This is a genomic window from Spirillospora sp. NPDC029432 (genome assembly GCF_040703975.1).
Taxonomy (GTDB): Bacteria; Actinomycetota; Actinomycetes; order Streptosporangiales; family Streptosporangiaceae; genus Spirillospora.
In genome coordinates this window covers 1-57,671 of sequence record NZ_JBEZWH010000046.1, presented here as the reverse complement: position 1 = coordinate 57,671, position 57,671 = coordinate 1, and the positions used below count along the sequence as shown (strand labels likewise).

46 protein-coding genes, 1 other RNA gene and 1 pseudogene are annotated in these 57,671 nt (G+C 72.7%); 13 read left to right on the top strand and 35 right to left on the bottom strand.

The features are described 5' to 3' along the window. Nucleotides 1–462 precede the first annotated feature (462 nt). The 13 genes and pseudogenes from AB0881_RS29060 to AB0881_RS29000 form a co-directional block, all read right to left on the bottom strand. Nucleotides 463–2,583, bottom strand: a pseudogene (locus tag AB0881_RS29060) (alpha-(1->3)-arabinofuranosyltransferase family protein); the annotation flags it as partial. Between the two features lie 41 nt (nt 2,584–2,624). After that, nucleotides 2,625–3,911: a glycosyltransferase family 4 protein gene (locus tag AB0881_RS29055; protein WP_366621888.1), complete on the bottom strand. Its 1,287-nt coding sequence runs from the start codon at nt 3,909–3,911 to the stop codon at nt 2,625–2,627. Between the two features lie 26 nt (nt 3,912–3,937). Then, on the bottom strand, nt 3,938–4,783 hold the full coding sequence (locus AB0881_RS29050; RefSeq protein ID WP_366621886.1) for a glycosyltransferase: 846 nt from the start codon (nt 4,781–4,783) through the stop codon (nt 3,938–3,940). 21 nt (nt 4,784–4,804) lie between these two features. Next, on the bottom strand, nt 4,805–4,936 hold the full coding sequence (locus tag AB0881_RS29045; RefSeq protein WP_366621884.1) for a hypothetical protein: 132 nt from the start codon (nt 4,934–4,936) through the stop codon (nt 4,805–4,807). Then, nucleotides 4,936–6,654, bottom strand: coding sequence for a hypothetical protein (locus AB0881_RS29040; RefSeq protein ID WP_366621882.1), 1,719 nt, complete (start codon nt 6,652–6,654; stop codon nt 4,936–4,938). Before AB0881_RS29040 ends, AB0881_RS29045 begins: the two co-directional genes overlap by 1 nt. 40 nt (nt 6,655–6,694) lie before the next feature. After that, entirely contained in the window at nt 6,695–8,746 is a 2,052-nt protein-coding gene (locus AB0881_RS29035; protein WP_366621880.1) for an acyl-CoA dehydrogenase, read from the bottom strand. A gap of 28 nt (nt 8,747–8,774) precedes the next feature. After that, nucleotides 8,775–8,969 carry a hypothetical protein gene (locus AB0881_RS29030; protein WP_366621878.1) on the bottom strand — a complete coding sequence of 65 codons (195 nt, stop codon included), beginning with the start codon at nt 8,967–8,969 and terminating at the stop codon, nt 8,775–8,777. Between the two features lie 33 nt (nt 8,970–9,002). Beyond that, nucleotides 9,003–10,109: a hypothetical protein gene (locus tag AB0881_RS29025; RefSeq protein ID WP_366621876.1), complete on the bottom strand. Its 1,107-nt coding sequence runs from the start codon at nt 10,107–10,109 to the stop codon at nt 9,003–9,005. A gap of 75 nt (nt 10,110–10,184) precedes the next feature. Continuing rightward, nucleotides 10,185–10,979, bottom strand: coding sequence for an EI24 domain-containing protein (locus tag AB0881_RS29020; RefSeq protein ID WP_366621874.1), 795 nt, complete (start codon nt 10,977–10,979; stop codon nt 10,185–10,187). 87 nt (nt 10,980–11,066) lie between these two features. Continuing rightward, nucleotides 11,067–12,332, bottom strand: a complete 1,266-nt coding sequence (locus AB0881_RS29015; protein WP_366621872.1) for an amidohydrolase family protein — start codon at nt 12,330–12,332, stop codon at nt 11,067–11,069. After that, entirely contained in the window at nt 12,332–13,147 is an 816-nt protein-coding gene (locus AB0881_RS29010; protein WP_366621870.1) for a class II aldolase/adducin family protein, read from the bottom strand. The genes AB0881_RS29015 and AB0881_RS29010 overlap by 1 nt, the downstream gene beginning before the upstream one ends. 115 nt (nt 13,148–13,262) lie before the next feature. Beyond that, nucleotides 13,263–13,997: a helix-turn-helix domain-containing protein gene (locus AB0881_RS29005; RefSeq protein WP_366621868.1), complete on the bottom strand. Its 735-nt coding sequence runs from the start codon at nt 13,995–13,997 to the stop codon at nt 13,263–13,265. Between the two features lie 71 nt (nt 13,998–14,068). Further along, complete coding sequence (locus AB0881_RS29000) at nt 14,069–15,433, bottom strand: MFS transporter (protein ID WP_366621866.1); 1,365 nt, start codon at nt 15,431–15,433, stop codon at nt 14,069–14,071. Nucleotides 15,434–15,581: 148 nt separating this feature from the next. Here AB0881_RS29000 and AB0881_RS28995 point away from each other — a divergent pair, with 148 nt between their 5' ends. Both AB0881_RS28995 and AB0881_RS28990 read left to right on the top strand, forming a co-directional pair. After that, nucleotides 15,582–16,160, top strand: coding sequence for an HD domain-containing protein (locus tag AB0881_RS28995; protein ID WP_366621865.1), 579 nt, complete (start codon nt 15,582–15,584; stop codon nt 16,158–16,160). Beyond that, nucleotides 16,157–17,773 (top strand): class I adenylate-forming enzyme family protein, encoded by a 1,617-nt coding sequence (locus tag AB0881_RS28990; RefSeq protein ID WP_366621863.1) that lies wholly within the window; start codon nt 16,157–16,159, stop codon nt 17,771–17,773. Before AB0881_RS28995 ends, AB0881_RS28990 begins: the two co-directional genes overlap by 4 nt. A 76-nt stretch (nt 17,774–17,849) precedes the next feature. Here the strand turns inward: AB0881_RS28990 and ssrA are convergent. From ssrA to ftsE, 5 genes are all read right to left on the bottom strand, one after another. Beyond that, nucleotides 17,850–18,222: a transfer-messenger RNA gene (gene ssrA / locus AB0881_RS28985) on the bottom strand. Between the two features lie 615 nt (nt 18,223–18,837). Continuing rightward, a complete protein-coding gene (locus AB0881_RS28980; RefSeq protein ID WP_366621861.1) occupies nt 18,838–20,742 on the bottom strand; it encodes a penicillin-binding transpeptidase domain-containing protein in 1,905 nt (634 codons plus the stop codon). A gap of 30 nt (nt 20,743–20,772) precedes the next feature. Then, nucleotides 20,773–21,246 carry an SsrA-binding protein SmpB gene (gene smpB, locus AB0881_RS28975; RefSeq protein ID WP_366621859.1) on the bottom strand — a complete coding sequence of 158 codons (474 nt, stop codon included), beginning with the start codon at nt 21,244–21,246 and terminating at the stop codon, nt 20,773–20,775. 116 nt (nt 21,247–21,362) lie between these two features. Beyond that, complete coding sequence (gene ftsX, locus AB0881_RS28970) at nt 21,363–22,268, bottom strand: permease-like cell division protein FtsX (RefSeq protein WP_366621857.1); 906 nt, start codon at nt 22,266–22,268, stop codon at nt 21,363–21,365. Nucleotides 22,269–22,399: 131 nt separating this feature from the next. Further along, nucleotides 22,400–23,089, bottom strand: coding sequence for a cell division ATP-binding protein FtsE (ftsE, locus tag AB0881_RS28965; RefSeq protein WP_366621855.1), 690 nt, complete (start codon nt 23,087–23,089; stop codon nt 22,400–22,402). Between the two features lie 511 nt (nt 23,090–23,600). Between ftsE and AB0881_RS28960 the strand changes: the two genes are divergently transcribed. Beyond that, nucleotides 23,601–23,783 (top strand): hypothetical protein, encoded by a 183-nt coding sequence (locus AB0881_RS28960; RefSeq protein WP_366621853.1) that lies wholly within the window; start codon nt 23,601–23,603, stop codon nt 23,781–23,783. Between the two features lie 25 nt (nt 23,784–23,808). Here the strand turns inward: AB0881_RS28960 and AB0881_RS28955 are convergent, their stop codons facing one another. After that, a complete protein-coding gene (locus AB0881_RS28955; RefSeq protein ID WP_366621851.1) occupies nt 23,809–24,900 on the bottom strand; it encodes a hypothetical protein in 1,092 nt (363 codons plus the stop codon). A gap of 147 nt (nt 24,901–25,047) precedes the next feature. Between AB0881_RS28955 and prfB the strand changes: the two genes are divergently transcribed. Continuing rightward, nucleotides 25,048–26,154 carry a peptide chain release factor 2 gene (gene prfB / locus AB0881_RS28950; RefSeq protein ID WP_366621849.1) on the top strand — a complete coding sequence of 369 codons (1,107 nt, stop codon included), beginning with the start codon at nt 25,048–25,050 and terminating at the stop codon, nt 26,152–26,154. A 626-nt stretch (nt 26,155–26,780) separates the two neighbouring features. Here the strand turns inward: prfB and AB0881_RS28945 are convergent. After that, on the bottom strand, nt 26,781–31,661 hold the full coding sequence (locus tag AB0881_RS28945; protein WP_366621847.1) for an NAD-glutamate dehydrogenase: 4,881 nt from the start codon (nt 31,659–31,661) through the stop codon (nt 26,781–26,783). Nucleotides 31,662–31,854: 193 nt separating this feature from the next. Then, nucleotides 31,855–33,528, bottom strand: coding sequence for a serine/threonine-protein kinase (locus AB0881_RS28940; RefSeq protein ID WP_366621845.1), 1,674 nt, complete (start codon nt 33,526–33,528; stop codon nt 31,855–31,857). A gap of 292 nt (nt 33,529–33,820) precedes the next feature. Here AB0881_RS28940 and AB0881_RS28935 point away from each other — a divergent pair, with 292 nt between their 5' ends. Then, entirely contained in the window at nt 33,821–34,435 is a 615-nt protein-coding gene (locus tag AB0881_RS28935) for a hypothetical protein (protein ID WP_366621843.1), read from the top strand. A 20-nt stretch (nt 34,436–34,455) separates the two neighbouring features. On the opposite strand, the gene AB0881_RS28930 is transcribed toward AB0881_RS28935, so the two are convergent. From AB0881_RS28930 to AB0881_RS28910, 5 genes are all read right to left on the bottom strand, one after another. Beyond that, nucleotides 34,456–36,423 carry an acetoacetate--CoA ligase gene (locus AB0881_RS28930; protein ID WP_366621841.1) on the bottom strand — a complete coding sequence of 656 codons (1,968 nt, stop codon included), beginning with the start codon at nt 36,421–36,423 and terminating at the stop codon, nt 34,456–34,458. Between the two features lie 63 nt (nt 36,424–36,486). Next, entirely contained in the window at nt 36,487–37,200 is a 714-nt protein-coding gene (locus tag AB0881_RS28925; RefSeq protein ID WP_366621840.1) for a haloacid dehalogenase-like hydrolase, read from the bottom strand. 126 nt (nt 37,201–37,326) lie between these two features. After that, nucleotides 37,327–38,958, bottom strand: coding sequence for an L-glutamate gamma-semialdehyde dehydrogenase (pruA, locus tag AB0881_RS28920; protein WP_366621838.1), 1,632 nt, complete (start codon nt 38,956–38,958; stop codon nt 37,327–37,329). A 90-nt stretch (nt 38,959–39,048) separates the two neighbouring features. Continuing rightward, nucleotides 39,049–39,558, bottom strand: a complete 510-nt coding sequence (locus AB0881_RS28915; RefSeq protein ID WP_366621837.1) for a hypothetical protein — start codon at nt 39,556–39,558, stop codon at nt 39,049–39,051. A gap of 102 nt (nt 39,559–39,660) precedes the next feature. After that, on the bottom strand, nt 39,661–40,329 hold the full coding sequence (locus AB0881_RS28910) for an HAD family phosphatase (protein ID WP_366621835.1): 669 nt from the start codon (nt 40,327–40,329) through the stop codon (nt 39,661–39,663). Between the two features lie 60 nt (nt 40,330–40,389). On the opposite strand from AB0881_RS28910, the gene AB0881_RS28905 reads away from it, so the two are divergent. After that, entirely contained in the window at nt 40,390–41,586 is a 1,197-nt protein-coding gene (locus AB0881_RS28905) for an acyl-CoA dehydrogenase family protein (RefSeq protein WP_366621833.1), read from the top strand. Between the two features lie 9 nt (nt 41,587–41,595). Here the strand turns inward: AB0881_RS28905 and AB0881_RS28900 are convergent, their stop codons facing one another. Both AB0881_RS28900 and AB0881_RS28895 read right to left on the bottom strand, forming a co-directional pair. Further along, nucleotides 41,596–42,492, bottom strand: a complete 897-nt coding sequence (locus AB0881_RS28900) for an N-acetylmuramic acid 6-phosphate etherase (protein ID WP_366621831.1) — start codon at nt 42,490–42,492, stop codon at nt 41,596–41,598. After that, nucleotides 42,489–43,385 carry a MurR/RpiR family transcriptional regulator gene (locus tag AB0881_RS28895; protein ID WP_366621903.1) on the bottom strand — a complete coding sequence of 299 codons (897 nt, stop codon included), beginning with the start codon at nt 43,383–43,385 and terminating at the stop codon, nt 42,489–42,491. Before AB0881_RS28895 ends, AB0881_RS28900 begins: the two co-directional genes overlap by 4 nt. Before the next feature lie 139 nt (nt 43,386–43,524). Here AB0881_RS28895 and AB0881_RS28890 point away from each other — a divergent pair, with 139 nt between their 5' ends. The 3 genes from AB0881_RS28890 (at nt 43,525) to AB0881_RS28880 (ending at nt 47,175) form a co-directional block, all read left to right on the top strand. Continuing rightward, entirely contained in the window at nt 43,525–44,787 is a 1,263-nt protein-coding gene (locus tag AB0881_RS28890; protein WP_366621829.1) for a BadF/BadG/BcrA/BcrD ATPase family protein, read from the top strand. Nucleotides 44,788–44,950: 163 nt separating this feature from the next. Beyond that, on the top strand, nt 44,951–46,600 hold the full coding sequence (locus AB0881_RS28885) for a glycoside hydrolase family 3 N-terminal domain-containing protein (RefSeq protein ID WP_366621827.1): 1,650 nt from the start codon (nt 44,951–44,953) through the stop codon (nt 46,598–46,600). A gap of 71 nt (nt 46,601–46,671) precedes the next feature. Further along, the gene (locus AB0881_RS28880) at nt 46,672–47,175 is read left to right on the top strand and encodes a hypothetical protein (RefSeq protein WP_366621825.1); all 504 of its coding nucleotides are present in this window, start codon (nt 46,672–46,674) and stop codon (nt 47,173–47,175) included. A 49-nt stretch (nt 47,176–47,224) separates the two neighbouring features. Here AB0881_RS28880 and ptsP read toward each other — a convergent pair whose 3' ends face one another. The 7 genes from ptsP to nagA form a co-directional block, all read right to left on the bottom strand. After that, nucleotides 47,225–48,919 carry a phosphoenolpyruvate--protein phosphotransferase gene (gene ptsP / locus AB0881_RS28875; protein WP_366621823.1) on the bottom strand — a complete coding sequence of 565 codons (1,695 nt, stop codon included), beginning with the start codon at nt 48,917–48,919 and terminating at the stop codon, nt 47,225–47,227. Continuing rightward, the gene (locus tag AB0881_RS28870; RefSeq protein WP_366621822.1) at nt 48,912–49,184 is read right to left on the bottom strand and encodes an HPr family phosphocarrier protein; all 273 of its coding nucleotides are present in this window, start codon (nt 49,182–49,184) and stop codon (nt 48,912–48,914) included. Before AB0881_RS28870 ends, ptsP begins: the two co-directional genes overlap by 8 nt. 72 nt (nt 49,185–49,256) lie before the next feature. Further along, nucleotides 49,257–49,913: an HAD family phosphatase gene (locus AB0881_RS28865; RefSeq protein ID WP_366621901.1), complete on the bottom strand. Its 657-nt coding sequence runs from the start codon at nt 49,911–49,913 to the stop codon at nt 49,257–49,259. Beyond that, nucleotides 49,910–50,359, bottom strand: a complete 450-nt coding sequence (locus tag AB0881_RS28860) for a PTS glucose transporter subunit IIA (protein WP_366621820.1) — start codon at nt 50,357–50,359, stop codon at nt 49,910–49,912. The genes AB0881_RS28865 and AB0881_RS28860 overlap by 4 nt, the downstream gene beginning before the upstream one ends. A gap of 21 nt (nt 50,360–50,380) precedes the next feature. Then, entirely contained in the window at nt 50,381–50,614 is a 234-nt protein-coding gene (locus AB0881_RS28855; RefSeq protein ID WP_366621818.1) for a glucose PTS transporter subunit EIIB, read from the bottom strand. Nucleotides 50,615–50,647: 33 nt separating this feature from the next. Beyond that, complete coding sequence (locus AB0881_RS28850; RefSeq protein WP_366621899.1) at nt 50,648–51,676, bottom strand: SIS domain-containing protein; 1,029 nt, start codon at nt 51,674–51,676, stop codon at nt 50,648–50,650. A gap of 22 nt (nt 51,677–51,698) precedes the next feature. After that, on the bottom strand, nt 51,699–52,862 hold the full coding sequence (gene nagA / locus AB0881_RS28845; protein ID WP_366621816.1) for an N-acetylglucosamine-6-phosphate deacetylase: 1,164 nt from the start codon (nt 52,860–52,862) through the stop codon (nt 51,699–51,701). A 137-nt stretch (nt 52,863–52,999) separates the two neighbouring features. Here nagA and AB0881_RS28840 point away from each other — a divergent pair, with 137 nt between their 5' ends. From AB0881_RS28840 to AB0881_RS28825, 4 genes are all read left to right on the top strand, one after another. Then, on the top strand, nt 53,000–54,313 hold the full coding sequence (locus tag AB0881_RS28840; protein WP_366621814.1) for a PTS transporter subunit EIIC: 1,314 nt from the start codon (nt 53,000–53,002) through the stop codon (nt 54,311–54,313). Nucleotides 54,314–54,706: 393 nt separating this feature from the next. Beyond that, nucleotides 54,707–55,447, top strand: a complete 741-nt coding sequence (locus AB0881_RS28835; protein ID WP_366621812.1) for a GntR family transcriptional regulator — start codon at nt 54,707–54,709, stop codon at nt 55,445–55,447. 30 nt (nt 55,448–55,477) lie between these two features. After that, nucleotides 55,478–56,863, top strand: a complete 1,386-nt coding sequence (locus tag AB0881_RS28830; protein WP_366621811.1) for a PTS transporter subunit EIIC — start codon at nt 55,478–55,480, stop codon at nt 56,861–56,863. Nucleotides 56,864–57,110: 247 nt separating this feature from the next. Further along, nucleotides 57,111–57,575, top strand: a complete 465-nt coding sequence (locus tag AB0881_RS28825; RefSeq protein WP_366621809.1) for an Rv3235 family protein — start codon at nt 57,111–57,113, stop codon at nt 57,573–57,575. Nucleotides 57,576–57,671: the final 96 nt, after the last annotated feature.

Below are 57,671 nucleotides of genomic sequence, written 5' to 3'. Positions count from 1 at the left end.
GGCGAACGTGGCGTCCCCGGAGTCGCGGGCGACCTCGGTGATGCGCACCCGCAGCCAGGACGTCGCGCCCGGCGGGACCCGCAGCGGCTGGTCGCCGGGGACCGCGGAGACCTGCTGTTCGAGGACGCCCCCGGCGGACTCCACGGCGACCTTGGTGACCGGCGGCCCCTTCCTGCGGTCCTGGACGAACGCGGCCGTCAGCTGCGGGATCTCGCGGGGCGCGTCGAAGTCGACGCGGAGCCACTGGCCGACCGGGCCGTGCCAGCCGCCGGTCTCCCACGCGCTGGCCGGATCGCCGTCGACGGCCGCGTACGGGACCGAGGCGGGCTCCCTGGCCTGCGGCACGACGTCGTCTCCCCCGGCCGACGAGGACGCGGTGACGTTCCGGAAGCCGCTGTAGTCGACCGTGGTCGCGTACTCGCGCCAGCCGTCGTCCAGGACGTCGGCGGCCTTCCCGCGTTCGGCGGCGGTCAGGGTCGGGGACGTCTGGTGCAGCTCGCCGAACGCGCGGCGCAGCAGCCGCGGCGAGTCGGTCACCACGGGGGCGCCGCCGAGATCGCGGGCGTCGTCGTTCAGCAGGACGGGCCGCCGCGCCAGCGCGCCGGTGTCGGCCATCGTCAGCAGCGACTCGGGGCCGCCGTAGACGCGCACGGGATCGTCGGCGGGGGCGAGTTCGGCGACCGCGGCGGCGCCCTCGACCTCGTACACCTCGAGCGGCTGGTACTTCTGGTTCACCGCCGACATCGCGTCGTCGACGAAGTCGCCGCCGGTGGGGGCGCCGAACGCCGCCACCCTGCGCAGTCCTGGAGAGGCGTCGAGCGACTGGTGCAGGCGGGCGGGCCAGCCGCCCCGGAGCGTCTCCCTGCGCAGGTCGTTCCGTACGAGGATGTAGCGCATCCCCATGCGGCCCAGGAACTCGGCGAGGCCGGGCGAGCTCCTCCCCGAGCGGACCTGCTGGTCGATCGCGTCCAGCGCGCGCGTGTAGCCGGGCGAGCCCGCCGGCACGAGCTGCCGCACCCCCCAGCGGGCGGTGAGGAGGGGCTGGACGATGTCGTCCATCGGCCGTCCCCAGAGGTACTCGCCGAACGCCGATCCGGGCACCGCGAGGACGCCCTGCTGCCCCGCGCGCGCGTTCAGCCACGAGGCCGCCTGCTTCCAGTACGGGGGGACCTCCTTGAACTCGCCCGGCCCGGAGAGGCCGTGCGAGACCGCCGTGACCCCGATGCCGCCGAGCGCGATCACGGCCGCGGCGGGGGCGCTCAGGACGGCGCGGAATCCGTTGCTCCATGGCGAGCGGCCCTCGACCCTCTTGAGGGCCGTCACGGTCAGGAGATGCGCCAGCCCCAAGGCGAGCGGCAGCCGCAGGACCGCGTCGAACTTGTACAGGTTGCGCAGCGGCGCGAGCGGCCCGTTCAGCAGCTCGCGGATCTGCGGCGCGAACGGCCCCGGCAGGTCGCTGATGTGCCCCGCCGTGATGACCGCCAGCCCGGCCAGCAGGCAGAGCAGCAGGAACGTGCGCTCGGGCAGCAGCGTGGACAGCAGCCCCGCCAGGCACAGCGCCGCGACGACGCCCGTGCAGATCACCGGCAGCGGGCTCAGCGACAGCCCGTGCCCGACCGGCCACCACACCTGCCCGTCCACGATCAGGTAGTTCACCCAGCGCTCGGCGCCGCGCAGCACGTTGATCAGGCCGGTCGGTCCGGTCGTGGTCTCGGCCTTCTCGGTGTAGGTCAGCCAGGAGAAGCCGTACGTGCCGGTGAGCAGCAGCGGGACCAGCCACCAGCCGGTCGCCGCCGCGACCGCCGCCGACCACCAGGCGAACAGCCGCAGCCGCGGCAGCCGCGTCCTCTTTCCCGGTTTCCCTGGTTTCCCGGTCTGCTCGGGCGGCCGCGGCCGGGTGATCATGTAGAGGACCGGGACGACTAGCACCGCCACCGTCACGGTCGCGTTGATGCCGCCGCAGAAGGCGACCGCGAGGCCCGACCTGGCCGCGGCCCGGATCCGTCCGCCGCCCTCGGCCGCGGTGACGAGCGGGAGAACGATCCACGGCAGCATCGCGGCCGCGAGGTACTCCGAGGACAGCTGGCCCATCGTGGCCAGCGCGTTCGGGGACAGGGCGTACGCCATCGCGCCCGCGAGCCGCGCCGCCGGGCCGCCGATGCCGAGCCGCTCGGCCAGCCTGCGCACGCCGAGGAACGCCGCGCACATCAGCAGCGCCAGCCAGAGCCGCTGGGTGATCCACGCGGGCAGGCCGATCAGATCCCCGGCCGCGTAGAACGGCCCCATCGGGAACAGGTAGCCGACCGCCTGGTTCTGCAGCTGCCCGAACTGCTCGGGGTCCCACAGGTGAAGCGCGCGGCCCAGGAACGCCAGCGGGTTCACCGCCATGTCGATCTTGGTGTCGGCGAGGATCGCGCCGGGCCGGGTCGAGAACGCCAGCGCGGCCAGCGCCAGGCAGCAGACCGCCGCGCGCAGCCGGTCGCGCAGCCGCGGATCGACGTCGCCGGCGGCCGCGGGCGCGCCCGGTCCGGGCACGGGCGCCGCGCTCCCGGCGCGAGGCCGTTCCGTCTCTCCCACGGCCATGCTCCGCAGGGCTCCTTCCGATCGTGTCGCCGCGGCGCGGGTCAGCGCTCGCCGGTCCCGGCGGTCCGTGCGGCCTCGCCGAGGAGCCGCTCGATCCCGGTCGCCTCCCGGACGGGCCGGCCGCCCTCGGCGAGCAGCAGATCGCGGACGGGCCCCTCCGCGACGCGCGGCTGCCCGTCACCGTACCGCCGCTCGACGATATGGGCCTGTTCGTCCGTGGTCGCGGCGGTTCCGGCCCGTACCGCGGCCCCGATCAGCTCCGCCCAGCGGCCCGCGGTGCGGTCCCAGTCGAAGGCGGCGGCCCACTCGCGGCAGGCGGCGGCGACCTCGTTCCGGCGGCCGGGATCCGCCAGCTCCTTCAGGGCGCGCTCGGCGACGGCGGCGAGGTCCTCGCCCGGGTCGGCGAGCCAGCCGGTCCGCCCGTCGCGTACGGCGTCGCGCAGGCCGTCCACGTCGTACGCGGCGGTCGGCACCCCCAGCGCCGCCGCCTCGATCACGCTCAGCCCCCAGCCCTCCCCCTGCGACGTGCTCAGATGCAGCGCGGCGCGCGCCACCAGGGCCGCCTTCGCCGCCTCCGGCAGGTAGCCGTGCGCGACGACGGCGCCGGCCAGGCCGCGCCGCTCGATCTCGGCGGCCAGCCGCGGCGCCTCGGGCCCGTCCCCGATCACGTGCAGGCGCAGGCCGGGATGGCGGCCGCGCAGCTCCTCCGCGATGTCCAGCAGGCGCCCGACGCGCTTGTGCGGAACGAGCCGGGTGACGCACACCAGGTCAGGGTCTCCGGCGGGGGCGTCGGCGTCCGCCCGTTCCTGCACGACAGTCGTCCCGTTAGGGATGACGTAGGCCGAGCCTGTCCAGCCGAGGCGTTCTCGTACGGCGCTCAGCGTCGAGGGCGAGACGCACACGTACGCGTGCCGCCGGTAGGACCAGCGGGCGACGGGCCCCTCCAGCATGCGGCCGAACCAGGCCATCCAGCGCGGGAAGTACAGCCCGAACTGCGCGTCGTGCACATGGTGGATGACGCAGAAGACGGGGACCCTCCTCGGCAGGACCCAAGGAGTGAAGAACGGGATGCCGTTCTGGCAGTCGACCACGGCGTCGAAGGACCGCCGCTTCAGCAGCATCCAGAGCAGCACCAGCGGATAGACGGTGAAGCGCCCGCCGAGCCGGACGAACTCCACGCCGTCCACGCGCTCCCGGCGGCGCTGCCCGCTCGCGCGCGCCGTGACGTACCGGACGCGCGCTCCCCCGGCCGCCAGGCGCCGCGCGACCTCCCACGCGTAGCGCTCCGCACCGCCGGCGGCCGGATGCCAGGGGTCCCTCCAGTTCACGACCGCGAGTCGCGCATCCCCGCTGCTCATCCCGTCTTGGCCTCGTGCCCCTTCGGCAGCGCGAGCGGCGGCTGGACGGTCAGGATCTGGGCGGCCCCTGAGCCGGCCCCCGAACCGGCCCCGGAGCGGGGCGCGGGCGCCGGACGGCCGGCCGCCGCCGCGCGGGCGCGGATGCGGGCCAGGTCGAGCAGGCACTGCGAAGTGTGCCGCCGTACCGAGAACGTCGTTCCCGGGCGGTCGGACCACACCACCGGGATGCCGGTGATCGGCGCGCCGCGGCGGACGCAGTGCATCAGCAGCTCGACGTCGAACGCGAACCCGGCGGTCCGCAGGTCGGCCGCCGCCGCGCGGGCCAGCGGGCCGAAGAAGAACTTGAAGCCGCACTGGGTGTCGGCGATGTCGCCGGCCAGGTCGCGCACCAGCCGGTTGAACGTGATCGCGCCCAGCCGCCGCATGAGCTGCCCGTACCCCTCGACCAGCGAGTCGGGGTGGCGGCGCGACCCGACCACCACGGGATGGCCCGTGCGCAGCAGTTCCAGCGCGTCGTCGAGCGCGGCCAGGTCGGTCGCCATGTCGGCGTCGCAGAACCCCGCGTACGGGGCGCGGGTGGCCAGCAGTCCCACCCGTACCGCGGCCCCCTTGCCGCGCTGCGCGCAGTGCAGCCCGCGCACCGGCACCGGCCCGCGCCATCCGGCGATGACCTCGGCGGTGCCGTCGGTGCTGGCGTTGTCGACGACGATGATCTCCGACCTGACGCCGATCCCGGCCAGCTTCTCCCCCAGCAGGGCGAGCCCGGCCGGGAGGCGCTCGGCCTCGTTGTAGGCCGGGACCACGATCTCCAGTTGGACGGGGCCGCCGCCCGGGGCGCTCACGGGGACCTCAGGGGCCCGGGGTCAGCGGGAGCCGTAGTTGTAGAGCGGCTTGATGACCGGGTCCTGCTGGGAGGCGCTGGACAGCTGCACCACGGTGAACGAGGCGCCGGTGGCCAGCAGCACACCGACGATAGCGGCAACGGCAATGCGCATCAGGGGGCCCTTCGACGGGGAATACTGCCGAGTAACGGGACGCCCAGGGTAGTGGCTGGGGTCACAAGATAGCTAGAAAGAGACCAGAAAATCGCCACACTTGCGACAATCCAGGCAAGCACTACGGGCGCCACCGGCGGCTTCTCCTCCGGCGGAGTGACCGTTACCGGTATTCGGTAGAGCACCAAATCCGGTTCCTGCACCACGCGCTCGGCCCCCGGAAGCCGCTCCGGACCCGCCGCCGGATCCGCGGCGTCCACCGCCACGTACCGGATCCCGTGCCTCCCCAGCACCTCCGTCAGCGGCCCGCCCGACCGGATCGCCCCGTCCAGCCGCACCGCCCGCGGATCCTCCGGCGCCACCGTCTCCCCGCCCACCATCACGGCGTCGTTCACGACCACCCGCCGGTCGTGCAGGTAGCGCGGCAGCGGATCGAGCACCCGCCGCCCGTGGTTCCAGGCGTAGCTCCGGTACGCCGCCCACGGGAGCACCAGCACGTCCCCCGGCGCCCGGTCGGCCGCGATCACGTCCCGGGCGCGCGCCCAGCCGTCCGGGTACTCCACGGACCGCAGCTGGCCGGCCGCGCCCCACGCCAGCGAGGGCAGCAGCACCACCGGCGCGAGCAGCGCCCCGTACGCGACCGCCGCGTACCGCGCCCGCAGGGCCCGCTCCGCCGCGATCCCGAGGCCGGCCGCGACGACCACGGCGAGCGGCGCCGCGAACTGCTGCCCGTCCCGGAACACGGCGAACCCCGGCCAGACCGAGATCGCCCCTTCGAGCAGGCCCGGCAGGAACGCCCCCACCGCCGCCACCGCGAACCCGATCCCGGCCGCCACCGCGACCCGCCGCCCCCAGCCGCCTTCGCCGTCGTCCCGCTCCCCGTCACCGCCGAGGGCCCGCCAGTACCGGGCGTACATGGCGAGGGCCGCGACCACGACCAACGCCCAGAGGGTGGCCGGTACCGGGGCGCCGTACCCGAGGGGGACGGTCTCCCCGTTCCAGACGCCGCCCAGCAGGAGGAGGCTGCCGAGCGTCCCGAACGGGGTGTCGGCGCGGGCGGCGAAGGTCTCCACCCCCAGGCCGTCCCCCGGAACGCCGTCCGGGCGCAGCAGGCTGGGCACGAGCCAGGGCAGGCTCAGCACGGCGAGGACGGCGAGCACCTTCGCCCGGCGGCGGGCCACGACGAGCGCCGCGATCCCCGACACGGCCAGGGCCGCGAACCCGCCGATCGCCGCCGGGATCAGCGCGCACAGCAGCCGCCGCCCGCCGCCCCGCCGGTCCGCCGCGAGCGCGGCGGCCAGCACCCAGGGCAGCGCGGCGTAGCCGAGCAGCAGGGCCCACTGGCCGAGGAGGAGCCGCTCGGCGACGAACGGGTTCCACGCGTACGCGACGCCCGCGACCAGCCCTGGCAGGAGCCGCCGGGACGGGACGAGCGAGGCCGCCGACGCGCACGCCATCACGAAGATCGACAGCAGCACGAGGCGCTGGACGAGCCACGCCGGCACCACCACGGCCAGCGCGGTGACGAACGCGTCGCTCGGCACGTGCCGCGGGACCGTCCCGGTCAGGCCGAACGTCATCGGGGTGAACGCGGGGTCCGGGACGAACACCATGTCGTACGACAGCACGAACCCGGGCGCGAGCCCCGGCCCGAGCACCACCAGGCCGAGCCCGAGCCCGGTGAGAGCGGCCGTCAGATGCCGCGTTCGCCCCCTCATCAGGCGAATGAGGCTATCCCAGCGATCAGGAGCCGCGCGATCAGGCGTCGCGCGGCAGGCCCAGGATGCGCTCGGCGATCACGTTCAGGTTGACCTCCGTGGTGCCGCCGCCGATCGTCATCGCCCGCGACGCCAGCAGGTGCCGCGTCCACCTGCGGCGCAGGTCGCCCTTCCAGCCGCCGGTCAGCGCGCCCTCCGGCCCCAGCAGCGAGAATCCGTACTCGGTGACCTTCTGGCCGTGCTCCATCGCGACCAGCTTGCGGACGTTCGCGGTGGCGCCCGGGTCCGTCCCGGACAGCTGCTTGAGCGTGGCGCGCAGGCCGAGCAGCGCGAACGCGTGCTCGTCGCACACCAGCCGGCCCAGCTCGTCCCGGACGAGGGGGTCCCCCGCCAGGCCCAGCCCGTCCGCCAGGCGCAGCAGCTTCGGCACGTCGCCGCCGAGCTGGAACGTGCTGGTCAGGCCGACGCGCTCGTTGGCGAGGGTGTTGCGGGCGACCCGCCAGCCCTCGTTGACCGGGCCCACGACCATGTCGTCCGGGACGAACACGCCGTCCAGGAAGACCTCGTTGAAGACGGCGTCGCCGGTGCACTCGCGCAGCGGCCGGACGTCGATCCCGGCCGAGGCCATGTCGATCAGGAAGTACGTGATGCCGTCGTGCTTGGGGCGGTCCGTATCGGTACGGGCGATGCACACGCCCCACTGCGCGTCCCGGGCGAGCGAGGTCCAGATCTTCTGGCCGGTGATCGTCCAGCCGCCCTCGGCCCGCTCGGCGCGGGTGGTCAGCCCGGCCAGGTCGGAGCCGGCGCCCGGCTCGCTGAACAGCTGGCACCAGATGATCTCGCCGCGCAGCGTCGGCGGCAGGAACCGCTCCTGCTGCTCGGGCGTGCCGTACTGGACCAGCGACGGGACGACCCACGCCGCGATCATCAGCGGGACGGGCTTCACGTTCGCGGCCCGCAGCTCCTGCTGGATGACGATCTGCTCGACCGGACCGGCGGCGCGACCCCACGGCTTCGGCAGGTGCGGGGTGACCCAGCCGCCCTCGGCCATCGCGGCGCGCTGCTCGAACACGTCCATGGCGGCCATCTCGGCCACCCGCTCCCGGATGGCGCCGCGCAGGCCGTCGGCGCCTTCGGGCAGCTCGACCTCCATCGGGCGGCGGACGCCGTCCAGCGCCAGCCCTGCCAGCTCCGCGCGGTACGCGGCGGGCCGTCCCAGCGCCGCCCGCAGCGTCAGCGCGCGCCGGTAGATCCGGTGGGCGTCGTGCTCGTAGGTGTAGCCGATGCCTCCGTGGACCTGGATGTTGCCCTCGGCGCACTCCACGGCGGCGTCGGCGGCAAGTACGGCCGCGACGTTCACCGCGTAGGCGCGCTGCTTCTCGTCGTCCTCGTCCAGTGCACGGATCGCGTCCCACACGGCGGCGCGGGCGCGTTCGGTGGCGATGAGCATGCGGGAGCACTTGTGCTTGACGCCCTGGAACTGCCCGATGGGGCGGCCGAACTGCTCCCGCAGCTTGGCGTAGGCGACCGCGTCGTCCAGCGCGCGCCCCGCGACACCGCACGCCTCCGCTCCCAGGAGGACGACCGCGAGGGCGTCCACGTCCCGCAGCACGCGCTCGTCCGGTACGGAGACCCCGTCCAGCTCGACCTGTCCGACCGCGCGGGTGAGGTCCAGGGACTCCCCCTCCTCGACCTCCTTGACGGTGAGCCCGTCGAGCACGGCCCAGCGGCCGCCGACGTTCGCGACCACCAGGTCGATTCCGGGGCCGCCCAGCACGAGCCCGTCCCCGAAGGCGAAACCGGCGCTGAGCTCGCCGTTCACCAGCCGGGGCAGGAACTCCTCGCGCGCCTCCCGCGTCCCGCCGGACGCGATGGCCGCCGCGGCCAGCGCGGTCGGCGCGTACGTGCCGGGCACCAGCGCCCGGCCCAGCTCCTCCAGGACGACGGCCTGCTCCAGGAGGCCGAAGCCCTGGCCGCCGTACTCCTCGGGCACGTGCAGCCCCAGCTGCTCCGGTGCCGCGCCGTCCCGCTCGATGGTCCCGCGTACCGAGGCGGCCAGCGCCTCGTGTTCCTCGGTCAGCCCGATCGCCATGGCGACAGCGTACTAGAACCGCATTCGGTCAGGGCCAGACCGTGGCCACGCAGGCGCCCAGCGCCAGGACGAGGATCGCCCCGACCACCGCCGCGGCGATCAGGTCCTGCCGCCGCACGGACTCGGCGGAGATCAGGTCGGGCCGTTCGGGCAGCGGGTCGGGAACGCTCGGCAGGGGTCCGGTCGGGGCGTCGTCGTCGGCGGGATCCTCGCTCTGCACCACACGGGGCAGAGTAGGTGAAATTTCACGAAATGGTCAGGCGGCGACCTTGAGCTGCGTCATGAACCGGTTGATGTCCGGCCACAGCGTCTTGTGCGTGTTGGGCACCGCCGCGAACGCCACCGCCGGCGCCGGCCGGCCGTTGTCGATCACCGCGGTGGCGACGACCTCACCGGTCGCCTTCACGCCCGCCCGCTTGTAGGTGACGTACGAGGCGACGAGCCAGCCCTTGCGGCCGTCCACGTTCAGCGCCTGCGAGGCCAGCGGCGTCGACTTGTGGGGGAACGCGTAGTACTGCGCCTCGATCCCCTTGGCCGCCTGCACCGCGACCGCGGGCACGCTCTCCGGGCCCTTGTACTCGCTCTGCAGGCTCGGGTTGAGCACGCCGGTCATCAGCTGGCCGTACCACGTCTGCCCGCCGGTGCGCTCGGTGACGAGCACCTGCTGCCCGGACCAGCCGGGCGTGCCCAGCTTGTTCTTCTTCGTCGGCACCTGCCAGGGGCGCGCCAGCCGCGGGTAGACGAGCCCGGCCTGCGGGTCCTTCACCGCGCCCAGGACCCGGCTCGGCCGCCCGGCGAACTGCCGCAGCGGCTTCTCCGCCGGCATCTTCACCTCGGGCGCGGCCTCCTGGTCGGTCGAGGACTTCTTCGTCTCCGCCTCGGCCTCGCCGCCGCGCTGCTTGAACAGGTAGACGCCGCCCGCCGCGAGCAGCGCCACCACCAGCAGCCCGACGCCGCCGTACAGCGCCAGCTTCGACCGGCCGCCCTCGTCGAGGTCGCCCTGGCGGCCCAGCTTGGAGTCGGCCGCGTCCTCGTCGGCCATCCAGTCGGGCATCTGCCAGTTGCCGCTGCTCGGCTTGCCGGGACGTACCGGACCCGACGGCGCCATCGGGGCCACCCCCGCGTACTGCGGGTCGCCCTCCCCGGCGAACAGCTCGTCGTCGTCCTGCGCGGCAGGCCCCTCGGCCACCGGCGCGACCTTCACATCCTCGGCCTCGCGGGCCTGCTCCATCGGCGACGGCGCGCGCCCATCCGGCTCGGAACCATCGACATCGGGAACGGTCACCCGGGCGCTCTCCTCGCGGTCGGCGGAGTCATCACTCATGTCGGCCCAGCGCCCCCCGCGCTCCCCCTCATCGGACATGCGGAACACCGTACGGCAAGATCGGTGCCCCCGATGTGCCGGGCCATCACACTCAGGACACATCTTCCCAACGGCTCAATACCCCTGCGGCGGGTCCTGCCGCGCGCTCATGACCTGCGGATCGGCCGCCAGGCGCTCGCGCGCCAGCAGCGTACCGCCGGCCACCGCGCCGGGCATCGCCAGCACCGCGCCGAGCGGGATGAGGAACATCACGACGGTCGCGACACCGAACCCGAGCACCAGCGGCCGCCGCCGCCTCATGAGCGCGAACCGCTCCTTGCGCAGCACCCCGCGCCGGTCCATCGCCACCGACGTGAGCTCGCCCGTCAGGAAGTACCCCGACACGAACGCCGCGACGACCGGCACCACCGTCTGCCCGACCACGGGCAGGAAACCGCACGCGAAGAAGACGACCGCGAACCCCAGCGCGACCAGCCCCAGCAGCACCGCGTCCTTGATCGCCCGCCCGATCTGGGTCATCAGCGGCACGTCCGGCTCCGGCGGCGCACCGCCCTGCGACTCCTCGACCTTCTCCGAGATGTTCTCGTAGAACGGGTCGCCCACCAGCAGCGTCAGCGTCGTGAACGTCAGGATCGCCAGGAACAGCGACGCCCCGAACACCGCGATCCCCGCCACGACGCGGGTCGCCTTCCGCAGCCACTCCGACCAGCCGTCGGCGAACGGCGTCAGCCATCCGGCCACGTCGTCCAGGTTCCACGCCAGGGTCCCGAGCGCCGCCGCGTACGCGACGAGCACGATCACCGCGGGGATCAGCCCGAACAGCCACTGCAGCGGATGCCGCGCGACCCACCCCAGCCCCCGGAACAGATATCCGACACCATCGAAGAAATCGCTGAACGCCTGCTTCACACCCCCAAAGCTATCGACCGTTCCGCCCCTCGGCCGCCATCCGGCCGGACGGCGCGGGGCGCCCGGGTGCGGGCGCCCCGGGTCCCGTCAGAAGGCGTTGGGGTCCCGCTGGATCTCCTCCGGTACGGGGTGGCGGTAGAGGTCGGCGGCGTTCCGCCAGGTGAAGCGGGCTATGTCGGCCGGTGGGAGGCCGCCGATCTCGGAATGGATGACCGACTGGGTGTCCGGCCAGGTGGAGTCGCAGTGCGGGTAGTCGCTCTCCAGCAGGATGTTCTCGACGCCGATGCGGTCGCGGAGGGCGAACGAGGACTGGTCCTCGACCGCGCAGAACCAGAAGTTGCGCTTGAGGACCTCGGCCGGGGTGAGGCCGATGTCGGACGTCCAGGTCCCGTACATCTCGTGGTAGCTCAGCATGTGGTCGAGCCGGTCCATCAGCCCGGCGACCCAGCCGATGCCGCCCTCGCTGAGGCAGATCCTGAGGTCCGGGTAGCGGACCGGGAGCATCGAGTAGAGCCAGTCGACGGCGGCGAACATCGCGTACCCGAAGAACAGGACGCCGACGGTGTCCGGCGGGGCGTCGTCGGCGGTGGCCGGGGACGTTCCGGACGAGCCGATGTGCAGGTTGACGACGGTGCCGGTCTCGGCGCAGGCCCGCATGATGGGGTCCCAGTGGCCGGTGTGCAGGGACGGCAGGCCGAGCTTCTGCGGGGCCTCGGAGAACGTGACGGCCTTGAAGCCGCGCTCGGCGTTGCGGCGGATCTCCTCGGCGCCCAGCTCGGGGTCCAGCAGCCAGGGAATCTGGCACGGGATGATCCGGTCGGGGTACGCGCCGGCCCACTCCTCGAGGTGCCAGTCGTTCCAGGCGCGCACGGACGCCAGCGACAGGTCGGTGTCCTTGGTGGTCAGCTGGAGGCGCTGGCCGGCGAAACCCGGGAGGAACGAGGGGAAGTTCAGCGACGCGTAGATCCCGGCCAGGTCCATGTCCTTGATCCGGTGGTGGATGTCCCACGCGCCGCGGCGCATCTCGTCGAAGCGGCTCGGCTCGAAGCTGTACTCGCTGACGGGGCGGCCGACGACGGCGTTGAAGCCGACGTTCGGGAACTCCTGCCCGTCGTACACCCAGACCTCGGCGCCGTCCTCCCGCTCCACGACGCGCGGCGCGCGGTCGGCGAGCCGGGCGGGGAGGCGCCCGGCGAACGTGTCCGGCGGCTCCACGATGTGGTCGTCGACGGAGATGACGGTGTAGCGGCGCTCGCGGCGCTCGGGCTCGGGCAGCCAGGTGGGGCCGGACTCGCCCTTGCCGCCGGTCGTGAACGACGTGTTCCCGGCCAGGTCGTCGATGTTGATCGTCATCAGTCCAGTACCTCCGGACGGTCGCGGAGCAGCGCGCGTACGGCGCCGTTCCAGAAGAACTCGGTGCCGCGCTCCAGCAGGGACGCCTTCATGGCGCGGCGAAGAGGCGGCGGGACGAGCGTGCGGTCGCGGCCGAGCACGTCGTACGTCAGCCGGCACTGCCGTTCGAGCGTCGCGGAACGGTAGACGGCCTCCTCGACGGTGGCGCCGGTGACGATGACGCCGTGGTTGGCGAGCAGGACCACCGAGGCGTCCCCGATGCGATCGGCGAGGTCGGCGCCCAGTTCGGAGCTGGCGACCTCGCCGGTGTACTCGTCGACGAAGACCAGGTCGCCGTCGAACATCGACCCGGTCTGGTGCACGAACTCCGGCAGGACGCCGAGCGCGGCCAGCACGGTGGCGTGGTACGGGTGGTTGTGCACGACGACGCGTGCGTCCGGGCGGCGGCGGTGCAGCTCGGTGTGGATGTGGTACGCGGGCGTCACGTCCCACCGGCCTTCGAGGACGTCGCCGGCGGGCGACACCCGGCAGAGGTCGGAGGCGGTGATCTCCTCCCACCACAGGCCCCACGGGTTGATCCACAGGCTCTCGGGATCACCGGGGCCGCCAGGGGCACCGGAGTCTCCGGCGCGGACGGTGATGTGGCCGGCGATGTTCTCGGTGAACCCCGACCTGGCCAGGATCCCGAACGCGCAGGCGAGCTTCTGCCGTTCGGTCAGGTCGGCGCCGACGGGCGGCATCACCCGGGGCGACCATTCGGCGGCGCCGCCCGCGACGGGGGCGGGAGGCGTCGTTCTCGTGTCGGTGGCCGTCATGACGGCCCTTCCTTTCTCGGCCATGGCGCGGCCGGCGGTCGGCACTGCGGGCAGGAGGGCAGGCGCCGGCACCCGGACGGCCCTGAAGGCCGCCGGTCAGGTGAGGAAGGGGTGCCTAGCGTCCGCCGCGGCGGATCATCTCGACCGTCCGCTTGAGCTCGTTCAGCTCGGTGTTCAGGCGGGCCAGCTCCGCGTTGCCGGGCGCCGGCGCGGCCTCGGGCGGCGCGGGCACCGGAACGGGGGCGGACGGCGCCGTCCCGCGCTCGCCCGGGCGGGCCCCGAACCCGTCGATGAACGCGGAGGTGAGCGTCCCGGCCAGCGAGTCGACCTCGCCGGCGAGGGTCTCCCGGTTCCAGCGGACGGCCATGAAGACGACCTCGCGGAGGATCCGCTGGAAGTTGTGGGAGTCGATGTCGCGGCGCAGCTCCTCGCGCGCCACCCCGTGCTCGATCACCCGGTTCCACGCCTCGTGGCAGCGCTCGACCAGCTCCATGATCTCGTCGTAGCGGGGCAGCGACGGCAGGCCGCCGCCGTACTCGTTCTGGTAGATCTCCGTGGCGTACGGGTGGCGTACGGCCACCTGGAACGAGATCCGGATCAGCTCCCGCAGGTTGTCCCGCGCGGTGCCGCCGTGCGGCGACACGCCCTGGTACTCGCCGCTCAGCTCCTCCAGGAAGCCGAGCAGGATCTCCGAGGCGATCTCGTCCTTGGAGGCGAAGTAGTGGTAGAGCGTCCCGGAGTTCAGCCCCACGCTCTCGGCGATCTCGCGGATCGTGGTGGCCGCGACCCCCTGCCGCGAGAACAGCCGGGCGGAGTGCTCGAGGATCTTCGCGCGCTGCCCACGGGCCACTGTGTTCGTCTCCTGAGCCGGTTCCGGATGCCGAGCGAGGCCGGACCGGCGAGACCGGTTCCATCAAGCGCTCACTCGGTACGGAGTCTAGGCGACCCGGCCGGGCCGGCGTCCGCGGACGGGACGGCCGGGCCGCCCGCCGGGCCGCCGAGCTCGGCGTGCCGCGTCTCGGGCGTCCGGTACGCGACGACGGCGCTCAGGACGGCGAGGACGATCACGTACCAGGTGAAGACGTGGGCGAGCCCCTTGTCGGTCAGCCAGGCGTTCAGGTACGGCGCCGTACCGCCGAAGACCGCCGCGGAGACGGAGGCGGCGAGGCCCACGCCGGTGGCCCGCGCCCGGGTGCTGAACAGCTCGGCGAACCAGGCGACCTGGATGCCGCCGCCGAACGCCTGCACGACCAGGGCCAGCGACATCGCCAGCAGCAGCGACCAGCCGCTCGGCCCGAGCAGCCACGACAGCGGGAAGGCCAGCACGGCGACGCCGGCGCCCCAGATCATGAAGTTGGCGCGGCGGCCGATGCGGTCGGACAGCATCGCCGCCAGCGGGAGCGCCGCGATGAAGACGAGGTTGGCGCCGACTCCCGCCCACATGGCCGCGCCGCCGTCGACGCCGTAGAAGCTGGTGGCGTACGCGGGGGCGCTCACCGACCAGGCGTAGGAGAAGACTCCGGTGCCGGCGACGAACACGACGACCCGTACGACCGACGCGCGCTCCGCCCACATGTTCCGGACGAGGTCGCCGCTGCTGGGCGGCGCGGCCGTCTTCCTGCTCTCGCTGAACACCTCCGGCTCCTGGAGGGTGCGCCGCAGGTAGAGGGCGACGAGGCCGAGAAGGCCGCCGAGCAGGAACGGGATCCGCCAGGCCCAGTCGTTCAGCGCCCGCTCGCCGAGGCCGAGCCGCAGCAGCGCGCCGAGCAGGGTCGCCAGGACCGTGCCGAGGACGTTGGACATGATGAGCGTGCTGCCCCACAGGCCGCGGTTGCGCGGCTTCGCCAGCTCGGCGATGTAGGTGTACGAGCCGCCCATCTCGCCGCCGTGCGCGAAGCCCTGGAGGCAGCGCGCCAGGACGAGCCAGGCGGAGGCGAGGACGCCGACCGAGCCGTACGTCGGGCCCACGGCGATCATCAGGCTGGACAGCGCCACCAGCGACATCGTCACCAGCAGCACCAGGCCGCGGCCGCGGCGGTCGGCGAGCCGGCCGAAGACGATCCCGCCGATCGGCCGCATGACGAAGCCGACGGCGAAGACGGCCAGCGCCGACAGCAGGTTGGAGACCTCGTTGCCGGTATGGAAGAAGTCGCCGGCGAAGTAGCCCGCGAAGATCGCGAAGACCGTCCAGTCGTACCACTCCAGGGCGTTGCCCAGGTTGACGGAGAAGACCATCTTCGCCTTGGAGGCGGGGCGTCTCGGCGGGGGTGCGGTGGAAGCCGTCATCCGGCCCTCCTCGTGCCAGGGGGTTCGCCACGAGGGTGATCCACGCCACCCCGAAATGTCAACCGCTTGATTGGGAACCAATCAGCCACTTGATTAGGAATCGGCGTCCGGCCTACGCTCACGGGAAGCCGGACGAACAGGAGCGACCATGGACGGCGCAACGCGAACCGTGAGCTTCACCCGCATGGACGACGCCACCCCCGCCGAGATGGAACTGATCCGCGACGAGGCCGCCGCGCACAAGGCCGAGCACTGGATGAACAACGTCGTGGGCCTGCTCAAGGCCATGAAGGGCTACACGTTCGGCTACCGGGTCGACCGGTACGAGCACTCGCTCCAGTCGGCGACCCGCGCCCACCGCGACGGCGCCCGGACGGACATCGTCGTCGCGGCGCTCCTGCACGACATCGGGGACGACCTGTGCCCCGACAACCACAGCGAGGTCGCCGCCGCCATCCTCAGGCCCGTGCTGGACGAGGAGGCGTGGTGGATCGTCAAGCACCACGGCCTCTTCCAGACCTACCACTACGGCGCGCAGATGGGGATCCCCCGCGACGGCCGCGACATCTACCGCGACTCCCCCTACTTCGACGCGTGCGCCCACTTCTGCGCGGCGTACGATCAGGCCTCGTTCGACCCCGACTACGACAGCGAGGACCTGGAGTTCTTCATGCCGATGCTGCGCGAGGTGTTCGGCCGCCAGAAGAAGGCCTGGGGCGACGAGTGATCGTCGACCCGCGCACCACCGCCCGCTACACCGCCGCCGGCTGGTGGTCCGACCGGACGCTGGGCGACCGCGTCCGCGACCACGCCCGGCGGCGGCCGGACACGCCCGCCTACATCGAGCCCGGCCGCGTCACCACCTGGGCGGAGTACGACGCCCGCGCCGACACCGTCGCCGCCGCCCTCGCCGGGCTCGCGGCGCCCGGCGAGCGGGTGGCGCTGCTGCTCCCCGACACCGCCGACTTCCACATCGCCCTGCTGGCCACCGAGCGCGCCGGGCTCGTCGCCGTCGGCATCGGCTCCCGCGCCGGGGACGCCGAGATCGCGCATCTGGTGGCCCGTACCGGCGCCCGGACGATCGTCACCCTCCCCGAGCACCGCGACCGCGACATGACCGGCCTGGCCGCCGCCCTGCGCGCGCACGGCGCCGAGCCGTCCCGGCACCTCCTGCTGGGCGACGACCTCCGCCTCCTCGACGTCTCCGGCACCGCTCCGGCCGAGCGGCCGATCACCCCCGAGGACCCGGCCGGACGCGCGCTCGGCCCCAACGACCTGTGGCTGCTGAACTCCACGTCCGGCACCACCGGCCTCCCGAAGTGCGTCACCCAGTTCCAGAACCGCTGGGTCCACTTCAGCCGGCTCGCCGTCCAGGCCGGCGACCTGGGCCCGGACGACGTCTTCTTCGGCGCCGTGCCCGCCCCGTTCGGCTTCGGGCTGTGGACGGCGCACGTCGCCCCCACGCTCCTCGGCGTCCCGACCGTCGTGCTGCCCCGGTTCGACGCGAACACGATGGCCAGGATGATCGAACGCGAGCGCGCGACCGTGCTGTGCGCCGTCAGCACCCAGTTCCGCATGCTGCTGCGTTCGACGGCCGCCCGCTGCGCGGACCTCTCCAGCCTCCGCGCGATGTTCACCGGCGGCGAGGCCATCGGCTACGACAGCGCCGCCGAGTTCGAGGAGCGGACCGGCGCCGTCGTCCTCAACTTCTTCGGCTCCAACGAGAGCGGCGCGTTCAGCCACACCCGCCACGACGACACCCGCGAGCGGCGCCTGCGCACCGGCGGCCGCGTCATCCCCGAGATGGACGTGCGCCTGTACGACGACGAGGGGAACGACGTCACCGCGACCGGCGGCCCCGGCCGTCCCGGCGGCCTCGGCCCGCTGCTCTCGGCCGGCTACTACGACGACGACGCGGCCAACGAGCAGCTCTACACGCCGGACGGGCACCTCCTGATGGGCGACCTGGTCACCATCGACGCCGACGGCTACCTGCACCTGGTGGGCCGCACGTCCGACATCATCATCCGCGGCGGCAAGAACATCAGCGCCGTCCAGGTGGAGGAGGCCGTCGCCGCCCATCCCGCCGTCGAGCTGGCCGCCGTCGTCGCCGTCCCGGACGAGCTGTTCGGCGAGCGCGTCTGCGCCGTCGTCACCACCCGCGAGAAGCGCCCCCTGACGCTCCCCGAACTGGTCGACCACCTCGTCGCGAACGGCATGTCCAAGGAACTGCTCCCCGAGCACCTCCTGGTCGTGGACGAGCTCCCCCAGTCCTCCGGCGGCAAGCTCGCCAAGGGCGAGATCCGCGCCCTCGCCGCATCCCACCTCGCGAGCGGGTAGCAGGCCGCGTACGGACGCGACAAAGCGGAAGAGCCCGGCCGGAACATCTGATGTTCCGGCCGGGCTCTTCCGTACCGAGTGGAGGTGGCGGGAATCGAACCCGCGTCCTTCGATGATGAGTCAGGGCTTCTCCGGGTGCAGCCTGCTTAACGCTTTCTCAGCCCCGGCACTCACGCAGGCGTGTCGCCGGCGGGCTCAGTCGCTGTTAGATGTTCCCGCTCACCCCGCGACCGGGTGAGTGGGTGAAGTCTCCTGATGATGCCAGACCCCGGGGCGGAGACTCACCCGGGCTGACAGAGTCGCTCCTCGCCTCAGGCGGCGAGGGCGAACTCGGACTGCTTCTTGTTGGCAGTTATAGGTTTGCTGTCACAGGATTAACGAGGTCACAACAGCAACCCTCGACCCGCTTCCCCTGGCTCGACCTACCGAAGTCGAAGCCGGTCACCCCCATGTTGAGTTGTCAAAGCCGGACATCCGAGGACGTCCGCATCAGACGCTACAAGGATAACGCCCCCCGCGCCAACGAGATTCCCCAGCCGCGAAGATCTTGCTTCCCCGCCCCCGCGCGAGGTTCGTCCCCCCGCCTCACCCGTCCGGCCCGGCCCCGCGCGTTCAAGCCCCAGCCCGCGCGTTCGAGCCCCACTTCGCGCACGTTGAACCCCAGCCCGCGAGTTTGAACCCCAGCCTGCGAGTTTGAACCCCAGCCTGCGAGTTTGAACCCCCGCCCGCACGCAAGCGGGCGCGCGCGGTCTGGACTGAGGAGCGCAGGGAGCCTGCGACCAGAGCGACGAGGGAAGACCGCGCGTAGAGCGCCCGCGAGCCGCGACGCCGGAGGCGGCGCCATAAACAAGAGTGACGCCCCGGTGAGCGGAGCAAATTCCGCTCACCGGGGCCGACCGGCAGGGTCGGGCCGGTCCGGACGGCAGAGCCTCCCCCGAGACGAGGCTCTGGTCTCATCACGACGACTGAGTCCGCAACCCCCCAAGCGGTGTCTCAGTCACCTGTAAAGACGCCGGGCGGGTACGGGGAGGTTGCCGGGCCGTCCTAAAGAGATCACAAAGTCGCTAGCGGTCGGCCGCGGCGGCGCCGGCGGGGGTGCCGGTGAGGAAGCCTGCGGCGACCTCGGCGGCGTTGACCCTGCCCTCGACGGCGATCGCGAAGGCCAGGTCGCCGCGGGAGCCGACGAACCAGGAGACGGTCTTGCCGCCCTGCTCGACGATGTCGGTGACGCCCGAGACGGTGCCGTTGACGTTGACGTTCGCGGCGTTGGCGGTGCCGCTGTGGACCGAGCGCCGCATCAGCAGTTTCATCTGGGACGTCGACATCGGGTTGAGCGGCTGGGCCGCGACGCCCTGCTGGAGGTCGCGGGGCTCGTTCAGCAGGTACGGCGGGAACCAGGTGCCGGTCTCGGAGGCGCCGGCGACCAGCGCCATCGACAGCGGGCTCACCTGGAGCTTCTCGCTCTGGCCGACCATGAGCGCGGCCTTCTCGGCGGCGTTCTTGGGGGTGGGGACCGTACCGGTGAACGCGGGGACGGAGATGTTCCAGCCCTTGCCGAGGCCGAGCCGCTGCGCCTCGGCGACCAGCGTCTTGGCGTCCAGCCGGCTGCTCAGGTTGGCCATGGTGGTCGCGCAGGAGAACGCGAAGTGCCGCTGGAGGGTGGCCGCCGGGCGGCCCTTGCCGCCGGGGTTGGTGAACGTGCGGCCGCCCACGTTCGCGGTGGCCGGGCACTGGGTCTCGGTGTTCTGCGACATGCCGCCGTTGATCAGCGCCCGCGCGGAGACGTACCCGAACGTCAGGCCGGGCGTGTAGCGGCCCTCCATCGCCAGGTTCCTGCCCTGGGTCAGGTGGTTCGCGGCGGCCATGACCTCGCCGGTGCTGGCGCGGACGACGGCGATGGACGCCGGGTGGCGCAGCCCCTTCAGCGCCAGCTCGGCGCGCGGCTGGTACTGGCGGTCGAGGGTGGTGCGGACGGGCTGCGGCTCGGTGCCGGGCCACGACCGCAGCTCCTGGCGGTTCTGGCCGTTCGGGTCCTGGGCGACGACCCGCACGGTCGGGGTGCCGGCGAGCCGGCGCTGCTGGAGCAGCTGGAGGCCGCTGACGCCGATGGTGTCGCCCGGCTGGTACGGGGCGCCGACCTGCTGGAGCCGGTTGGCGGTCGCCGGGCCGAGGCTGCCGACGACCTCGGCGGCGTGCTCGGGGGCGATCGGGGCCTGGACGGCCTGCGAGTGCAGCCCCTGGACCTGCCCGAGCCGGGCGATCAGCGCGTTGTCGCCGGGCCGCTGGAGCGTCATCAGCGGCAGGAACGCGTTCGGCGGGGCCGACTGGACGCGGCCCAGGAGCCGTTCGGTGTCGAGCGGGTCGCCGCCGGCGGTCTTGGTGGCCTTGGCGAGCTGGTCGAGGGTCTTGGCCGGGTCGCGGAGCTGGCCGGGGTAGACGCCGACGATCTGGGCGGGCACCCGGCGCAGCAGCGGCCGGGCGGCCGAGTCCTGGATGGAGGCGCGCGGCGCGACCTCGGTGACCACGGCCAGCCGCTGGCCGGGCTTGAGGCTCGGGTGGATGATCGACGGATCCCAGACGACCCGCCACTTGCCGCCGATGCGCTTGAGGTTCATCAGCCCGGTGTAGGTCCAGGGCTCGCCGTTCTCACCGAGGTCGACCTTGACCGAGAAGCGCGCCTCGGCCCGGTCGCCCTGCTTGTCGATGGCCTTCTGGTCCCGCTTGCCGGTCGGCACGGGCACGCCGATCGACAGCCGCATCGCGGCGGCGTCCAGCTGCCGCTCGACGGCACCGAGCGCGGAGGCGACCGCGGCACGTTCCGCGCCGGTGGTCAGCCGGGCGGCGGCCTCGGTGTTGCCGACCTGCCACGCGATCAGGAAGTCCCGCATGGTGGGCAGGGCGGACGGCTCGGCGAAGCACGCGCCCGCGCCGCCCGCGACCAGGGCGGCGCAGGAAGTGGACGCGATCACCCTCCGGGCTCGGTTCCTCATCGGTACCCTTCACCGTCTCCTGAACCGGGCCGCCGCGGCGCGCTGCATCTCCCGGTCGGCCTCGCGCTTGGCGATGGCCTGGCGCTTGTCGTACGACTTCTTACCACGGGCCAGGCCGATCTCGATCTTGGCCTTCCCGTCCTTGAAGTAGAGCGAGAGCGGGATCAGCGTCCAGCCGGGTTCGGACGACTTGGCGATGATCTTCTGGATCTCGCGCCGGTGCAGCAGCAGCTTGCGCCGCCGGCGGGGGGCGTGGTTGGTCCAGGTGCCCTGGGTGTACTCGGGGATGTGCACGTTCTCCAGCCACACCTCGCCGTCCATGACGTGGGCGTAGCCGTCGGCGAGCGAGGCGCGGCCGGCGCGCAGCGCCTTCACCTCCGTGCCCATCAGCACCAGGCCCGCCTCCCACTCGTCGTCGATGTGGTAGTCGTAGCGGGCCCGCTTGTTCTGGGCGATGAGCTTGCGCCCTGTCTCACGTGGCACTGGTAGATCCTTGTCCGGCGGAAAACGCTAGGCCGCCAGTCTAGGGCCGCCGACGGGCGCACCCGGATACCCGACGGTACGGGCATCCGGGTGCGGCGGTACGGACCAGGGACGGGTCAGATCTTCAGATAGCGGCGCAGCGTGAGGAACGACGCCACGGCGCACAGCAGCACGCCGAAGCAGATCGACAGGATGATGACCGCGATCACCGTCCCCCAGCCGAGCTGGCTGGCGAACCCGACGTTCCCCGCGAGTCTGTCGATCAGCAGGATCTTGCTGGGTACCAGCAGGATCGAGGCGAAGATCCCGCCGATCAGCCCGGCGATCGCGCCCTCCAGGATGAACGGCAGCTGGATATAGGTGTTGGACGCGCCGACCAGTCTCATGATCCCGGTCTCCCGGCGGCGGTTGAACGCCGACAGCCGGACGGTGTTGCCGACCAGCAGCACCGACGCGATGACCTGGACCAGCGCGATGAACATCGCCGCCCACTGCAGGCCGTTCAGGATGTTGAAGAACTTCTTCAGGATCTCCTGCTCGTTGATCACCTGGTCGACCCCGGGCCGGCCGAGCGCCGCCTGCGCGACGGCCTTGTACTCCTCGGGGTTCTTCAGGCGGATCCGGAACGAGTCGGGGATGTCCCCCTCCTGGGCGCTCTGCACGAAGCCCGGCGTGCTGGCGAAGCGGTCCTTGAACCGGGCCCACGCCTGCTGCTTGCTCTCGTACTCGACGTTGGCGACCTGGGGCAGCTTCTCCAGCTCGGCCTTCAGCTCGTCCCGCTGCTGCGGCGTGGCGTCGGCCTTCTGGCAGTTGGGGTTGGAGCTGGTCTTGGCGCACAGGAAGATCGAGACCTCGACCTTGTCGTACCAGTACGTCTTGGAGGAGTCGACCTGCTCCCTGATGAGCAGACCGGTGCCGAAGAGCGCCATGGCGATGGCGACGGTGATGACGAGTGAGATCGTCATCGTCAGGTTCCTGCGGAGACCGATCCAGATCTCCTGGAGAACGAACTGTACGCGCATGCCTCGCTGTCCTTGATCGCCTAGCCCACGGGGAGCGGGGGTCCGGTCGGGGGTCGTGTCCTGGTCGTCCCGGTCACATACGCCCAGCGGCGGACCGTCGGTTCAGATGCCGGTGCCGGCCGGGTGCCGGTTCAGTAGGCCTGGCCGTAGACACCGCGGGACTGGTCGCGGACGATCCGGCCGTCCTCCAGCTCGACGACGCGCTTGCGGAACGCGTCGACGATCGCGGCGTCGTGGGTGGCCATGACCACGGTGGTGCCGGTCCGGTTGATCCGGTCCAGCACCTTCATGATGCCGATCGAGGTGGCCGGGTCGATGTTCCCGGTCGGCTCGTCGGCCAGCAGGATCATCGGGCGGTTGACGAACGCGCGCGCGATCGCCACCCGCTGCTGCTCACCACCGGAGAGCTCGTCCGGCATCCGGTGGGCCTTGCCCTCCAGCCCGACGAGGTCGATCACCTCGGGGACGACCTTGGCGATGAAGCGCCGCGGCTTGCCGATCACCTCAAGGGCGAACGCGACGTTCTCGAACACGTTCTTGTTGGGCAGCAGCCGGAAGTCCTGGAACACGCACCCGATCCTGCGCCGCAGGTGCGGGACCTTCCAGTTGCTCAGCCTGCTCAGGTCCTTGCCCGCCACATGGACGTGCCCCTGGGAGGGCCGCTCCTCCTTGAGGATGAGGCGGAGGAAGGTCGACTTGCCGGAACCGGAGGGGCCGACCAGGAACAGGAACTCGCCCTTTTCGATGGCGACGTTCACATGCTGGAGGGCCGGCCGGTTCTGGGTCTTGTAGACCTTGGTGACATTGTCGAAGTGGATCACGGCTGCATCACGGCGGTTCAGCACCATTCTTGCGAAGGACCCGCGCGGTCACGTACGGGAGGAATCGCGTCTATATCTCTTGTCGTCCCGGAGATGCGGACTGTAATTTTCCTGTAGCGGTTCGTGAGCCCTTGCCCATCGGCCCGATAAGGGCGGGGGCAAGGCCGGCGGGGGCTGGTTCCTGCGGGCCCGCGCCCAGGTCCGTCAACCTGCCTGGGGCGGCATCATACAGCCGCCCTTCCGGCTGATAGGTCACCTCCACTGGCGGGTGCGAGACTACACGTCCGGGCCCGTCGGCCTCGGACGGTCGACTCTAAGGGCTCCGGTCCCGACCCCGGTAACCCGTCGGTACGAGTCGGTCCCGGTGCAGTGTAGAGGTGTCAGGTGACCGCCTCGACCCGCCCGGGGCCCGGGCTGGTCCAGGACTTTACCGCCAGGTCATGCGGAATGCTGTGGAATCGCGCCTAAAGTTCTGTGTGACAGCCCGTTCCCGATCGAGAGAGACGGCCCCATGAGCTGCGAACATCTGATCTGCGCCCGGTGCTCGGGGCCGGTGGTCGAGGGCCGCTGCCCGACCTGCCGGAACGCCCGGGACGAGATGCACCGGCACGGCCCGTCCGTCCCGCCGGCGCTGGTGCTCGCGGGCCTCGTCGCGCTGTTCCTCCTCGCGATGATCCTGCAGCGCGCCTACTGATCCCCGCCGCTCCCGGCGCCGCCGGTCAGGGATTCTTCGCCGGCGGCGTCACACCTTTGTAGTACCCGCCCGCGTCGGCGATCACCTCGGCCTTGGCCGGATGCGCGGCGCCGTCCTTCTCCTTCTCCCCGTCGCCCTCTTCGGGACGGGCCGGGTCGTACGCCACGAACTGCAGGACCTCCGAGGCATGGATCTCATTGCCCTCGACCGTCCCGTCCAGCAGGTGGGCGATCTCCGGCGGGATCGGCGGCTTGGCGGTCCTGTCCTCCTTGTCCTTCACCCCGGTGACGCTGTTGCGGTACAGCGAGTACAGCACCAGCCCGCCGCCGTGCTCCGTGCGCAACTGGAAGATCGGGTACGGGGTCGCGGTCGGCACCCGCGTCAGCGTCAGGTCCTTCTGCCGCGCCTTCCGCCGGGCCTTGCGGAACTGCTCGTAGTAACCGGTGGTGACCGGCCCCGACCTCATCACCTTCGCGGCCACGCTGTCGGGCCCCTCGTACACCAGCGTCGCGTGGATCCCCGGCATCTCCCGCGGCCGGATCAGCACCGACGAGTCCGCCGTGGTCAGCGCCGTCGCGTACCCCGCCGCGTCCAGCGGGATCTTCGGCAGCTTCGCCTTCGGGTCCAGCTCGGCCTGCAGGCTCAGCGTCCAGTGGTCCGCGGGCGAGCGCAGGATGAACGCCATGACGGCGGTCTCCTCGCTCTTCTTCTCCCCCTGGACGCTGCGCGGCACCGACGCCACGAACCACTGCGGGAACACGTCCGGCTCCAGCTTGGGCACGTACAGCTTCGGCTTCCCATAGGTGTAGCGGCGCACCGGATCGCCGTCGAAGGCCGCCTTGCGGTACTCCGCGGCGACCAGCGGCGACTCGCCGTCCGACACCCAGTTCAGCGCGAGCCGCTCATCGCCCGCCGCCCGCGCCACATCGTCGTTGGTCACGAACGTCCGGAACTCGCGCTCGGCGACCTCCAGCGTCAGCGGCTCCGGCTCCGGCTTCTCCTCCGCGGCGGTGACCACGGTCGTCGGCCGCGCCTCCGGCTCGTCGCCGGCGCACCCCGCCGCGAACACCAGCAGCGCCGCCACCACCAGCGACAGGGATTTCCGCGCAGTATTCATGACGCCGCCCGAACCCGCCTCTCCCCCGGACCTGAGCCACGGATCCCCCGATATGGATCCGTTCCGCCACGGTGACCCGAGATTCTGCCATCCACAGCGTATTGGTCACGCGCATGGGCAGTACCGGGACGGCGATAAGCTCGGAGTGTGGCAGGCATCGATCCCGAAGAGCGTCTCAAGGAGCTCGGCACGACACTGTCCGGCATCGAGCAGGTGCTGGACCTCGACGGCATGCGGCGCGACATCGCCGAGCTGCGCGAGCAGTCCGCCGACCCAGACCTGTGGAACGACCAGGACCGCGCCCAGACCGTGGGGCGCCGCCTGTCCTACCTCGAAAGCGAACTCGGCAAGGTCGAAGGCCTCCGCCAGCGCCTCGACGACGCGGCCACGCTCTACGAGATGGCCGCCGAAATGGACGACGAGGACACCCGCAAGGAGGCCGACGACGAGCTGGAGGCGCTGGGCAAGGCCGTCCAGCAGCTCGAAGTCCGCACGCTGATGTCCGGCGAGTACGACGAACGCGAGGCGCTCGTCACCATCAACGCCCAGGCCGGCGGCGTCGACGCGGCCGACTGGGCCCTCCAGCTCCAGCGGATGTACCTGCGCTGGGCCGAACGGCACGGCTACCCCACCGAGATCTACGAGACGTCCTACGCCGAAGAGGCCGGGATCAAGTCCACCACGTTTACGGTGAAGGCCCCCTACGCCTACGGCACCCTCCGCGGCGAGCACGGCACCCACCGCCTCGTCCGCATCTCGCCGTTCGACAACGCCAGCCGCCGCCAGACCTCGTTCGCCGGCCTGGACGTCGTCCCCGTCGTCGAGCAGAGCGACCACGTCGAGATCGACGAGAACGACCTCCGCGTCGACGTCTACCGCTCCTCCGGCCCCGGCGGCCAGGGCGTCAACACCACCGACTCCGCCGTCCGGATCACCCACCTCCCCACCGGCATCGTCGTCTCCTGCCAGAACGAGCGCAGCCAGCTCCAGAACCGCGCCACCGCGATGAACGTCCTGCAGGCCAAACTCCTGGAACGCAAGCGCCAGGAAGAAGCCGAGAAGATGGCGCAGCTGCGCGGCAAGGGCACCACCAGCTGGGGCACCCAGATCCGCAACTACGTCCTCCACCCGTACCAGATCGTGAAGGACCTCCGCACCGGCGTAGAGGCCGGCAACCCCACCGCCGTCCTGGACGGCGACCTCGACGAATTCATCGAGGCAGAAATCCGCTGGATGCGCCAACAGGAGCAGTAGTTTATTGGGGGGCCACCCCCCATACCCCCAGGCGGACCGTTCGCGCCCCCTGCGCTCGCTGGCGCTCGCTCCGGGGGCGCCCGTTCCGGTGGGGGGCTCCCGCCCCCCACTCCCCCTGGCTGGGGGCTCCGCCCCCTCGTCCCCCCCACGGTTCCGGGGCGGCCGGTGGTGTTTGAGCAGGTCGGCGGGCTGACGGTCGTCGTTTGGTCGGCTCTGCCGGGTGCCGGTGCCCCACCGCAGCGGTCAACTTAAGTGGATCCCGGCACCCGGCCGAACCGCAATCCATCCTCGCACCGTGACCACCGGGTCACGCTACGAACATCTTTATCTGGCGAATGTCGGCCATGTCCCCGCCACATAACCACCCACCCCAGCCCCGCACCCGGGGCAAGGGGCGGACCCCCAACTCCCCCAGTCGCACCCCCGCACCATGACCAACGACCCAAACCCCGGCCCAGGGGCAAGGGGCGGAGCCCCCAGAGATGGGGGCAAGGGGGCGAAGCCCCCAGGCAGGGGGAGTGGGGGGCGGCAGCCCCCCACCCGGACGGGCGCGCCCCCGAAGCGAGCGCCAGCGAGCGCAGGGGGCACGCCCGTCCGCGCCCGGGGTCTGGGGTTGGGACCCCAGGCTAATTCGGCAGGGCGCTTGCGGTTACCAGGGTGCGGATCGCACCCAGGGCGACTGACAGGGTCGCCAGGTCGAAGCTGTCGCTTTCCCAGATCTCGGAGAGGGTCTGCTGGGCTCGGCTGACGGCGGTGCGGTTCTTGTCGGACCAGTGGAGCATGCGGTGTTCCGGCTGGGTGCCGGGTTCGCTGGTGACGAGGACGTCGCGGGTGAGGGCGGCGTGGGCGGCGTAGAGGTCGTCGCGGAGGGCGGAGCGGGCCATGGAGCGCCAGCGGTCGTCGCGCGGGAGGGCGATGATGCGTTCGCGGAGGCGGGAGAGCTGGAGGCGGTCGGCGAGGTCGAAGTAGACCTCGGCGACCTCTTCGACGGGGCGGCCGGTGTCGTGGGCGATGCCGACGAGGTCGAACGTGGAGTACGCGGGGACGAGCATGGCGCACTGTTCGGCGAGTTCGTCGGGGACGCCGCGTTCGGCGAACTCGTCGCGGCGGGCCTCGAAGGAGGCGAGGTCGAGGCCGACGAGGAGTTTGGGCAGCCGGGTGCCGAGGGTGACGGCGCCGCCGGAGAAGAAGTCGATGTTCTCCCGGATGTCGAACGGGGGCCGCCGGTTGTGGAGGAGCCAGCGGGCGCCGCGTTCGGTGAGCTTGCGGGCTTCCAGGAGCATCCTGATCTGGGTGGATTCGTCGACCTGGTGGGAGAGGTTCTCGACGGACCGCCAGAAGCGGGGCATGTCGAAGACCTCGCGGGCGACGAGGTAGGCGCGGGCGATGTCGGGCGAGGAGGCGCCGGTCTCTTCGTTCACGCGGAAGCGGAACGTGATGCCGCTGTTGTTGACGACGTCGTTCACCACGGCGGTGGTGATGATCTCGCGGCGCAGCGGGTGCCGGTCCATGTAGGAGCGGAAGCGTTCGCGCAGCGGGCTGGGGAAGTAGTCGACGAGCCAGGACTCCAGGTAGGGGTCGTCGGGCAGGTCGGATTCCACGAGTTCGGCGTCCAGGATCAGCTTCGTGTACGCGAGGAGGACGGAGAACTCGGGGCCGGTGAGGCCGTGGCCGGCCTGGCGGCGTTCGGCGAGGGCCTTGTCGTCGGGCAGCGCCTCCAGGGCGCGGTTGATCTCGCCGTCGCGCTCCATCTTGCGCAGGTAGCGGGCGTGCACGTGCAGCATGGACGGGGCCTGCGCGCGGGTGGCGGCGAGCACGACGTTCTGCGCGTAGTTGTCGCGCAGGACGAGGCCGGCGACCTCGTCGGTCATCTCGGTGAGGAGGTGGTCGCGCTGCTTGCGGGTCAGCTCGCCGTCCCGGACGACCTGGTCGAGCAGGATCTTGATGTTGACCTCGTGGTCGGAGGTGTCGACTCCGGCCGAGTTGTCGATGAAGTCGGTGTTGACGAGGCCGCCGCCGCGGGCGTACTCGATGCGGCCGAGCTGGGTGAGGCCGAGGTTGCCGCCTTCGCCGATGACGCGGCAGCGCAGCTCGGACGCGTCGGCGCGGACGGGGTCGTTGGCCTTGTCGCCGACGTCGGCGTTGTTCTCGGTGGACGCCTTGACGTAGGTGCCGATGCCGCCGTTCCAGAGCAGGTCCACGGGGGCGCACAGGGCTGCGTGGATCAGCTCGTACGGGGTCATGGCCTTGACGTCGGGCGCGATGCCGAGCACGGCCCGCATCTCGGGGGTGAGCCGGATGGACTTGGCCGTGCGGGGGAAGACGCCGCCGCCCTTGGAGATCAGCGACGGGTCGTAGTCGGCCCAGGTCGAGCGGGGCAGGGCGAACATCCGCTCGCGTTCGGCGAACGAGCGCGCGGGGTCCGGGTCGGGGTCGATGAAGACGTGCCGGTGGTCGAACGCGGCGACCAGCTTGGTGTGCCGCGACAGGAGCATCCCGTTGCCGAAGACGTCGCCGGACATGTCGCCGATGCCGACGGCGGTGAAGTCCTCGTTCTGGACGTCCTTGCCGAGCGAGCGGAACAGGTACTTGACCGATTCCCACGCGCCGCGGGCGGTGATCCCCATGGCCTTGTGGTCGTAGCCGACGGAGCCGCCGGAGGCGAACGCGTCGCCGAGCCAGAAGCCGTAGGAGGCGGCGACCTCGTTGGCGATGTCGGAGAACGTGGCGGTGCCCTTGTCGGCGGCGACGACGAGGTAGGTGTCGTCGCCGTCGTGGCGGACGACGTCGGGCGGCGGGACGACCTTGCCGTCGACGAGGTTGTCGGTGACGTCCAGCAGGCCGGAGATGAAGTCCTTGTAGCAGGCGATCCCGGCCTTCATGAAGGCTTCCCGGTCGGACGGGTCGGGGAGCTGCTTGCCGACGAAGCCGCCCTTGGCGCCGGCCGGGACGATCACGGTGTTCTTGACCGCCTGCGCCTTGACCAGGCCGAGGATCTCGGTGCGGAAGTCCTCGCGCCGGTCGGACCAGCGCAGCCCGCCGCGCGCCACCGAGCCGAACCGCAGGTGGACGCCCTCGACATGCGGCGAGTAGACGAAGATCTCGAACGTGGGCCGCGGTTCGGGCAGCTCGGGGATCCGGGACGGGTCGAACTTCAGCGACAGGTACGGCTTGCGCTGGTAGTGGTTGGTGCGCAGCGTCGCGTTGATCAGGTCCAGGTAGGCGCGCAGGATGCGGTCCTCGTCGAGGCTGGCGACCTCGTCGAGCTCGCCGTTCAGCTCCTCGGCGATCCCGGCGCTGCGCTCGTCCTCGCCGCCGGCCAGGCCGGGGTCGAGGCGGCTCTCCCAGAGCCGGATCAGCAGCCGGGTGATCGACGGGTTGCGCAGCAGCACCTGCTCGACGTACCGCTTGGAGAAGCGGATGCCGGTCTGCCGCAGGTACAGCGCGTACGCGCGCATGATCATCGCCTGCCGCCAGGTGAGGCCGACGTGCAGGACGAGGGCGTTGAAGCCGTCGTTCTCGATCTCGCCGCGCCACAGCGCGGTGAAGGCGTCCTGGAAGAGGTCCTTGGTGGCCTCCTCCGGGGTGCCCGCCGGGGGCGTGTAGCGCAGCCCGAGGTCGTAGATCCAGCGCCGCCCGACGTCCGCCGCGTCATTCTGGGGGGACGATCCCCCAGACCCCCCGGCAACCGCTCTGGGGCAGATCTCGTACGGCCGCTCGTCGATCACCTCGACGCCCATGTTCTGCAGCAGCGGCAGCACCCGGGACAGCGAGATCGGCTCGCCCAGCCGGTAGATCTTGAGCCGCCGCTCGCCGGGGCCGGCGCCGTACGGCTCGTACAGGTTGATCGAGGTGTCGCCGTCCTCGGCCAGCTCGTCCAGCCGCTTGAGGTCGGCCACGGCGGTACGGGCCGGGAAGTCGGCCTTGTACCCCTCGGGGAACGCGTCGCCGTAGCGGCGGGCCAGCACGCCCGAGCGCTCCTCGCCGCACTGCTCGACGATCGCGTCGGACAGGTCGTCGGCCCAGGACCGGGTGGCGGCGGCCAGCCGGGCCTCCAGCTCCTCCACGTCCACGTCGGGCAGCGGGCGGCCCCGCTCGCCGCGGACGACGACGTGCAGCCGGGCCAGCACCGACTCGGTCACGTTGGCGCTGTAGTCCACGGTGACGCCGTCGAACGCCTGGCGCAGTATGTCCTGGATCTTCAGCCGGACCTTGGTGGTGTAGCGGTCCCGGGGCAGGTAGACCATGCACGACATGAACCGGCCGTACAGGTCCTTGCGCAGGAACAGCTTGAGCTGGCGGCGCTCGCGCAGCCGCAGCACGCCGAGCGCGATCGGCAGCAGGTCGTCGACCGAGATCTGGAACAGCTCGTCGCGCGGGTAGGTCTCCAGTATCTCGATCAGGTCCTGGCCGTCGTAGCTGTCGGCGGTGAACTCGGCGCGCTCCAGCACCTCGGCCAGCTTGCGCTTGAGCACCGGGACGTTGGAGATCGACTCGCTGTACGCGACGTGCGTGAACAGGCCCAGGAAGCGGCGCTCGCCGACGACCTCGCCGGCCGCGTCGAACTTCTTGACCCCGATGTAGTCGAGGTAGGCGGGCCGGTGGACGGTCGCGCGCGAGTTGGCCTTGGTCAGCACGAGCAGGTGCTTCTCGGTGGCCTTGTCGCGGACCTCGGGCGGCAGCGCGGCGAAGCTGTCGGACTCGGGCTTGTCGTTGCGCAGCACGCCGAGCCCGGTCCCGGGGACGGGCCGCAGCGCGGTCTTGTCGTCGGTCAGGGTGTAGTCGCGGTACCCCAGGAACGTGAAGTGCCCGTCGGCCAGCCAGTCGAGCAGCTCGACGCCCTCGGCGAGCTCCTTCTCCGCCAGCGGCGGCGGCTCGTCCCGGATGGTCAGCGCGATCTCACCGGCCCGCGAGCGCATCTTGGGCTCGTCCTCGACCGCCACCCGGACGTCCTGGAGGACCCGCAGCAGATCGCGCTCCAGGGCGTCGAGCCGGGAGCGCTCGCCGGTGCGGTCGATCTCGATGTGGATCCAGGACTCGTCGATGTCCTCACCGCTGGCCAGTTTCGGCCGGAACGCCTTGAGCTGGCCCGCCACGTCGCGGTCCACCCCCAGCAGCGGGTGCACGATCAGGTGGATGGCGAACTGGTGCCGGTCCAGTTCCATCGTCACCGAGTCGACCAGGAACGGCATGTCGTCGGTCACGACCTGGACGACCGTGTGGCCGGGGTCCCAGCCGTTCTCCTCCAGCGTGGGCGTGAAGACCCGCACCTTGGCCCGCCCCTGCGGCCGCTCGTCGCCCAGCAGCCGGTGGGCCATCGCGGGCCCGCAGACGTCGGCCGGGTCGCGCGCCAGCAGGTCCTCGGGGGCGACGTTGCGGTAGTAGAGCCGGAGGTACTCGACCGCCTCCTCAACGTCCCCGCCGCCGCGGGCCCCCGGCCGCTGCGCGCACGTCTCCGCCGCCCGCCGGAGCAGGTCGTCCTTGGCCTGGTCGAGCTTGCCGCTCATCAAACAACAACTCCCCTAATGACCCTGCGCCACTCCGTTGTGGCGCCGCTCACTGCGCCAGCGTAGCCAGGAATTCCCCCAAAGCCGACCGGCGGGGGTACCTCGGCGGCGTGCCTTTCTTATGGTCAGGCTCACGAAAACCGGTGGTGGCGGCCCTGGGCGGGCCGTTCCGGCCGGCCTGAGCGGCATCGGCTCAGCCGCTGCCGCCGCCGGCGCCGCCCGTGCCCGGGTCCGGGTCGGTCGGGGGCTCCTCGGGGTCGGTGGGCGGGTCCTCCGGGTCGGTCGGCGGGTCCGCGGGGTCGGTGGGCTTGGTGGTGCCCGGCTTCGGGGTGGTCGGCCGGTCGCTGGGCGTCACCGACACGGACGGCGAGGGCGACAGCGAGTCGCTCGGCGAGGGCGTGGCCGAGCCGTACCCGGTGTCGGACGGCCGCGGCGCCTCGACCTCCGGCTCCGTGGGCTGGACGCTCGGGTCCGAGCTCGCGGGCGGCATCGGCTCCTGCGAGTTGCTGATCGGCTGGGTGCGCTTGCCGGTCTCGTCGCCGCCGAGCGCGAGGAACACCGAGACCACCGCGATCGCCGCCACCAGGGCGGCGGCGCCGGCCAGCGCGGCCATCCGGTTGCGGCCGGACAGCTCCGCCAGCCGGGCGGGGCCGCGCCGGCGGATCATCTCGGGGGGCAGGGTGTTGTGCGCGGCCCACTCCGCGGGGGTCGGCGGCCGGTCGCCGGCCGGGCGGGGCTCCCCGTACTCCTGGGGCTCAGGGGACGCGTGGGACGGCTCGTACGCGCCGTACGGGTCGTACGGGTCGTCGTGGTCGCCGTAGCCGTCGTCGCCGCCGGGGGCGATCTCGACGGCCTGGGTGGCCGCGGCGGGCCCGGCGAGTGCGGCGGCTCGCGCGGCCCGGGACGGGACGGCGGTCGCGGCGGCGCGGGCCTCCTCCTCGTCCAGCTCGGCCGCCAGCTCGCTGCCCTGGGCGAGGATCGAGGTGGCGTCGGCGTCGTCGAGGGGGGCGTCGCCGGCGCGGGCGGCGGGGACGGCCGCGGCAGCGCGGGCGGGTCCGGGCTCCTCGTGGCCCAGCAGCCGCATCAGCAGCCGGCGGGCATCGGGCCGGTCGGCCGGGTCCTTGCTCAGGCAGTCGAGGACCAGCTCGCGCAGGGTGCCGTCCAGGTCGCCCAGCTCGGGCTCCTGGTGCAGGATCCGGTTGATCACCGCGGGGATGGTGTCCTGGCCGAACGGGGGCTCGCCGGTCGCGGCGAACGCCAGCGTGGCGGCCCAGCAGAACACGTCGGCGGGGGTGCCGATCTCGTCGCCCTGGAGCTGCTCGGGCGCCATGTACGAGGGCGTCCCGATCACCTTGCTGGTCAGCGTGGTGGAGCCGCTGATCGCGCGGGCCACCCCGAAGTCGATCACGCGCGGCCCGTCGGCGCCGATCAGCACGTTGTGCGGCTTGAAGTCGCGGTGGATGATCTCGGCCTGGTGGATCGCGGCCAGCGCGGTCGCGGTCCCGACGGCCAGCCGCTCCAGCGCCGCGCCGCCCAGCGGCCCCTGCTCGGTGACCAGCTGGTTGAGCGACGGCCCGGGCACGTACTCGCTGACGATGTACGGCCGGTCGCCGGTCGCGTCGGCGTCGATCACCTGGGCGGTGCAGAACGGCGCCACCCGCTTGGCGACGTCCAGCTCGCGCAGGAAGCGGGCGCGGGCCTTGTCGTCGGCGGTCAGCTCGCTGTGCAGGAGCTTGAGGGCCACCTGCGCGCCGTCCTCGTCGGCGGCGAGGAACACGGTCCCCTGGCCGCCCTCACCGACGCGGCCGATCAGGGCGTACGGCCCCAGCCGCTCCGGGTCGCCGGAACGCAGCGCCCCAACCTCCATGCGCTGAACCGCCCTCTCTGCTCGACCCGGCGGACCGTATGCCCGGATTGGCGCAGACCGGTCCCTTGATTGTGTGACGCCCCATACCTGGGGGAAGTTCACCCGGGCCTGGAACCTTACGTCGCGCTGTGACTCTGCGCCGCCCCTACGGGCACTTTGAGGTGATCTTGAGATCTCGGGCGGCGGCACGCCGGATCCGCCCAGACCCGGTAACGGGCGACATTATGCCAGCTCACGCCCCGCCGGGCCGGAACATTCGCGGGTGTCGCGGCCCTCCCGCGAAAATGGGTCCATGACCACCGTCGACGGCCGCCGCGCGTACACCCGGGCCGATCTCATGGCCGAGTACGGCCTCGGCCGCAGCACGCTGGAGAAGTGGTTCCGGGAGCGGTCCGCGAACGGCCATCCCGAGCCCGCCGGGACGGCCGGCGCGCAGCTCGCCTGGGACGCCGAGGAGTGGGACCGCTGGTACGCGGCGCGCGGTACCGCGCCCAAGGCCCCGCCCGGTCTCGCCACCCGCGACGAGCTGGCCGCCGAGCACGGGCTGAGCAGGCACGCCATGAAGCGGCTGTGGGCCGAGAAGGAGGCCAACGGGCATCCGGAGGCGGCCCACCAGGCGGGGAAGGCGCTGTACTGGGACCGGGCGGAGTGGGGCGCCTGGTACGCCGCGTACGAGCGGCGGCAGGACGTCGGCGGCGGCGGGGCCGCCGATCCCGACGAGCTGATCACGCTCGCGGACGCCGCGCGCCTGCTCGGCCTGGCGCAGACGAGCGTGACCGTCTATCCGAAGCGTCCCCCGGCCGGGTGGCCGGAGCCGGCCCGCACGGAGCCGCTGGGCGGCGGCAGGGTCCGGCGCCTGTACCGCCGCGGCGACATCCTGGCCTACGGCCGCCTCAAGAAGCCCTGAGGCGGCCCTCCTTCGTGCCTTTACTGCTTGGGCAGGAAGTGCTCCAGGACCTCCGGGTTGGCCATGGAGTCGCGGTTGGCGGCGCGGTCGACCGGCGTGCCCTGGAGGATCTTGCGGACCGGGACCTCCAGCTTCTTGCCCGACAGCGTCCGCGGGATGCCCGGCACGGCGTGGATCTCGTCCGGCACGTGCCGCGGCGACAGCGCCGAGCGCAGCTCGCGGCCGAGCCGGGCGACCAGGTCGTCCGACAGCTCGGCGCCCTCGGCCGGCTGGACGTACAGGATCAGCCGGCCCTCCTGCCCCAGCCGGCCGGTGTCGATCACCAGGCTGTCGGCGATCTCCGGGAACGCCTCCACGACCCGGTAGAAGTCGGACGTGCCCATCCGGATCCCGCCGCGGTTGAGCGTCGAGTCGGACCGGCCGTAGATCACGCAGCCGCCGTCCGGCCGGACCTTGATCCAGTCGCCGTGCCGCCAGACGCCCGGATACATCTCGAAGTACGACTCGCGGTAGCGGGCGCCGTCCGGGTCGTTCCAGAAGAAGACCGGCATGGACGGCATCGGCTCGGTGATCACCAGCTCGCCGACCTCGTCGGTCATGGGCTTGCCCGCCTCGTCGTACGCCTCGACCTTGGCGCCGAGGCCGCGGCCCTGGAGGACGCCCGCGCGCAGGGGCAGCAGCACGGACGGCCCCACGAACCCGGTGCACAGGTCCGTGCCGCCCGACAGGGAGCCGAGGAGCAGGTCGCGGCCGACGGCCTCGTACACCCAGGCGAAGCCCTCGGGCGGCAGCGGCGAGCCGGTGGAGCCGATGCCGCGCAGCCGGGACAGGTCGTACCGCTCGCCCGGCCGCTCGCCCTGCTTGGCGCAGGCGGTGATGTACGGGGCGCCGACGCCCAGGTACGTGATGCCGGTGTCGGCGGCCATCTTCCACAGGTCGCCGGGGGCGCCGTCGTACAGCACGACCGTCGAGCCCACCAGCAGGCCGCCGACGAGGTAGTTCCACATCATCCAGCCGGTCGTGGTGTACCAGAAGAACACGTCGCCGGGGCCGAGGTCCTGGTGGAACGACAGCGCCTTGAGGTGTTCGAGGACCACGCCGCCGTGGCCGTGCACGATCGGCTTGGGCAGCCCGGTCGTGCCGGACGAGTAGACCACCCACAGCGGGTGGTCGAACGGGACCGCCTCGAACTCCAGCTCGTCGTGGTCGCCGGCCGGCAGCTCCGCGTACGGGACGCCGGCGCGCAGGCCGTCCGGCACGGCGGCCGGGTCGAGGTACGGAATCAGGACGGTCGCGTTCAGCGTGGGCAGCGCGGCCTCGATCTCGGCGACGATCCCGCGCCGGTCGAACCGCTTGCCGTTGTAGGCGTAGCCGTCCACCGCGATCAGGACCTTGGGCTCGATCTGCGCGAACCTGTCGATCACCGACGCGGAGCCGAAGTCGGGCGAGCAGGACGACCAGATCGCGCCGAGCGAGGCGGTCGCCAGGAAGCAGATCACGGCCTCGGGGATGTTCGGCACGTACGCCGCGACCCGGTCGCCGCGGCCGACGCCGCGCCGGGCCAGCCCGGCGCGGACCTCGGCGACCTGCATGCACAGCTCCCGGCCGTTGATCACCCGGTGCCCGCCGGCCTCCGAACGGAAGATCAGCGCGGGCTCGCCGGGCGCCTCGGCAGCCCGCCGCAGCGCGTTTTCCGCGTAGTTGAGGGTCGCGCCGGGGAACCACTCCAGCCCGTCCACCGGCATCGGCCCGCCGGTGCGGACGGGCCCGTCGCCGCGCTCGCCGGCCACCTTGAAGTACGACCAGATCGCGTCCCAGAAGGCGTCGACCTCGGTGACCGACCAGCGCCAGAGGTCGTCGTAGGACTCGGCCAGCACGCCGCGGTCCCAGAGCCAGTGCATGAAGTGGGTCGCCCGCGCGTTCGCGACGACCTCCTCCGACGGCTCCCACAGCAGCGCGCCCTCGGCCACCCCATGATCACTGGACATGTCTCTCCCCTCGCGCCGGCCGTACCCGTCCAGCATCGGGCGTACCCGGTGACCTGCGCAAGCTCAGCGATCTTGAGTGAGCTCCAGCACCGCGCGCACCACGGCGTCGGTGTCGGCGAGCGTGGACAGCACCACGTCCGCCCCGGCGGAGCGCAGCTCGGCCTCGGTCGCGCTGCCGGACGCCACCGCGATGATCGGCGACCCGGCGATGTGCGCGGCCTGCACGTCGCGCGGCGAGTCGGCCACGTACACCGTCGCCTTCTCGGGGTAGCGGACGGCGTGCTTCTCGCCGGCCCGGGTGCGCGCCAGCTCCAGCAGCGCCGCCTTGCTGTAGACGCCGTTCTCGTAGCCGCCGACGTCCAGGTCGAGCCGTCCGGCCAGGCCCAGCTCGGTGACCTTGAGCACGGCGTTCGGCTCGATCGAGCCGGTGAGCACCGACTGCGCGGTGTCGGGCAGCCGGGCGATCGCCGACACCGCCTCCAGCGCGCCCGCCAGCACCCTGCCGTGCGCCTTCAGGTCGGCGCGGCGCGCGGCGAACGACTCGGCCAGCGCCGCCGTGAACGCGGGCAGGTGGTCGTCGGTGGTGACGACGTCGTTGAACGCCAGCGTCTCAAAGATGATCTCGGACTCGGTCCGGCCGGGCGTCGGCGCCAGCCGCACCAGCGGGCGCCCGATGACCCGCTGGAACGCCTCGGCGTAGGCCTCCCGGGTGACCCGTCCGACGTCCACGAGCGTGTGATCGATGTTCCACAGCACCAGGCGGTTCAGCGTCGTCATCCTCTTCCTGCGTGGTCGCGGGGCAAGCGCCCGCACGCGTCCGTACGGGCGGACTCATCGTCGGGCCTGGCGGCGCATACCGCAAGCGGGTGTGACGCGGCACCGTTCTGGCGGCAAGGACAGGGGTCAGGGGCCCATGTGGGGATAGCGGTGGTCGGTCGGCGCGACGAACGTCTCCTTGATCACCCGCATGCTGGCCCAGCGGGTCAGGTTGAAGATCGAACCGGCCTTGTCGTTGGTGCCGCTGGCGCGGGCGCCGCCGAACGGCTGCTGGCCCACGATCGACCCGGTCGGCTTGTCGTTGACGTAGAAGTTGCCGGCCGCGAACCGCAGCCGCTCGGACGCCGCCTCGATCGCGGCGCGGTCGCGGGCGATGACGGCGCCGGTCAGCGCGTACTCGGCGACGCCCTCCATCTGGGTGAGCATCGAGTCCCAGTCGCCGTCGTCGTACACGTGCACGCCGACGATCGGGCCGAAGTACTCCTTGACGAAGATCTCGTCGTCGGGGTCGGACGACTCCAGCACGGTCGGCCGGACGAAGTAGCCCTCCGAGTCGTCCAGCCCGCCGCCCGCGAGGACCTTCATCGAGTCGATCCCGCGGGCCCGGTCGAGGGCCGCCCGGTGCTTCGCGAACGCCCGCTCGTCGATCACGGCGCCCATGAACAGCGACAGGTCCTCGGCCACGTTCCCCATGGTCAGCGCCTCGACCTCGTCGCAGAAGTCGTCCCGCATCCGGTTCCAGATCGAGCGCGGGACGTACGCGCGGGACGCGGCCGAGCACTTCTGCCCCTGGTACTCGAACGCGCCGCGGATCAGCGCCGTCTTCAGCACCGCGGGGTCGGCGGAGGGGTGCGCGACGACGAAGTCCTTGCCGCCGGTCTCGCCGACCACGCGCGGGTAGCCGCGGTAGGTGGAGATGTGCTCGCCGACCGTCCGCCAGAGGTGCTGGAACGTGCCGGTGCTGCCGGTGAAGTGGATCCCGGCCAGGTCCGGGTGCGGGATCGCGGCCTCCGACAGCGCCCGGCCGTCCCCGGTGACCAGGTTGATCACGCCGGGCGGCAGCCCGGCCGCCTCCAGCAGCCGCATCGTGTGGTGGGCGGCCGGCTGCTGGGTCGGCGACGGCTTCCAGACCACCACGTTGCCCATCAGCGCGGGCGCGGTCGGCAGGTTCCCGGCGATGGCGGTGAAGTTGAACGGGGTGATCGCGACCACGAAGCCCTCCAGGGGCCGGTAGTCCATCCGGTTCCACACGCCGGGCGAGGAGAGGGGCTGCTGGGCGTACAGCCGGCGGGCGTAGTCGACGTTGAACCGCCAGAAGTCGATCAGCTCGCAGGCGGCGTCGATCTCGGCCTGCTGGACCGACTTCGACTGGCCGAGGATCGTCGCGGCGTTGATCGTGGCACGCCACGGGCCGGCCAGCAGGTCGGCGGCGCGCAGCAGGATCGCGGCCCGCTCGTCGAACGGCATCGCCCGCCAGGCCGGCGCCGCCGCCTTCGCCGCGCCGATCGCGGCCTGCACGTCGGCGACGGTCGCGTTGCCCATCGTGCCGAGCACGCGCCCGTGGTTGTGCGGCTCCACCACCTCGATCGGGGTGCCGCCGCCGAGCCGCCGCTCGCCGCCGATCGTCATCGTGAACTCGGTCCGCTCGCCGGCCAGCTCCTTGATCCTGGCCTCCAGCGCGGCCCGCTCGGGGCTGCCCGGCGCGTACGCCTTGACGGGCTCGTTCGCCGGTACGGGGACGTTCGTGACGGCGTCCATCTGCCTGCTCCCTGGAAGTCCGACATCGTCGTCGATGCCAGCAGATCTACCCAGCCGCGAGGCGGGGAAGCGGGCGCCCGGGAAGCGGGCTCAGGGGAGCAGGTCGCGGAGCTCCTGCGTGGCGTACCACATGAGCTCGTGGCCTTCGGCGCCGTCCACGGTGAACAGGGCGTCGTCGTCGCCGTCCCGGGCGGCGGGCAGCGCCTCCGCGGCGGCCCGCACGTCGCCGGCCGCAGCGGGGTCGTCGACATGCCCGGACGCGATCTTCCGCCATCCGATGGGCGCCGTCACCCGGACGAGCGCCCGCTCGCCGTTCTCCAGCCCGGCGTGCCCGGGGGCCCACTCGACGGCGCCGTCCGGGACCTCGGCGGCCAGGACGACCCGGCGGCGCGGCGCCCCGGGGTCCGCGGCGAGCAGCTCCAGCGAGGCGCGGGCGGCGGCGGTCATCGCCGCGTACTCCAGCTCCTCCAGGTCGCCGCCGGCGTACCACTCGCGCAGCGCCGGGGTCACCGCGTACGCGGTGACGGGCGCGGGCCCGATCTCGCGCGCCTCGTGGACGCGGGCCAGGCCGGGGATCGTGGACGGAACGTAGACGCGCATGACGGAAAGAGTCTCAGACCCTGGCCCTGACCGGGGGGACGACCCCCCGAGGCCCCCCGGCGCGGTCCGGACGCCTCCCTCCGCCGGCGCTCCGGGCGGCGTTCAGACCGCGAGGCCCAGAGCGCGCAGCTCGGCGAGCGTCGTGTCGACCGAGGTGTGGTGGACGGCCTTCATGCCGACGGCCTCGGCGGCGGCGCAGTTGTGCTCGATGTCGTCGATGAACACGCACTCCTCCGGCGGCAGCCCGACCAGCTCGACGGCGTGCCGGAAGATCCGCTCGTCGGGCTTGCGCATGCCGACCTCGCACGAGATCACCACGGCGTCGAAGAGGTCGTTCCACAGGTCGCGCGGGTAGTCGTTGCCCCAGGAGTTGGACAGCAGGGCGGTGCGGGCGCCGGCGGCGCGGGCGGCGCGCAGCGCGTCGTACATGGGCTCGACCGGCTCGAACGCGCGGAACATCCGCGCGATCAGGCCCTCGGCGGGGACCGGGGCGCCGTCCACGGTGAGCAGCTCGGCGGCCAGCAGCCGCTCGAACTCGGCCACCTCCAGCGTGCCGTCCTCCAGGCCGTGGATCGGGTTCACGCCCGAGCCGTCGTAGGCCTGCTTCACCCAGGCGCGCATCACGCCCTTGTAGCGGGCGACGTCGACGCCGTCGGCGGCGAGCCAGACGTCGACCGCCTGGTTGAGGGGGGAGGTCAGCACGCCGCCCCAGTCGGTGATCACGGCGTTCACGGCGTTCACGGCGTTCGCGGTCACAGCGTCCCCAGTCACGGGCAGATGGTAGGCGATCCCAGCGAATCCCACCGAATCGCGTTCTGGGACACTGCCTCCATGGACTTCGAACTCAGCCAGAAGGCGCGGGACTACCAGGCGAGACTGCTGGAGTTCATGGACGAGCACGTGTACCCGGCCGAGCCGGTGTACGCGGAATGGCGCGCGGCCAACGACGAGCACGCGCTGCCGCCGGTCGTCCAGGAACTCAAGGCCGAGGCCCGGAAGCGGGGCCTGTGGAACCTCTTCCTGCCCGACATCTCCGGCCTGTCCAACCTGGAGTACGCGACGCTGGCCGAGATCACCGGACGCTCCCCGGACCTGGCGCCCGAGGCGGTCAACTGCGCCGCCCCGGACACCGGGAACATGGAGGTGCTGCACATGTTCGGCACCGACGAGCAGAAGAAGCGCTGGCTGGAGCCGCTGCTGGAGGGCGAGATCCGGTCCGCGTTCGCGATGACCGAGCCGGACGTGGCCTCCTCGGACGCCACCAACATCACCACCTCGATCGTCCGGGACGGCGACGAGTACGTGATCAACGGCCGGAAGTGGTGGATCACCGGCGCCGCCGACGAGCGCTGCAAGATCTTCATCGTGATGGGCAAGACCGACCCGGACGGGCCCGCGCACCGGCGGCAGTCGCAGATCCTCGTGCCGCGCGACACGCCGGGGCTGACGATCGTCCGGCACCTGCCCGTGTTCGGCTACCAGGACCAGCACGGGCACTCCGAGCTGCGGTTCGAGGACGTCCGGGTGCCCGCGGCGAACCTGATCGCGGGCGAGGGCGACGGGTTCATGATCGCCCAGGCCCGGCTGGGGCCCGGCCGCATCCACCACTGCATGCGCGCGCTGGGCATGGCCGAGCGGGCGCTGGAGCTGATGTGCCGGCGGGCCGTGGACCGGGTCGCGTTCGGCGAGCCGCTGGCCCGGCAGGGCGTCGTCCAGCAGCAGATCGCCGAGTCCCGGATGGCGATCGAGCAGGCCCGGCTGATGACGCTGAAGACGGCCTGGCTGATCGACAGGCACGGGGCGAAGGGCGCCCGCAGCGAGATCGCGGCGATCAAGGTGATCGTGCCGCGGATCACCCACGAGGTCATCGACCGGGCGATCCAGGTGCACGGCGGCGCCGGGGTCAGCGACGACACGCCGCTGGCCCAGATGTACACCTGGGTACGGGCGATGCGCCTGTTCGACGGCCCGGACGAGGTCCACGTCCGGACCGTCGCGCGCCAGGAGCTCCGCCCGTACCTCAGCTGAACGCGGGGGTCACGCCGTTCTCAGGCGCTGGAGGGCCTCCCGGACCCCGCCGTCGGTCTCCTCCAGCACCTGGGTGGCGTGCGCCGCCGGGACCTCGCCGAGCAGCGAGACCAGGGCCACGCGGGTGTCCCCCCCGGCCTCGATCAGCGCGTTCTCGCACGACAGGGAGTCCATCCCGGTCGCCTCGGTGAGGATGCGCACCAGCCGGGCGCGCAGCTTGGAGTTGAGCGCGTTCACGCTCACCATCAGGTTGGAGTACGTGCGGCCCATCTTGATCATCAGGGTGGTGGAGAAGGAGTTGAGCACCAGCTTCGTCGCGGTGCCGGCCTTCATCCGGGTGGACCCGCTGATCACCTCGGGCCCGGTGGCCAGCGGGATGTGGACCTCGACCTCGCGGCCGTGCGGGGTGTGCGGGTTGCAGCTGATCAGCGCGGTGCGCGCCCCGGCCTTCGCGGACGCGCGCAGCGCGCCCAGCACGTACGGGGTGCGGCCGCTGGCGGCGATGCCGATCGCGACGTCGCCGGCGCGCACCTCGGCCGCGTCCCGGGCGCCGAGCTCGTGGTCGTCCTCGACCTCCGAGACCGCCTGGGACAGCGCGCCGAAGCCGCCGGCGTTGTGCGCCACGACCCGGCCCCAGATGCCGAACGTCGGCGGGAGCTCGGCCGCGTCCAGCACCGCGAGCCGGCCCGAGGTGCCGGCGCCGAAGTAGTGCACCCGGCCGCCGCCGCGCAGCGAGACGACCGCCAGGTCGACCAGCTCCGCGATCTCCGGCAGCACGGACGCCACCACCAGCGGCACCGTCGCGTCCTCGGCGTTGATCCGGCGCAGCACCTCCAGGGTGGGCAGCGTGTCGACGTCGAGGGTGCGCGGGTTGCGCCCCTCGGTGGGCAGTTCGCAGTCGATCACCGACGCCTCCGGTCGGGTCGTACGGTCCGGCCGCGGACCGCCTCGAAGGTCGCTTCCAGTGCCTTCCGTGTGGATCCGTAGGTGCGCTGGGCCACGCCGACGAACACGCAGTCGACCACCGTCAGCTGCGCCAGCCGGCTGGCGGTCGCGCCCGAGCGGAACGTCGTCTCCCGGGCCGCCGTGGTGAGGATGTGGTCGGCCACCTCGGCGATGGGCGACTTGGGGAAGTTGGTCAGGGCTACGGTCGTCACCCCCTTGCTCTTGGCCACCTCGAGCGCGTCGATGGTCTCCACCGTCGAGCCCGTGTGCGAGATCCCGATCGCGACGTCGCCGCTCCCCAGCACCGCGGCGCTGGTGAGCATGATGTGCGCGTCCGACCAGGCGGAGCAGACCCTGCCGATGCGGTGCAGTTTCTGCTGGAAGTCGGCCGCGACGAAGGCGCTGGCGCCGACCCCGTAGACGTCGACCCGGTCGGCGGCCACCAGCGCGTCCACGACCTGTTCGAGCGTCTTGATGTCGAGCTGGGCCGCGGTCTCCTCGACGGCCCTGGCATCGGCGAACGTCACCTTCTCCACGATCTGTTCGAGCGAGTCGTCCGGACTGATGTCGCTGCCGATGACCCGGCCGCCGGTCGCGCTCTGCGCCCGGCCCGCCTCGGTGGCCAGGGTCAGCCGCAGCTCTGGATAACCATGAAACCCGATCGCGCGGCAGAACCTGATGACGGTGGTCTCGGAGGTGCCACAGGTCTGGGCGAGTTCGGTGATGGTGCTGTTGGCGACCCCTTCGGGATCGTCGATGACGCGTTGAGCGACACGTCGCTCAGCGGGGGGCAGTGAAGGCAGCAGGGACCGGACCCTGACCACGGTGCTCAGCGGCGTCGCCTCTCTGGTCACGACCTCGGGCGGCGCCGTCGTCCTGAGCGAGCCGGCCTCCCCGGCGCTCCCCGGCTCGGAGCCGGTGGGTTTCCTCATGGAGGAAATTTTCTTACTTGAAGGATGTCACGTCAACGGTAGAAAGGGCTACGGTCGCCATGTGTTGACCCATTTGGCCGGTCCGTACGTGATCGGCATAGACGCGGGTGGCACGAAGACCCGCTGTGTCGTACTAACGCTCGGGGGCGCCGAGGCCGGTCACGGGACCGGTCCCGGCGCCAACCCCAATTCCGGGGGCGACACCGCGGGGGCGCTCACCACGGCCCTCCGGGAGGCGCTCGCCGACCTCGACCGTTCCCTCGTGATCGGCGGTGTCTTCGGGATCGCCGGAGCCGGGGCGGCGGGACGACCCGCCGCCGTGGCCGCCGCGCGGCGCGCGTGGAGCGCCGCCGGCCTGCGCGGCTCGCCCGCCGTCGTGACCGACATCGCGATCGCCTTCGCCGCCGGGACCACCGCCCCCAAGGGCATCGTGGTCTTCTCCGGTACGGGCGCCGGCGCCGCGGTGATCAGCGACGGGGCGATCGTGCAGCGCGCCGACGGCTACGGCTGGCTCGTCGGGGACGAGGGTTCGGCGGTCTGGCTGGGCCGGGAGGCGGTCCGCGCCGCCCTGGCGGCCTACGACGGCCGCGGCTCCCCCACGGTGCTGACCGACGCGGTGCCGCGCGCGCTGCTCGGCTCGGCGGCCCCCGCGGTGAAGGAACCGGAGTCCGCCCGGAGGCGCGCCCGGCACCATCGGGCGGCGGCGCTGGCCGGGTCTCCCCCCGGCCAGTCGACCGCCTCGCTCGGGCATGGCACGTCCCCGCACTCCGGTGGCCGCCCCCATCCGGTCGCCCCGGCGGCGCTCGCGCAGGGCAAGGCGACGGCGGTGCTGCTCGCCGGCGGCTCGGGACCGCCGAACGGCGAGCCGCGCGACGTGCCGCACGTGCCGTCGCCCGCCCGGCCGCCCGATCCGCGGCCGCCGGCGGCGTCCCAGGCCCTGTCCTGCCCCCGCCCCGGGCACGCCCCCGACCCCCAGCTCGCGCAGGCGGTCATCAAGGAGGTGTACGGCCGCCCTCCCGCGGCCCTGGGCAGGCTCGGCCCGGTGGTCGCTGCGGCCGCCGAGGCGGGCGACCCGGTGGCCCGGCGCATCACCGCGGAGGCGGCCGAGTGGCTGCTGCGCGACGTCGACGCCGTGCGGCCGGCGCTGAACGACCCGTACGCGCCGGTGGTCATGCACGGCTCGGTGCTGCGCGACGGCCCCGTCGCCGAGGCCGTGCGGAACGGGCTGCGCGACCGCTTCGCCGCCGACCCCCGCCGGGCCGGCGACGGCGCGGTCGGCGCCGCCTCGCTGGCGCTGCGCCGCCTCGGCCACCCGCTCGCCTGACCGCAGGTCCGCCCCGCGGGTCCACCCGCGGGTCTTCGGCATGGGCGCGGCGCGAGTCGACAGGCGGACGGCGGACCCGTTAACGTCGCCAGGTCGGATCACGAACGCGTAACGGCGAGCAGCGCAGCGCCCATCACCAACCCATCACCAGGAGCCAGGACCCGTGCGTGCCTCACCTACGATCGCGCTCGCCGCGGTGGCGGCGGTCGCGGTACCGCTGGCCGGCTGCGGCGGCGGCTCCTCCACCGGCGGCCGCCCCTCCGGGGAGGCGGCGCCGCGGTCGGGCGCCCCCGCCGCCCCGCCCACCCCGGACGGCGCCTGGATCCCCGGGTACGTGGCCGACATGAGCCTGGAGGAGAAGGTCGGGCAGCTGTTCGTGCCCACCTTCTCCAGCGCCGCCGACGCCCGCTCGATGATCAAGAGGTACCACGTCGGCGGCTTCATCTACTTCCCGAACAACATGGCGGACGGCCCCGAGGGCACCGCCCGGCTGTCGAACTCGCTGCAGAAGGCGTCCAAGCTGCCGCTGCTGATGGGCGTGGACGAGGAGCAGGGGCTGGTCACGCGCACCCCGTTCCTGACCCGGTTCCCGGGCAACATGGCGCTCGGCGCGACCCGGCGGCCCGCCGACGCGCAGGCCGCCGCCCGCGCCACCGGCGCCGAGCTGCGCGCCGTCGGCATCAATCAGAACTACGCCCCGGTCGCCGACGTCAACGTCAACCCGGCCAACCCGGTCATCGGGCTGCGGTCGTTCGGCTCGGATCCGGCGCTGGTCTCGCGGATGCTCACCGGCGCCATCGGCGGCTACCAGTCGGCCGGGGTCGCGGCCACCGCCAAGCACTTCCCCGGGCACGGCGACACCGACACCGACAGCCACACCGGGCTGCCGGTGATCACGCATTCCCAGGCCGAATGGGAGCGGCTGGACGCGCCCCCGTTCCGGGCCGCGGTCGCCGCCGGCGTCGACGCGATCATGTCGGCGCACATCGTGGTGCCCGGCCTGGACCGCTCGGGCGACCCGTCCACGCTGTCGAAGAGCGTGCTGACCGGGCTGCTGCGCGACCGGCTCGGCTACCGCGGCGTGATCGTCACCGACTCGCTGCGGATGGAGGGCGCGCGGCGCAAGTACGGCGACGCGAAGACCCCGGTACGGGCCCTCAACGCCGGCGCCGACCAGCTGCTCATGCCGCCCAGCCTGCCCACCGCCCACCGGGCCGTGCTGCGCGCAGTCAAGGACGGCACCGTCTCTCGCCAGCGGCTCGACGAGGCCGTCGGCCGGATCCTGCGCCTCAAGGAGCTGCGCGGGCTGTTCGCCGGCACCACCGCGGACCCGGCCAAGGCGGACGCCGTCGCCGGAGCCGCCGCGCACAAGGCGGCCGCGCGGCAGGTGGCCGAGCACGCCGTCACGCTCGTCCGCAACGACGACCGCACGCTGCCCCTCAAGGGAAGGACCGTGCACGTCACCGGGCCCAGGAGCGACACGCTGATCGCGGCGCTGCGGCGCGAGGGCGTCACCGTCGCCGGCTCCCCTGCCGCGGCCGACGTCACCGTGCTGACCACGCAGAACGCGGGCGCGGCGACCGCGTCCCGGATCCGGGCGCTCGGCTCGAAGCCGGTCGTGGTCGCGGCGCTGGGCCGCCCGTACGACCTGGACCAGGCCGGCGGCGCCAAGGCGGCGCTGGCGACGTACTCCTCCGGGTCGGCCGCGGTCACCGCGCTGGCCCGGGTGCTCGCGGGGTCGGTGAACCCCACCGGGAGGCTCCCGGTACGCGCCGCCGGGAAGCCCGTCGGTCACGGACTGTCGTACGGGTGACTCCCCGCGGTGTGGACGCGCCGCCCGCGGCCTGGGAAGATCACGCGACGGTCGCACCCCCAGGAGGTCCCGTGCACATCGCGTCCCGGCTGGCCGCCCTGGCCCTCGTACCGCTGCTCGTGACGGTGCCCGCCGCGTGCGGCGAGGACGAGCCCGAGATGCCGCCGCTCACCCCCGAGCCCGGCGACGCGCTCCCGGCCGCGCGGTCCAGCGCGCCGCCGCCCGCGCAGAGCCGCGCCGCGCGGATGGTGCTCTACAAGTACCTGCGCGGGATCGCGGCCGGCGACGCGAAGGTGTGCGCCCACCTCGCGCCCGGCTACGAGAGCGCCACGTACCCGGACCCGGGCGGCTGCGAGAAGGGCCTCGCGGCGGCGAAGGCCAGGCTGCGCCCGCAGGACGTGACCGCCCTGAAGAGCGTGACCGTCCCCGCCGCCGAGGCCGGCCCGGACGAGGGCGAGATCACCATCGCCTTCGAGGACCTGAGGTGGAAGGCCGAACCCGCCCGTCCCGGCGGCGTCCTCGCCGCCCGCTACACCCTCGCTCAATCAGGAGACCGCTGGCTCATCACAGGATGAGCCAGCGGTCCGGTGCCTGTTCGAACCCGCTCGGGGGTCAGGGCAGGTTCTAAAGGCCGAGTTCGGCCAGCCCTGGGAGGAGTTCGCGCGCCGCGTCCTTGGCGGCCGCGGCCGTCTTGGCGGCGCGGGACGCCGCCGCGGCCGCGCGGCACTCGTCCAGGGTGTGGCGGGCCAGTGCGGCGCGGACCAGGGGCAGCGACGGGGCGCTCATCGACAGGGTCGTCACGCCCAGGCCGACCAGGACGCACGCCAGGACCGGGTCGCCGGCGGCCTCGCCGCAGACGCCGCAGCCCTTGCCGGCCCCCTCCGCGGGGGCGGCGGTCATCGCCACCAGGTCGAGCACCGCCGGGCGCCACGGGTCCTGGAACGCGGCCAGCGCGCCGATCTGCCGGTCGGCCGCGCACGCGTACTGCGTCAGGTCGTTGGTGCCGATGCTGAAGAACTCCACCTCGGTCACCAGGTCCCCGGCGCGCAGCGCGGCGGCGGGCACCTCGACCATGACGCCCGGCCGGTCGATCCCGGCCGCACGGCACTCGGCCGCGAACGCGGCGGCCTCCTCGGCGTCGGTCACCATCGGCGCCATGACCTCCAGCCGCGCCGCCGTGCCCGCGGCGGCCCGCGACAGCGCCGCGAGCTGGGTCCGCAGGACGTCCGGGTGGGAGCGCGCCATGCGCAGCCCGCGCTCGCCCAGCGCCGGGTTGGGCTCGTCGCCGGGGGGCGGGAGGAAGGCCAGCGGCTTGTCGGCGCCGGCGTCCAGGGTCCGCACGACGACCTTGCCGCCGGGGAACGCGTCGAGGACGGCCCGGTACGCCTCCTCCTGCTCGGCCTCCGACGGCGGGTCGGAACGGTCGAGGAACAGGAACTCGGTCCGGTACAGGCCGACGCCCTCGGCGCCGTTGGCCAGCGCCTGCTCGACGTCGCGGGGGCCGCCGATGTTGGCCAGCAGCGGGACGGCGTGCCCGTCCTTGGTGGCGCCGGGACCGGTGGACCCGGTCAGCAGCTCCGCGCGGGCCGCGGCCGCGCCGCGCGCCGCCGCGACCTCCGCCTCGGTCGGCTCGACCCGGACGGTGCCCGCGGCGCCGTCCACCAGCACCCGCGTGCCGTCGGCCAGCGCGGTCGCGCCGGGCAGCGCCACGACGGCCGGGACGCCCAGCGTCCGCGCGATGATCGCGGTGTGGCTGGTCGGGCCGCCCTCCTCGGTCACGAACGCGACCACCATGGCCGGGTCGAGCAGCGCGGTGTCGGCGGGCGCCAGATCCCGCGCGACCAGCACGAACGGCTCGTCCGACTCGGGGACGCCGGGCACCGGCAGGTCCAGCAGCCGGGCGATCGCCCGGTCCCGGATGTCGTCGAGGTCGCTGACCCGGGCGGCGAGGTACTCCCCCGCGCTCGCGAGCATCTCGCGGTAGACGCCGAACGCCTCGTACACGGCCCGCGCCGCGGCCACGCCCTCGTCCACCTTGGCGGACACGCCGTCGGCGAGGCCCGGGTCGCGCGCCATCAGCGCCTGCGCGTTCAGGACCTCCATGCCGCTGGTGTTGCCGCGCTCGCCGGCCTGGGCGCCGCGGTCCTCCAGATCGGCGGCCACGGCCTCCAGCGCGGCCAGCGCGGCCGCCTTCTCCGCCGCCGCGTCCCCGCCGTGCCGCGCGTCCGCGGCCGGCTCGGGGACCGCGCCGGCGATGGTGCGCACGGGGCCCGCCCCGACGCCGGGGCTGACCCCGGCCCCCGCGAGCCGCTCAGGCACCCTCGGGCTCCGGCTTGTTGAGCAGCGCCTCCAGGCTGTCGAGCAGCTCGTCCGCGCCCTCCCCGTCGGCCGAGATGACGATGTCCTCGCCGTGGCGGGCGTCCAGGCCCAGCACGGCCAGGATGCTCTTGGCGTTGACGGGAGCGCCCCCGCGCTTGGCCACGGTGACGTCCATCGGGGCCTTGGCGGCGGTCTGCACGAACAGCGCGGCCGGCCGCGCGTGCAGCCCCACCTTGGACTCGATCTTGACGTTACGCTCGGTCACAGCCACTCCCTCGTTTCCCGCACTCTCGTGTCCCGCACTCTCGTGTCCCGCACACTCGTGTCCCGCATACGTTCAGCCGCCGCCGGGCACCCGCAGCGCGGGACCCGGCAGCACGTCGACTTCCTTCAGGTTCGCCACCACGTGGTCGGCGGCGGCCAGGGCCCCGGCCGGCACGGTCGTGGTCACCCCGACGCAGGTCATACCCGCCGCCTTGATCGCGGCCACGCCGGCGGGCGCGTCCTCGAAGCCCACCGCCCGCTCCGGCGGGATCCCGAGACCGCGGCACGCGGCCAGGAACCCCTCCGGGTCGGGCTTGCCGGTCGCCACGTCGTCGGCGGTCACCACGGCGCCGAAGCAGTCCCGCACGCCCAGGCCGTCCAGCAGGCCCTCGGCGTACGAGCGCTGCCCGGACGTGGCCACGCCCAGCGGCAGGCCCGCCTCGTGCAGCGCCCGCACCAGCTCCACCGCGCCGGGGACGACGCCGACGGGCGGCGCCTCCGGGCCGTGCTCGTACGAGATCGCCTCCGCGAACAGCTCCTCGACCGTCCGGCCGGGGAACAGGTGGATCAGCTCGGCGAGCACCTCGCGGCCGCGCCGCCCGGCGAACGAGGCGATCAGCGCCGGGTCGTGCGCCGCCCCGTGCCGCTCGAACAGCCACGCCCACATCACCTGGTTGCGCGGCTCGCTGTCGATCAGGGTGCCGTCCAGGTCGAAGACCGCGGCACTCAGCTCCAGACGAAAAGCTCGGCCCCCCTCTCGACCTCGCCCGACTCGACCACGCCGGCCAGCGCGTCGGCGCCGGCGTCCAGCGCCACCACCGCGGTGACCGGTGAACGGCCGCCGGCCTCGATGTCGGCGGGGTTCCAGCCGACCAGCGGCTGCCCCCGGACGACCTGGTCGCCCTCGGCGGCCAGCAGCTCGAAGCCCGCGCCCTTGAGCTGGACGGTGTCCACGCCCAGGTGGACGAGCACGCCGTGCCCCTCGGCGTCCACCACGACGAACGCGTGCGGATGCAGTTTGACGATCTTCCCGTCGACCGGCGCGACCGCCTGGCCGGGCGCCCGCGCGGGGTCGATCGCGGTGCCCGGGCCCACCATGGCCTGGGCGAACACGGGATCGGGCACGCCGGCGAGCCCGACCGCCCGGCCGGCGACCGGTGCCACTACTCGCGTCATTGCTTCGCCCTCCGAGGGGGTCTAGTCGAGGATGTCCTCGATGTCGCTGGCGATGGTGTCGGCCTCCGGGCCCACGACCACCTGGACGACGCTGCCGCTGCGCATCACGCCGAACGCGCCGGCCGCCTTCAGCGCCGCCTCGTCCACCTTGGCCGCGTCCGAGACCTCGGTGCGCAGCCGGGTCGCGCAGGGCTCGATCTCCACGATGTTGCCGGCGCCGCCCAGCGCGGCGACGATGGCCTCGGCCTTGTCCATGCTCACTCCTGTTTTCCGTCCCGGTCCGGCCGGTCAGCCGGTCTGGGTGACCTTGTTGAGCCCGCGCGGGACGTCGGGGTCCACGCCGAGCCGGCGGGCCAGCGCCTCGACGAGGAGCTGGCCGGGCACGATGAGGCCCAGCGGGGCGACCCACTCGGGCAGCGACGGGCCGGGCAGCGCGCGCGAGCACGCCGCCGCCAGGCCGGAGCCGCCACCGATACCGTACGCGCGGGCGCCCGCGCCGCGGACCCGCTCGGCGAGCGCGATCGTCCCGGACAGCGTGGGGCCGGATTCGGCCGCCACCAGCAGCGCCGGGGTCTGGCCGTCGACCACCGCGATCGGCCCGTGCAGCAGGTCGGCGTACGACAGGCCCATGGCGTGCAGGTAGCACGCCTCCTTGATCTTGAGGGCGAGCTCCAGCGCCGTCCCGAACGCGATGCCGCGGCCGGACACGACCGCGCCGGGCACCGCCGCCAGCTCCTCGACGATCCCGGGCAGCTGCTCGGACGCCTCGGTCAGCTCGATCACCCGCGCCACCTCGTCCGGGACGCGGCTCAGGTCGCCCGCGTCGGCGCCGGCGCCCAGCCCGAGGCCGAGCACCGACAGGGCGGCGAGCTGGGTGGTGTAGGTCTTGGTGGCCGGTACGGCGATCTCGTCGCCGGCCTCGGTGAGCAGCGCGACCTCGGCGGCCTCGGCCAGCGGCGAGCCGGCCCCGTTGGTGATCGCGACGGTGCGGGCGCCGCAGCCGGCCGCCCACTCCATGGTCTCGACGATCTCCTCGGTCTTGCCGGACTGGCTGATCGCCACGGCGAGCACGCCGTCCAGGTCGATCCGCCGGCGGTAGGTCGTGGCGATCGACGGCGCGGCCAGGGTGGCGAGCCGCCCGGCGTGCGACTCGACCAGGTAGCGCCCGTACACGGCGGCGTTGTCGGACGAGCCGCGCGCGATGAACAGCACCTGGCGCGTCTCCCGCGCCAGGCCCTCCAGCTCGGGGATCCGCGGCAGCAGGGCGTCGATCGTGCGGCGCAGCGCCGCGGGCTGCTCCCCGATCTCGGCGCGCATCCGGCTCGTGCTGGTCCCGCTGTCAGACATGATCCCCTCCGAAGACGTTCTCCCCGGCGATCCAGGTCGCATGCGCCCGGTGGTCCGGGCCCAGCCAGACCAGGTCGGCCGCCGCGCCGGGAGCGATGCGGCCCAGGTCGGGACGGCCGATCAGGTCGGCCGGTACGCGGGTGGCGGCGTCGATCGCGGTGACCGGGTCGATCCCGATCGAGATCGCGTTGGCGATCGCCTCGTCCAGCCGCAGGCCGGAGCCGGCGATGGTGCCGTCGGCGCGCAGCGGCGGGCCCTGCTCGGGCATCTCGATCGGCTCGCCGCCGAGGTCGTAGGTGCCGGGCGGCATCCCGGCGGACGAGGCGGCGTCGGTGACCAGCACGACCCGTCCGGGCGCGGACCGGAACACCAGCTCGGCGACCGGCCCGGCGACATGGTGCAGGTCGAGGATGAGGCCGGGGCTGAGCCGGGGGTCGATCAGCGCCTGCGCGGCGACGCCCGGCTCGCGGTGGTGGACGCCGGTCTGGGCGTTGAAGATGTGGGTGACCTTGCGGGCCCCGGCCTCGGCGGCGGCCGCGACCTGCTCGGCGGTCGCGTCGCTGTGGCCGACGCTGACGAGCACGCCGTTCGCGGTGAGGGTGCGGATCGCGTCCAGCGCGCCGTTCCGCTCGGGGGCCAGCGTCACCAGCTTGACCAGGCCCGTCTCCAGCAGCGCGGCGATCGCCTCGGGCGTGGGGTCGGTGAGGTGCGCGGCGTTGTGGGCGCCCTTGCGCTTCTCGGAGAGGAACGGCCCCTCCAGGTGGACGCCGAGCACGCGGGTGCCGGCGGGCAGGCCGGGCAGCAGGTCGCGGGCCCGGCGCAGCGCCTCGGCCTGGACCGCGACGGGCGCGGTGATGAACGTCGGCAGGAACGAGGTCACGCCGGTCTCGGGCAGCCGCCGGACGACGGTGTGCCAGCCGGCCTCCTCCGCGTCCACCATGTCGTACCCGAAGAACCCGTTGACCTGGAGGTCGACCAGCCCCGGCGCCAGGACACCGCCGTCCAGGTCGACGCCGGGCGCGCCCGCCGGGCGGCCCTCGCCGACCTCAGCGATCACTCCGTCCTCGATCCGGACGTATCCCGGGGAGAGGACGCGGGTAGGACCGGGCTCGGGGGAAGTGATCAAGCTGCTGGCGGTGATCAGTAGCGATGCCATCCGTGCGCACTTTCTGCGATGGGTCCATCACGGGACGGTGCCGTCCGTAGTACTGGTCTAGTCCGGCCTAGACCAGTAGGCACCATATCCCACCAAACAGGCAAAGCGACAGGGCCGGGCCTCGGGGGAGGGCACGCATGAGTTCGTTGACCGCCGCTGGCGGCGGGCCGGGGGGCGCCGAACGCAACGGCGCCTGGTCCGCCGCGTTCGCCGTGCTCCAGCGGATCGGCCGCAGCCTGATGCTGCCGATCGCCGTCCTGCCCGCCGCCGGGATCCTGCTCCGCCTCGGTCAGGCCGACCTCCTCGGCGCGGACGGCCTCGGCTGGGACCGGATCGCCGAGGTCTTCGCCGCCGCGGGCGGCGCGCTGCTGGACAACCTCGCGATCCTCTTCGCGGTCGGCGTGGCGATCGGCTTCGCGCGCAAGGCCGACGGCTCCACCGCGCTCGCCGCCGTGGCCGCGTACCTGGTGTTCGACCGGGTCACCAAGGTGATGTTCTCCCACACCGAGCAGCTCAAGGGCGGCGTGGTCGCCAAGGTGCAGCAGGAGGACGGCGCCCTCACCGAAGTGATCGACTTCGGCGCCAAGAACCCCACCCAGGTCCTCGGCGGGATCGTGGTCGGCCTCATGGTGGCGCTGCTCTACCAGCGCTTCTACCGGATCAAGCTGCCGTCCTGGCTGGCCTTCTTCGGCGGCCGCCGGTTCGTGCCGATCATCAGCTCGGCCGCCGCGCTGGTGCTGGGCGTGCTGTTCGGCCTGGTCTGGCCGGCGCTGGGCGGCTGGATCGACTCGTTCGGCGACTGGATCACCGGCCTCGGCGCGGTCGGCGCCGGCGTGTACGGGATCGCCAACCGGCTGCTGCTGCCGTTCGGCCTGCACCACATCCTCAACTCGCTGATCTGGTTCGTGTTCGGCACCTACGACGGGCCCGCCGGGGCCGTGCACGGCGAGATCAACCGCTACCTGGCCGGGGACCCGCACGCCGGGACGTTCCTGGCCGGGTTCTTCCCGGTGCTGATGTTCGGCCTGCCCGGCGCCGCGCTGGCCATCTGGCGGGCGGCGCCGCCGGACCGGCGCGCCGCGGTCGGCGGCATCATGATCTCCGCGGCGCTGACCGCGTTCGTGTGCGGGGTGACCGAGCCGATCGAGTTCTCGTTCATGTTCGTCGCGCCGGTGCTGTACGGGATCCACGTCGTGCTGACGGGCGTCTCGATGTACGCGCTGGCCGCGATCGACGCCCAGCTCGGCTTCAGCTTCTCGGCCGGGCTGATCGACATGGTGCTGAACGCGACCAAGAGCAACACCCGGCACCTCTTCCTGATCATCGGGCTGGGCGTCGTCTACTTCTTCCTCTATTACGCGATCTTCAGTTTCGTCATCCGGCGCTTCAACCTGCCCACTCCCGGACGCGAGCCGGCCGAGGACGCCCCGCCCGAGACCAAGGCCGATTGATCGAGGGAGCCCCGCAGGGCCGCGGCGGCGCCTGGACTGACGAGCGAGGCACGAGCGAGGAGGGAAGGCGCCGCCATGAGGCGGCCCGGAGGGGCTCCCGGAAAACACAGCGATCAAGGGAGCCCCGCAGGGCCGCGGCGGTGCCTGGACTGACGAGCGAGGTACGAGCGAGGAGGGAAGGCGCCGCCATGAGGCGGCCCGGAGGGGCTCCCGGCAACACTGTGACCTGCGGTTTTAAACGATCTTGGAGTGCTCTCGGCGTGATCCGGCCGTTATCGCTTCGTGCATTGACAGGCGTTCCAATGCTGTGGTCTAGTCCGGCCTAGACCAGTAGAAATCATGGCGAATCGGCCACTCGCCATGACCAGGCCACTCCCGGCTCCGAGGACGCCCGTGACCACGATCGACCCGCACAGCCCGGTACCCAAGTACTTCCAGCTCCGGGCCATCCTCCTCGACCTCATCGAGGGCTCGGAGCTGCCCGTGGACGCTCCGATCCCGTCCGAGCGGGAGCTGTGCGGCCGGTACGGGCTGTCCCGGATGACCGTCCGGCAGGGCGTCGACCAGCTGGTCACGGAGGGGCGGCTCTACCGCGTCCCGGGCAAGGGCACGTTCGTCGCCCGGCCGAAGATCGAGATGCCGCTCCGGCTGGTCTCGTTCACCGAGGACATGCTGGCCCGCGGGATGCGGCCGGGCGCGATCGACCTCGACCGCCGCACCGTGCCCGCCGACGCCCGGCTGGCCCGGATGTTCGAGGTGCCCGCCGGGACCGGCATCCACGTGATCGAGCGGCTGCGCACCGCCGACGGCGAGCCGATGGCGCTGGAACGCTCGCACATCCTCGCCTCGCTGGCCCCCGACCTGCTCGACCGGCGGCTCGCGGACCGCTCCCTGTACGGCGTGCTGGAGGCGGTCTACGGGATCGTCTTCGACGCCGGCGACCAGACCATCGACGCCGGGCTGGCCGACGCCGCCGAGGCCAGGCACCTGCAGATCTCCCGGGGCAGCGCCGTGCTGCTCCTGCAACGCCGCTCCTACTCCGGTGGCGTCTGCGCGGAACTGGGCGTGTCGACCTACCGGGCCGACCGCTACCAGGTTCACACAGCCCTCGGAAACCCCCCGACCCCCGCGTAGAACCCTTCCGTTCAGAGGAGGAACCCCCTGATGAGTTCGACAACCGCAGTGGACGGGACCGCTGCACCACGACCGTGGTCGAAGTCCCTGGCCGTGCTCCAGCGGATCGGCCGCAGCCTGATGCTGCCGATCGCCGTCCTGCCCGCCGCCGCGCTGCTGCTGCGCCTCGGCCAGGCCGACATGCTCGGCGAGGACGGGCTGGGCTGGATCGAGGTCGCCAACGTCGTCGGCCAGGCCGGTGACGCGCTGTTCGCGGCGCTGCCGCTGCTGTTCGCCGTCGGTGTGGCGATCGGCTTCGCGCGCAAGGCCGACGGCTCCACCGCGCTGGCCGCCGTGGTCGGCTACCTGGTCTACGACCGGGTGTCCAAGGTGATGTTCGCGGAGAGCGACGAGCTCAAGGGCCGCGTCATGATCACCAAGGTGGTCGACGGGGCGCAGAGCCAGGTGATCGACTGGGGCGCCAAGAACCCCACCGACGTCCTCGGCGGCATCCTCATCGGCGTCATCGCCGCCCTCCTCTACCAGCGGTACTACCGGATCAAGCTGCCCACCTGGCTGGCCTTCTTCGGCGGCCGCCGGTTCGTGCCGATCGTCACCGCGTTCGCCGCGCTGGTCCTCGGCGTGGTCATCGGCTTCGTCTGGCCGATCCTCGGCGGCTGGCTGGACAGCTTCGGCGACTGGGTCACCGGCGCGGGGGCGCTGGGCGCGGGCGTGTACGGCGTCGTCAACCGGCTGCTGCTGCCCTTCGGCCTGCACCACATCCCGAACTCGCTGATCTGGTTCGTGTTCGGCGACTACCAGGCCGACGGCGGCGTGGTGCACGGCGAGATCAACCGCTACCTGGCCGGCGACCCGAACGCGGGCGGCTACCTGGCCGGCTTCTTCCCGGTGCTGATGTTCGGCCTGCCCGGCGCCGCGCTGGCCATCTGGCGGGCGGCGCCCGCGCACCGGCGGCCCGCGGTCGGCGGCATCATGATCTCCGCCGCGCTGACCGCGTTCGTCACCGGCGTCACCGAGCCGATCGAGTTCGCGTTCATGTTCGTCGCGCCCATCCTGTACGCGGTGCACGTCGTCCTCACCGGCATCTCGATGGCGGTGCTGGAGGCCGCCGGGGCCCAGCTCGGGTTCGGGTTCTCCGCGGGCGGGATCGACTTCCTGCTCAACATGACCAAGGACAACACCAAGGGACTCGGACTGATCGTGGGGATGGGCGTGCTCTACTTCGTCCTCTACTACGTGATCTTCAAATTCCTGATCGAGAAGTTCAACTTCGCCACCCCGGGCCGGGAGCCGGAGGGCACGGAGTCGGTGGCCGCCGACCCGGGCGCCGATCCCGAGCTGGCGGCGGCGGGCAAGTCCGGCGGGAAGGCGGACAGGAAGCCCGCGGCGGACGCGCCGCCGGCCGACAAGGCCTGACCGGCCGCGAGACCACCCCCGAGAGTCCTCCTCTCCTCCCACACCTCCCAGGAGGACTCGCCGAACGGCGGCGGACGCCGGAACACGACGTCCGCCGCCGTTCGGCTTTTCTTGTGCGCGCCCACGAAGCGCGACCGCCGATCCTGATACGGATCCGCCGCATCCGGCCATCCCGTATCGCGGCCCCCTCCCCCGCCTCTGGAGAACGACGCAGATCCCCCGCCAGGAGCGCCAGGAGGCCGCCGCGATGACCAGCAGCCACGCCGTCGTCCGCATCGTTCCCAAGACCACGGCCCACCGGGTGAACGGGACGCTCGCCCTGCGCCCCGCCCCGGTACCCCCGCCGGCGCGGCGAAGAGCCCACCTCTCCGTGGCCGGCGGACCGCCACGAGGGCACGCCGAGGCCGCCCTGCGGATCGTCATCGAGATCCTCGCCGGTACGCGCCCGCCGCGGCACCTGTCGGGCACGGCCGACCCGGAGGTGTGGCAGGGGCTCGCCGTCCACCGCGCCGGCACCGCCGCCCGCACCCGGATCGCGCCGCCGCGCGTACTGCGGACGTGGGTGCAGGCACCCGTGCCCGGCGCGATGGAGACCGGCGCCGTCGCCGTCCTGGACGGGCGGGTGCACGCGCTCGCCCTCCGCCTGGAACGGCACCACGGCCGGTGGCGCTGCACGGCCATCGAGACGACCGTTCCGGCCCGGCGGCCGTAGCCGGACGCGAAAAGCGGCGGCCTCCCGGGTGGATGACCAGGTACGGCGGGAGCTGCTGCGCAAGATGCGCCGGCTGCCTCTCGGCTGGTTCACCGA

Excerpts from the sequence above, each read along its gene's own strand:
- AB0881_RS29045 (WP_366621884.1), bottom strand. The coding sequence starts at position 4,936 with ATGCGCATTGCCGTTGCCGCTATCGTCGGTGTGCTGCTGGCCACCGGC.
- AB0881_RS29040 (WP_366621882.1), bottom strand. The coding sequence starts at position 6,654 with ATGAGGGGGCGAACGCGGCATCTGACGGCCGCTCTCACCGGGCTCGGG.
- AB0881_RS29035 (WP_366621880.1), bottom strand. The coding sequence starts at position 8,746 with ATGGCGATCGGGCTGACCGAGGAACACGAGGCGCTGGCCGCCTCGGTA.
- AB0881_RS29025 (WP_366621876.1), bottom strand. The coding sequence starts at position 10,109 with ATGTCCGATGAGGGGGAGCGCGGGGGGCGCTGGGCCGACATGAGTGAT.
- AB0881_RS29015 (WP_366621872.1), bottom strand. The coding sequence starts at position 12,332 with ATGACGATCAACATCGACGACCTGGCCGGGAACACGTCGTTCACGACC.
- AB0881_RS29010 (WP_366621870.1), bottom strand. The coding sequence starts at position 13,147 with ATGACGGCCACCGACACGAGAACGACGCCTCCCGCCCCCGTCGCGGGC.
- AB0881_RS29000 (WP_366621866.1), bottom strand. The coding sequence starts at position 15,433 with ATGACGGCTTCCACCGCACCCCCGCCGAGACGCCCCGCCTCCAAGGCG.
- AB0881_RS28995 (WP_366621865.1), top strand. The coding sequence starts at position 15,582 with ATGGACGGCGCAACGCGAACCGTGAGCTTCACCCGCATGGACGACGCC.
- ftsX (WP_366621857.1), bottom strand. The coding sequence starts at position 22,268 with ATGCGCGTACAGTTCGTTCTCCAGGAGATCTGGATCGGTCTCCGCAGG.
- AB0881_RS28960 (WP_366621853.1), top strand. The coding sequence starts at position 23,601 with ATGAGCTGCGAACATCTGATCTGCGCCCGGTGCTCGGGGCCGGTGGTC.
- AB0881_RS28955 (WP_366621851.1), bottom strand. The coding sequence starts at position 24,900 with ATGAATACTGCGCGGAAATCCCTGTCGCTGGTGGTGGCGGCGCTGCTG.
- AB0881_RS28945 (WP_366621847.1), bottom strand. The coding sequence starts at position 31,661 with ATGAGCGGCAAGCTCGACCAGGCCAAGGACGACCTGCTCCGGCGGGCG.
- AB0881_RS28940 (WP_366621845.1), bottom strand. The coding sequence starts at position 33,528 with ATGGAGGTTGGGGCGCTGCGTTCCGGCGACCCGGAGCGGCTGGGGCCG.
- AB0881_RS28935 (WP_366621843.1), top strand. The coding sequence starts at position 33,821 with ATGACCACCGTCGACGGCCGCCGCGCGTACACCCGGGCCGATCTCATG.
- AB0881_RS28930 (WP_366621841.1), bottom strand. The coding sequence starts at position 36,423 with ATGTCCAGTGATCATGGGGTGGCCGAGGGCGCGCTGCTGTGGGAGCCG.
- AB0881_RS28925 (WP_366621840.1), bottom strand. The coding sequence starts at position 37,200 with ATGACGACGCTGAACCGCCTGGTGCTGTGGAACATCGATCACACGCTC.
- pruA (WP_366621838.1), bottom strand. The coding sequence starts at position 38,958 with ATGGACGCCGTCACGAACGTCCCCGTACCGGCGAACGAGCCCGTCAAG.
- AB0881_RS28915 (WP_366621837.1), bottom strand. The coding sequence starts at position 39,558 with ATGCGCGTCTACGTTCCGTCCACGATCCCCGGCCTGGCCCGCGTCCAC.
- AB0881_RS28905 (WP_366621833.1), top strand. The coding sequence starts at position 40,390 with ATGGACTTCGAACTCAGCCAGAAGGCGCGGGACTACCAGGCGAGACTG.
- AB0881_RS28860 (WP_366621820.1), bottom strand. The coding sequence starts at position 50,359 with ATGACGCGAGTAGTGGCACCGGTCGCCGGCCGGGCGGTCGGGCTCGCC.
- AB0881_RS28855 (WP_366621818.1), bottom strand. The coding sequence starts at position 50,614 with ATGGACAAGGCCGAGGCCATCGTCGCCGCGCTGGGCGGCGCCGGCAAC.
- AB0881_RS28850 (WP_366621899.1), bottom strand. The coding sequence starts at position 51,676 with ATGCGCGCCGAGATCGGGGAGCAGCCCGCGGCGCTGCGCCGCACGATC.
- nagA (WP_366621816.1), bottom strand. The coding sequence starts at position 52,862 with ATGGCATCGCTACTGATCACCGCCAGCAGCTTGATCACTTCCCCCGAG.
- AB0881_RS28840 (WP_366621814.1), top strand. The coding sequence starts at position 53,000 with ATGAGTTCGTTGACCGCCGCTGGCGGCGGGCCGGGGGGCGCCGAACGC.
- AB0881_RS28830 (WP_366621811.1), top strand. The coding sequence starts at position 55,478 with ATGAGTTCGACAACCGCAGTGGACGGGACCGCTGCACCACGACCGTGG.
- AB0881_RS28825 (WP_366621809.1), top strand. The coding sequence starts at position 57,111 with ATGACCAGCAGCCACGCCGTCGTCCGCATCGTTCCCAAGACCACGGCC.